Here is a 52,380-nt window from a genome sequence, read left to right as displayed (position 1 = left end):
CGTCAATTAAATCTAAAGATTCAAGAATTACTCATCGATTTAAATCAGCGACAAATGAAAAAACATCCTGGCTCACGATTAAGTCAATTTGAAGCCATTGATAAACCAGCGTTAAAACCATTGCCCATGCTGCCTTACAGCTACACCTTAGTGAAACAAGTGAGCGTACATATTGATTATCATATTGAGATTGAAAAGCACTATTACTCAGTGCCACATACCTTGATCAAGCAAAAACTTGAAGCACATGCCTCAGGAAAATTGGTGACACTCTACCATCAAGGCATACGAGTCGCTGTTCACCCCAGATCATACCGAGAAGGTGCGCATACAACACTTGAGCTACATATGCCTATCGCTCACCAAAAACAACAGCAATGGACACCGCAGCGATTTGAGCGCTGGGCAAGTCAGTTTGGTAAATCAACCGAGCAGTTTGTTATGCAATTGATGCAAGCTAAAAAGCATCCAGAGCAAAGCTACCGTGCTTGTATGGGGTTATTAAGCCTAGGTAAGAAGTTTACAGACCAACGTCTTGAAGCCGCCTGTCATCGCGCATTAGCCACAGGTGTTACTCGCGTAAAACAAGTGAAAACCATCTTAGAAAAAGGCTTGGATAAGCAACCCTTGCCACAAGCTCAGGGTGATTCGCTACAAGATATTGATCATAAAAATATCCGCGGCAATAACTATTACCATTAATAAAAACTAACCAATCAAAGGAAATCTTATGAAAAATATCAATCAACAAGTCAATAACCAGTTAAGTAACTTAAAGCTAAGCGGCATACGTGATGCGCTATTACAGCAACTTGAACAACCTAATCTATACGTAGAACAAAGCTTCGAAGAGCGGCTAAGTTTATTGCTTGAGCATGAAATAACGCAGCGTGACCAGCGTAAAATTGACCGCCTAACTCGACAAGCAAAGTTCAGAGTTGGCGGCACGCTTGCTCAACTCAACTATGGCGCAGCACGACAACTCGATAAAACTCAGATCCGTTCATTAGCACAAGGTGAATGGCTTCGCCTTCACCAAAATATTTTGATTACGGGAGCAACGGGGTGTGGAAAAACTTACCTCGCTTGCGCTCTTGGTCAAAACCACTGCCAACAAGGGAGTAGCGTTTATTATTTTAGGCTCAAGGAGCTATTAGAAAAGATGTTCTTAGCGCAAGCCGATGGTAGTTATCGAAAACTGATCAATAAGCTTAGCTCTGCTAATTTACTGATCTTAGATGATTGGGGATTAGAGCCATTAACGGCTCAACAACGTAGTGATTTATTGGAATTAATTGATGCAAGATATGATACAAAATCGACATTAATTGCCAGTCAATTACCGATCGAAAATTGGTATGAAATGATAGGAGAATCGACACATGCTGATGCGATTCTAGATCGACTTGTTCACGGAGCAATAAAGTTGGAATTAAAAGGCGAATCGATGCGAAAAAAACTAAATACCTTGACTGAAGCCGATCACTGAAGCTAGATTTTACGGAGGTCTACTGGCGAACAAAAAAGTGATCGGCTTGAATGGTATTGACCGATCGGCATCATGGTATTACGCACCAATAAACTAATCGACGACTTCAGTGTGTATTTAGGCCTTCGTCGAACTTCTTTACCTAGAATTTAACGGCGACACCCATTGTTAAATTTTTATTCTAGTATTTTAAGTCAACTGGTTACGCTCATGTTAAAAAGGTAAGCCATGAGTATTTACGAGACGGCCGTCCATCCCATGGACGAGATGTTCGGGCCTTCAGGGAAGAGTTAAGGTTTTGTCGGTGACATTTTTTATGAAATAAATGGGCAATGACAAGATTGTATAGCAGAGCTTCAGCCTAGCTTATTTCTGTCCAAAAATGTGCCACGGTGCGTAAATCATTTATGTCCAAAAGAGAGCTAGTAAGAGGATATCTCTTAACTGTAATAAAATTACAAACCGTAGTTACAGACCATTAGCTGTTACTCCGATTTGTCAGACTATGGTTATATTTTATGTCAAAGTATGGGTTAATCACTCAGCTAAGTGATTGTTATTTTATATGAGGTTATGTCAGTGTTTAGGTTCAGCGACAACAATTGTTCGTGCACAAACTGCCGAAAAGGCAGTAAAAGCCTCCTCTTGTGTCACTGAGAGGAGGTTTTTTATTATGTTTGTAATTGAAAGTAATATAGCCAACAATCAATTAAGTAACACAAGGATTGAAAATGGATTTTTTTGACTACTGGTGTGCATGCCGCATCAAAGGCACTTTCCGACATCCGAATGATAATATCGTTCTGGAAGAGCTTAAGTTATTAATTGATGGTGACTTTGAATATGAGCTTCCTCCTGGCCCATATTTTGGACCTTTGAAAACAGCAAGTATTGTCCTTTGTTATGCAAATCCAAGTGTAGATGAAGGATCTAGCACGGTTATTGCCTCTAAAAAACTCCAAGAAATACTTTTTAAGCAGTTAGATGGTGATCAGCCTTATCCCTATAATATTCCTGGTTGGGATAAGTGGTTTCGACCTGTTGCAAAGTATTTGTATGCCGGTGATATTGAAGCTGCTGCTAAAAATATTGCAGTGTTCAATCTAATTCCTTATGCCTCTGTCAATATGGATAAAGTCCAGTTCATAGCTAATAGCATACCTAGTGTTTGGGCTGCCCAGAGTTATCTTCGAGATGTGTTAATTCCAAAAGCTAAGAATGGCAAGATTCTATTAATTATGTGTCGTTCATCTCAATATTGGGGGCTTCGTTCATCACACGGGTCCGAAAATATAATTCTAAATAATGTAAGACGTGGGTTTACAGAAGAAACAAAGGCTAAAGTTAACGATTGGCGAAAGAAAAATGGATTACTTTAATTTGTCGCTATAGATAGTAAACGGTGTTAAGTATAAGTGTTACTTAACAGTTAATAACTTTGTTCGGTTACTCGTTGTTAAGATTGAACTAAGATATTTTGGTTAATTTTAGAGACAAGGATAGTTCAATGCGTTACACACACTTTATCCCCCTAATTCTAGTGGCTTTTTTTAGCTTCCCTGCTTTTAGTGATATGTTCACTCCTTCACCTTCTTGTTCGAAACCTTACAAGCCTTATGAATTTACATCACAATGGCAAATAGATAGCTTTAATGATGGTGTTATGCGCTACAAGCAATGCATTGCTGATTTTGTTGAAGAGATGAATGACGCATCCGAAAAACATTTAAATGCCGCTGAAGATGAAATAGAAGAATGGAATCAGTTTGTAAATTACGAATTGAATTGATTTTTTTGGCAAGTACAGAGATCACTAGCTACTAGGCATTTTGTAATTTGGGGAAAAACTATGTCACCTAAAGAGTTTATTAATAATGTGGTCAAATCTATAGATTGTTTGGTGGCCTTATACTCTAAAGGTAAAGATGGCCCAACCTATCTAGGTTATGAACTCGATAATATTGGACTCACACTTGTGCAGAGAGAAAAAGTATTGGCTCTCGTTAAGCTTGCTGCAGGAGAAGCCACGCATAATATTATCTGTGGCATTGAGGGTTCTGTTTCACTGGGTGGAAGCCAACAAAGTTACAAGTTAATAGATGAAACTGGTAATGAGCTTACTGGTGAGCTTGGTGAGTTACTGTATAAAAAACTTAAAAATAGCGCTTAAATGAATCAAGGCTAGTTTACGTAAAAAATTACAATTGCTAATTAGATTATTTCTATCTAGGTGGCCAAAATAACTAAGCCACAACAACATTTATAACGTTGTAACAGGACATCTCATTCTGGAGGTAAAGGATGAGAAACTTCCCTGTATGAAAGATCATCATAGTAAAATCTTTTAAAATTTCGCAATCTTGCAACAGTTATTTTATCTTCAGTCGTCACAACTAACTTAACATTCATGGTGGCAGAACGCATTAAGTCAGCAAACGTTTCCATGGTTTTTGTCGCAGAAATTATTTCGGCTTCGTTATTACCTACAGGGAGTAAACCAAGTAGATTCACACTGTAATGCTCATCAGGAGGAAGCTCTTTAAATGGATTTATTTCAACATAAATCCCTGATAATAAAGGGCTTAGCGATTTGGCTTTAGCCTTTCTTTTGTCTTTCCTATCAGTCTCAATAAGGCGATTGTTAAATGCTGTTGGTAGAGCAGGTTTATTATAGTGACCAGATAACCATGCTACATAACTATCTATTTCATGGTAGCCAAATTGAGCATTTTTATTAAACAAAATATTAGAGGTAACTAAGCTTTCTTTGGAAATGAAGATGGATTCTTTGGAAAGTATTTCTATGTTTCTGAGAACCACGCCTTCATCAGTAGCCTCGTTATAGGACGTATGTAGCTTACGAGGATTTTTGTTGTAGCTGTAGTTGCCATCAAGTCTAGTTATTAACCTACCTACGGAAAACTCCACATGAGGCCCCAAATCCATATCGTCGTTTGCAATATTACAAGATTGAGAAGCCGTAATTAGTACGAAATCTTCTGAAAGAAGTTTAGGAGAAAATATTTCGATGGAATTGGAAGCATTATTTATAATAGCGTGGGCGTGAGCATCGGTGACTACAGCACCCTGTAGCCACCCTAGGTGTTCAAGAAATTCACCATACCTGTTCACTTTTGTCATTATGCAAACGGATCCTCAATCGGTGCAGCATCGTTAATTGAGTCAAGCTGCATTCTTGAACCAACAAAAAGTATTGTGTCTTTATCTAGATGCTTATCTGCTAATAATTCCATTATCGAACGATTTTTGTAAAATGGTTGTTCTAGTAATGCTCTGTCGGAAGAAAGAGAGGAGCTTTTCCAATAATCCGCTATGAACGCAACGTCAATCAGTCGTTTAAACTTACTTTTCCTAGGACTATCACCATCTTTCCAATTGTATAAGGTCTTTCTTGTAACGCCACATATAGTAGCAGTTTCTTCAACACTGAGATTAAACGTCCCCTGTATTTTCTCAATCAGTGAGATTGTGTATTCGCTATTTTTATCATTTTGAGTTTTTTTATTTTGTTTGGCATTGGTAGATACAATCACCCCACCACTTTTAGATGCCCGGTAAAACCAATCGGAGTTCGCTCCTGATGCAGTAAATGAATCAAGAGGTAAAGAGTACTCATTTTTTTTCAATGGTCTGTGAATTTTGAATTGCGGTTCAAAATAAACACCAGAGCTTTGTGACAACGCAGCTTGTGTGGCCTGTATATCTGCTGGAATCATGTCCATTTTTCATTCCTCGCATAGTCAGTTGTAACGTTCCAAAATGCTTTTCTTGAATCAATGTGAAGCTGTGAAAGCATTTGAATTATTTCATTCGGACAAAAATCTTTTTGTTCATCTTCATTTTGCCAAAAATGATCAAAGTCTAGGATAAGGCGATTACTTGCTTCATCATCATGTGTGATTTTTACAGGTACTTGTTGAATGTCTGGTGGTGTTACATTATTCGTCACAGCTTGAAGCGACCTAACCACTAAATGACTAATCCCATTAGTTTCAATGACCGTTTCTGTAAGGTGTTGTGCTATTGGGCCTGACTGAGACAAGCAATCTGGTAATAAAAATCCGGGAGAAACGAGTTGTCCAAGTGTTTCATCCTGAGCGGTCTTTATTACATCACAATATCTAAGGCCGATGCGTGAACATAGTGAAGGCTTAGCTATATCATTCAATATATCTAACAGTTGCTTAACTTGTTCTGCGAAGCCTTCAAATCTTGGGTATCTAGTTGTAAAAAAAACAATTCGATTGTAGCTAATATCAACAGCAGAGCTATGATCTTTTGACGCAAATGCCCAGCGATTCACATTGCTCAAGTTAACCCCTTGCTCATTAATCTCTATCGATTGACTGAGACTACTTTCAACGTGAGGGTATGCCCCCCGAAGCTTGTCTTGCAAGTCAGGGATGTACTTTTCGATGCCAAATATTGGAGAAAATCTTACTTCTACTAATGCTAAGACCAGTGGTTGATTTTCTAATTTTCTATAGTCGGGCATATCGTACCATCTCATCGTGTTTAGTATGGGAACGAGATAAGTATACGTGTAAATATTAATTTATACACTATTTTATACAATTTTTTATACATTATTAGGGTGTGAAATGACTGTTATTCTTTACTTATTTGTAGGGTAGCTACATGGATTCGTGATGCTAGGCCATGTGCTACGGAAGGTTTCTATATGATTATCTAAAAAAGATCTTATTTAACTGCCATAAAAATTTAGTTAAGGGGGCGGTCCGTAAGATCAAAGCTGTAGCTATTTGATCTCTGCTTGAAAATGTCTAAATTCAGCTTTGAACTTGAGGCTGTTGAAGAAAATAGCGTGAGCTGGGCATGGATAGCCCGCTAGCTTTCGCGGTACAGGATGTACCATCGGAAGTGATAGCATTTTCACTCTTTACTACAAGATGGGCTGAAGAACACACAGACGAAGTTAAAAGCTGGATTCATCCACGTCGCGAAATTATCGCACCTATTATTTAAATCAAATGGGATAATTTTGATGTAGCTGATGGGCCAATTCTTTTATAGAGAATAAAGAGAGAACAGCCGTTGGTTTCCTCTTGGTCTGGTGTGAGTTAAGCGCCACGACGTTAGTGTCTGCAGGCCATAAGTAAATAAGCACAAAAGTACAAATACCTGGATCCCGGCCCAAAGGCCCTGCCGGAACGACGAGAAAGGGGTTAACAAGTCTTGTCCAAAAATGAGTTTGCAAGAGATATACTTTCAGTTGTAATAAAAGTACACATTATAATTATTAGCAGCTAAAACTGGTTTCGATTTGTCAGGCTATGGGTTTATTTTATGTCAAAGTATGGGTTAATTATTAAGGTAAGTGATTGAAAACTTGAAGCTGCCTATGTCAGACTTTGCTTCCAGCGACATCCTTTGTTTTTTTGCGGCCCATGAGAGCGACCTTCAAATTTTTCTTTTATCCCCAAAAATACGGCAATGACATGAGGTAATTCATTTTTAGTGATTTGAATAGAGGTTTTATCTGACCAGTTAAATTGTCTAGGGCCGATGGCATTAGCAGCTTCTAACATCACAGTTTCCCATTCTGACGTGCGTGTGATGGATGGTTTCAACTCGATAGCGGCCTTTGAACCGTGACATTTTAAAGAGTAAAATTCACTGAATGCACCACTGTATCGTGGATTGTTTGTTTCTTGATATAATTCATGATTATGGTATCCGTTCTCGGTATGCTCATATGCTTGAACTGGCTGCTCATCAAAATGTGCTGTTGAGTAGATACTGTTGTTATCGTGATACATGATTACTCCTATTTGTCTTTCTTTCTTTCTATTTTCACTCTACTTCCAAATCCAGCAACCGAAGAAAAGCAAAAAAATAAATAGCGCGTCCTAAAAAGCCTCTGAACCAAACAAAACTAGGTAAACAGTTAAGTAAAATAATCCGTGGAATAGTCTATCGCGGAGATTTAAATGAACGGATTAATGAGATTTTTGGCATTAATAACGGTGTTGGGTTTTATCCCAGTGAGTTATGCCTCTAGCAACACAGCCACACTGTTACCCGAAATAAAGGCGCTTGCATTAGACAAGTTAGTGCTTGATAGAACTAATGTGCCGGTAACCGTTCTAGAAACTTCACCAATAACCGATTCCAACGGCAAGGTCGCACAAGGTTTGACTGAAATAAGAGTCACCTTAGCGAGTGATGCTGTTTCAAGCATCATCATTCAAGGTAAAACTCTAAAGCCGGGAGAAACGCTTAAAATTGTTCAAGATTTTTCATTGACTGGGGGAGCCTTAAAAATCCCATTTAATCCGGCAGAGTCAAACATTGTTGGTTTATCCCATTACACGTTAGAAATTCCGAAAGTTACAGCTGAGGTTTGTCCAGACTCATATACTCAGGATGCAGCGACAAGTACGTGTCAAAAGGTAAATACAACAAGTTTACTTTACACGTGTCCTGGTGATGATTGGGCTATTTCAGGTGACGTCACGAAATGTACAAAGCAAACAGAAATACCAAAAGTCAGCTGCCCAAGTGGGTACGTGAGCAACAAAGATGGAACCTGCACTAAGACCGAATTCCAAGATACTCTCGTTAAATGTTCAACTGGTTATACCTATTCCGAAGAAAATAAAAGATGTGAAAAAACTATCGTAGAAGCCGCATCTAAGACTTGCCCTGATAGTTCCTATAGTTATCAGGCCGCAACAAATGATTGCCGCAAAACGATTACTCAAAATGTGAATTTTGAATGTTTATCTGGATTTTCGTATAACGCGACATCAAAGATTTGTGAGAGAACACTAAGCGCAGTGGCGACGCCAACTTGCGCAACAGGTTTCGCTTACTCAGTAATAAATCAACGATGTGAAAAGACCGTAGAGCAAATTGCCTCTAAAGTTTGTGCGACAGGGTATACCTATTCCTCTGCAAATGATCGTTGCGAAAAGCCATTGACTGAAGATGCAGATCCAGTTTGTAGTGCAGGTTACGCCTACTCTGTAGCAAATAAGCGTTGTGAAAAGACCTTAACTCAAACCGCTTCTAAAGTATGTGTAACAGGATACGCTTATAATTCAGGGACAGATCGCTGTGAAAAGACAACCACATCAGCTGCGTCAGCGGTGTGTACCAGCGGCTATACATATTCAGCCGCGAATAGCCGTTGTGAAAAAACGGTAACACAAACGGCTAGCAAAGTGTGTCCCAATGGATATTCATTCTCAACAACAAACAATCGTTGCGAGAAAACCACAACATCAGCGGCCTCGGCTGTATGCGCTAGCGGTTACACCTATTCTGCAGCTAATTCGCGCTGTGAAAAAACAGTGACTCAAACGGCTAGCAAAGTGTGCGCGTCTGGCTATACCTATTCTTCAACAAACAATCGTTGCGAGAAAACCACCACATCAGCAGCCTCAGTTGTGTGTGCCAGCGGTTACACCTATTCAGCAGCTAATTCACGCTGCGAAAAAACGGTGACTCAAACGGCTAGCAAAGTGTGTGCTTCGGGTTACACTTACTCTGCTACAAACAATCGTTGCGAGAAAACCACCACATCAGCAGCCTCAGTTGTGTGCGCCAGCGGTTACACCTATTCAGCAGCTAATTCGCGCTGCGAAAAAACAGTAATTGAAGCAGCAAGCAAAGTGTGTGCGTCAGGCTATACTTATTCTTCATCAAATAATCGATGTGAGAAAACAATAACCCAGAACGCTTCAGCAGTATGTGCTAGCGGTTATACCTACTCTGCAACCAATTCACGCTGTGAACGAACCCTTACTCAAGCAGCAAGCAAGTCTTGTTTACCTGGATATAGTTACACATCTTTAACCGATAGTTGTGAAAAAACAATAACTCAAGCTGCATCAGCAGTATGTGCTAGTGGCTATACCTATTCTTCATCTAATTCACGCTGTGAAAAAACAGTGACTCAAACGGCTAGCAAAGTGTGTGCTTCGGGTTACACTTACTCTGCTACAAACAATCGTTGCGAGAAAACCACCACATCAGCCGCCTCGGCTGTGTGCGCTAGCGGATATACCTATTCAGCAGCTAATTCACGTTGTGAAAAAACAGTGACTCAAACGGCTAGCAAAGTGTGTGCGTCAGGTTACACATACTCGGCTACAAATAATCAATGTGAAAGAACGTTAGCTCAAGCCCCAACTTGTGGTTCAGGATACAGCTATAATTCTTCTACTGATCTTTGCCAATCAATAGCCACATATTCACCATTTTGTCCAACTGGAACTAAAAGTGGTTTAGATGGGCTTTGTTATACAAAGTATTTTGGTTATGCGTGTGATTTATATGAATACAAAAATAATAGGGGGGCTTGTGATTTTGAAAACGGTGCTTGTAGCTGTTATAACGAGATAACAAAAACTAACCAAATTCTTTCTGATAATTGTTCCGGTTCCTCTAAAGGTTTTGATTCGATGGGGACTTGCGGTTACGTACCAGGAGCTGCGCCATCGCAATGTTTATCCGGTCACACTTTGGTAAATGGTACTTGTCAAAGTGTAACTACTGTATCTGCGACGTGCTCTACGGGTTACAGCTTAAATGGTTCTTCAGACAATTGTGAAAAATTTGAATCTCAAGCATTTAGCTATAGCTGCCCTACAAATTATACCCTAAGTGGCAGTACCTGTTCACAGCTTCAAACAGTAGCAAATACATGGCGCTGTCCAAGTGCCAGTTATTCGCTAAGTGGGTCAACTTGTAGCCTGCTAGAAACGCAGGCATTTAGCTATAACTGCCCTACAAATTATACCCTAAGCGGCAGTACCTGTTCGCAGCTTCAAACAGTAGCAAATACATGGAGCTGTCCAAGTGCCAGTTATTCGCTAAGTGGGTCAACTTGTAGCCTGCTAGAAACACAGGCATTTAGTTATAACTGCCCTACAAATTATACCCTAAGTGGCAGTACCTGTTCACAGCTTCAAACAGTAGCAAACACATGGAGCTGCCCAAGTGCCAGTTATACACTAAGTGGGAGCTCGTGCAGTCAGATTCTATCGCAGGCGTTTTATTATGACTGCCCCACAGGTTATTCTTTAAATGGAAATTCGTGTTCAAAACAGGAAAATACAGCAAATTCGTGGAGCTGCCCAAGTGCCAGTTATTCGCTAAGTGGGTCAACTTGTAGCCTGCTAGAAACGCAGGCATTTAGCTATAACTGCCCTACAAATTATACCCTAAGTGGCAGTACCTGTTCACAGCTTCAAACAGTAGCAAATACATGGCGCTGTCCAAGTGCCAGTTATTCGCTAAGTGGGTCAACTTGTAGCCTGCTAGAAACACAGGGATTTAGCTATAACTGCCCTACAAATTATACCCTAAGTGGCAGTACCTGTTCGCAGCTTCAAACAGTAGCAAATACATGGAGCTGCCCAAGTGCCAGTTATTCGTTAAGTGGGTCAACTTGTAGCCTGCTAGAAACACAGGCATTTAGTTATAACTGCCCTACAAATTATACCCTAAGTGGCAGTACCTGTTCACAGCTTCAAACGGCAGCAAATACGTGGAACTGTCCAAGTGCCAGTCACACCTTAAGTGGAAGCACTTGTAGTTTGTTAGAAACACAGGCGTTTAGCTATAGCTGCCCTACAAATTTTACCCTAAGTGGCAGTACCTGTTCACAACTTCAAACGGCAGCAAATACGTGGAGCTGCCCAAGTGCCAGTTATTCGCTAAGTGGGTCAACTTGTAGCCTGCTAGAAACTCAGGCGTTTAGCTATAGCTGTCCAGCAGATTATACTCGCAATAATTCTGTCTGTAGTAAGGTCGTTAATACCGCAAACACATGGTCTTGCGATGCTAATTGGACACTATCAGGTTCATCTTGCCATTCTATAGATACGTTAACTTATGCTTACACTTGCCCTGATTACTATGATAATCATAATGATGGTTCGTGTACCCAACTACAAAACAGAGATAATGGATGGACTTGTCCAGAGAATTATACTGATAACAATGACGGTTCATGTAGTTGGTACCAAACTGGCGCATATTCATTGTCATGTCCAGACTCTTCGTATACTCCGAATTCAACCACGGAAATATGTGAGAAAGTATTAACTAATAATCATATATATAAGTGTAATGATCCTAAGTATTCATTATCAGGTTCTAGTTGTTCGTTGTTATTAACTGAAACTGAAAGTTGGGTCTGTGCTGATCCTTCATTTAATAAGGTATCAGATGAACAATGTAAGAAAGTAACTAACTCTAATTTAGTTGGTACGTGCCCGGTAGGTTTTATCAAATCGACTGATGCTAAGTCATGCGTATTTATTGATACAACGCCACTAGTTAAGAGTTGTAGCGCGTCATATGAACTCATAGGTGGAGAGTGTGTTAAAGATGTGTTCGCTGCGCCTAAGTGTTCTTCTACTATTGTGGATGCATCTTGTACGTGCGAAGCAGGAATGACGCTGAACTTAACAACATACCAATGTGAAGGCATAGAAAAATCATCTGTATTATCGAGTTGCCCAGAAGGTTACACATCGAAAGATGGCCAATGTGAATACAATAAGACGGTCAGTGTTGTGTATGATTACTGTCCATCAGGTATGTCTGAAACGTTCTTAAACTGTGTTTTAAAACAAGAGATACCTATTACAGACAGCTGTAATGCACCTTACACCGTTCAAGGTAATCAATGTAAATATGTAGATCAGCTCCCGCTTGGATACGCTTCTGGAGTAGAGTCGAAAACTTTTGAAGGCGATATTAAAACTGAGCTATCAACTATCAAAGTAGCCAAGGATACATTTGACGCGATTGTTAGTGAAATATCAGAAATACCATTAGATGATCTTACTGGATGTCGCTTAGTCGATTCTGAGGTTTTGGCTCAAGGCGTGATAAAAAAAGGTGATGTACCTTGTTATATCAAATGGACAGATTTACCTGATGGTATAAGTGGTGACAGTAAAAAATTAACGGGGATATTTAAGAAATCTGGCGTTCAATCGGCTGGATATGAACTATATGGGTTCAATGGTTCGAAACTAGACGAATTTAAAATTTCTTCAGGTTCAATAGCTTTAAATATTAATGAACCAGAAAAACCTTTATTAACCGACATCACAACTCGATTAATGAGTAAGGTGTTGAAAGGCTTCGAAATGTACAATTATAGCGCGTCAAGCAAGTTATCGATGACGACGTTATTAGTAGAGCCTCGAAACTATGTACAAACTTTGACAGTAGATGGCGTCGGTTCGTGCGAAGTCCCTGTGGGAGCCAACTCATGTATAGTTTATAGCAATATTTCATATACGCGTGAACCATCATCGCTTCAAACAGACAGTAACTACATTATTAAAGCCAATAGTAAGATTGGCGGCTGGTCAGATGAAGAACAGACAAAAAAGGACTGGGTTATTCATCATGATTTCCGTGGACCGAATATTGTATTTACGACATTTAATCCTACGCTTGAGGACGAACCAGTTGTCAATAGTGATTTAAGTTTCCCTGTTGTTGTCGCTGGTGGGACGGGGGCCGTTGGCGTAAGCAATCAACGCTCAGAATTGGATAGCACTGAAATTTGGTGGAGGCCATCCAAAGTAGAGTTGTTCTTTACTGCAAATGAAGGAACCAAAAGCGTAAACAAACTGAACGTTAATAGACAAGAAATTAGTTTTGACATTCCAAACACTATTTCAGATTTGCAAACATTAACGAATAAGTCAGTTGTTTCCGAGGGGCAGGCGAGCGCGTATCCTTTTGATATGAGCTCCCTAACACCTGGCGAATATACCGTAAAAGTGGTTGCCAAGGATTCATACAATAATGAATCGACAACCACTTATGAAAACGTCTTTGTATCTAGACCATTGCCACAAATTAAAGTTATGCACAAGAGTCGCTCTATTGAGCAACTTTCTTCAGCCCAAACCATTAATATGCTTGATGATGTAATGGTTGTAGCACATAACGGTCTGACTGGTGACACTGAAATCAAGAGCATTAAAATTGATGGCCGTGATGCAATCACAATCAATAGTGATGCTCATTTCAAAATGCTCACGAGTGAAGGCTTCGAGCTGGATGCGAACAAATCATATGTTATGGAAGTTGAGGCGGAAGATAGTAATGGAAATAGATCTACTCTTTCAATGCCTTTTAACTACCTACAAATCACATTTGCTTTGAGTTACAAACCCGTCACAGTAATTCAAAAAGTAGAAGATGTGGCGCTTGCCGTTAATCGTACTCGGGGAGTTCGGTGTGATTTATATGGAACTAAAGCGGCTGCAACTTTGGCATCTAATGACAACAATTACGCTTGTTATATTGAGTGGACTCAATTACCAGAAGGCTTAAGCACGTTGGTCACGACTTACCAATCAGCAGTATCGGGAGCCGTTAAAAATTTAGGTAAACATCAATTATCCTATGATGCTTATATCGTTAACAAAACCGGTAGCGTAGGGAAAGTTGGAAGTGAAACTGTCGAATTCGAATCAACCGAGCCATTACCGCTAACACTTGATTTAGATGAAAAATTAAAATTAAGTGATGGGGTTTATAGCGTATCCATTAACGATACTTTACTTGGACGATATACAGGTAAATCAAGCAGAGCGCATGTAGATGTCACTCTAAGCAATGAAAATGGAGATGAAAAGTATTACAAACATAATCAATTACCATTTGGAGAAATCCAAACATTTTCCGCATACGCAGAAAAGTTAGGTAATTCAGTGTTGTGGAATAAAATTGGTTACACATTAAAAGCAAGTTATCGATTAGCACCAGAAATCAATATTCAGAAAGATTTTGATTTAGTGGTAACGCCACATCCTTACATGCAAGTGTTGATGGAATTGGATAGCCCTAAATACGCTTCAACGGACACGATTTACGCCTCCGTTAAGCTAGGTCTTCGCAATAATGCCACTGGCTTGTTTGAATATAATGTAGCAACCATGGGTGATGGTTGGGATGTTTATTTGGCATTCAAGAACGGTCAAGTTTACGAACCAATAACTGAAGTCGTTGAGGCGGGAACTGATGGTATAGCCACTATCGGACTGGATGCCAACATTATTTTTGAACGGAACCAGGCGGTATATGCTGTTGCTAAGGCTAAATCACCATATCCTGAAATTGTTGTGGAGCGTATTTCTACACCTAGAAGCATTACCGTTGTTAAGGGGACTGCGGTAGAAGGTCAAGTGATCTCAAGACTGGTCCAATCTAGAGTGCCAGCGAATTTTGATATTCGATTTGATACAGCTTCTTATGATGACTTTAGAGTGTTGGGTGATATTGATTGGCAAATTGTAGATAGTACAGGGCAGTGGGTTACTGATGATGAGTTTGCAGACCGCCAGTACATATCAATCAAATCAACAAGTCCTGAAACGATCAAGGTTCGTGCTGTGTTAACGAATAAAGAAACGGGTGTTATTACAAATTCGGACGAAGTGACTTTGATTAGTTATGACATTCCAAAGTTAAAAATTGACGGTACTAATCAAGCTATATCTGGTCAGGATATTGAGTTATCTGCACTGGATAATGGTGAAGAACCGCAATTAGACACTATTGTTGAGTGGTCGCTCGATAATGGTGAAACTTGGGCTTTAGGTGATACAAAGTTCAATGTAGTCGTAGGAGAAACTGCATTAAAAATTAAGGCTCGTATGAAATATGCAAGCACATCATCCGAAGTACAAACAGGTCAATGGAGTGAAGCTATCAAATACATATCGGTGACCAAACCAAAACCGTTAACGGTCAATGTAACTAAACCGAGCATTGTAGAGGTAGGTACAGAGATAGAGCTAAAATTACAGGTGGTTAATCCATTCGCAGCAACAGGCGTTGATGCATTGATGGAATGGGTGTTACCTGATGGCAGCATAGTCTCTAACCAAGACACATTAGTCTATTTGGTTAAAGAAGAAGACTTAGATGCGTCGAAAAGACTTAACATGAAGGGCAGAGCATGGCTTTCAGGTTATAAAGATGTCACGTTAGGAGAGTCCAACATAACGCTGAATACATTCCAGTATGCATTCCCGACTGATGATAAATTAAGTTTGTCGGTAAACAACAGCGTTAAGTTTGTGCCATCAACAGGTTTCGCTATGTTGAATATGCCATACATTAATGCACCAGGAGTAATTTTTAACTACGAATGGTCATTTGATGAAGCAGCTATTGAAAAAACATCAAGTAACGGTAAAACGTTGAACTTTAAAGTAATCCAAGCAGGGATTCATAAGATAACACTGACACTTTCAGATAATAGAGGTAATTTTACGTTTATTGATGGATTTGTTGAGGCGATTGATCCAGATCCACTAGAGTTCAAGGTTACAGATATATATTCAAATAAATACATGAGGATGCCATTGACTATCTCGCTATATCCGAGCGTTAAGTCAAACCACCCTTACGATTTTATGAAAAGCTATCAATGGACTGTTAATGGGGTTCAAGGTGAGGCATCGAGTCGCGCAATAGGTGTGTTCGAAAACTTACCATCGGGTCATTATGAGATTGAGCTAAATGTTACGTCCAATTTCGGCCAAACAGGTAAGCATACGATGTCATTTGATGTTAAAGACAACCAAGCGCCGGTGTGTGAACCTATCGTAAGAGAACAGTATGGTACTCATATTGTCGATGCAAACTGTAAAGACAGCGACGGTACGATTAGTTATTACCGATGGGTTGTTAACGGTACAGTATTTACGCCCTATGGTGCGCAAGTAAGGTTCAGTGCCAATGAGTTCCCTTCCGCAACAATTGTTATCGAAGCTGTTGATGACGCTGGAGCAAAAGGAATTGGTAGAGCGAATTTTTAAGTAAACATAATAACTCTAAAAAAACCGTCATTTTGGCGGTTTTTTTATTTGAGCGTCCCAATTGGCACTTGAACGAAGAAAACTAAGCAGTGCGATGTTTTAAAATACCTCATTAGTAACTGGTTGGAGGTAAAAATTGAAACACGTACTTATTAGCTTCACTTTGATTTCAGTTGCAATCTTGTTATTAGCAGCAAGATTCACTATCGCGGTGCCAAGCCAAGAATATTCATGTTTGTTTGCCAGTTATTTTTTGGTGGATAAGCAAGATATCAACATAAAGCGCAATCGGTTGATCGCTTTCAGTTTGCCAGCCAATACACCGTATTTTAGTAAAGGTACACGCTGGATAAAAAAGCTAGTGGGTATGCCTGGAGATCATATTGTAGTGAGTGTTGATGCTGTGTCTGTAAACGGCATTGTTTATAAAAACAATATGCGGCAATTGCTCATGAAAATTGATGTTGATGAGGCTGATGTCGTAAAAGATTTTTATTTAAATGATGGCCAGTATTTTGTTATTGGTGAAACCCCTCTTTCTTACGACTCCCGATTTTGGGGTCCGATACAGCGAGACGACATGATTGGAGACGCGTATGCAATGTTATAGAACAATATTGGTTTTGATTGCAATTGCGACATGCTCAGTGGCGAATTCGAAACCAATAGTTGAAAACGACATTACCCCTGAGAAAGCTATGGAAATGGCTCGAGATAAAGGGTGGTTTGATGGATTAAATTTATCTGGTAAAGAGCCTTCGTCAACCAAAGATGTAGAAGATTTCTTAACAAACGCCCAGCAGCAAATTAATGAATTTGATAATAGTTCACTTTCCTTGCAAAGCCCAAGCTCTAAACCTTCATCGGTATCGTTTATGTTTGTAAGCCTGTCTATGCCAAGAGCTTCGTTAATTGACGCATTTAAAAACGCAGCTGCCTCTGGCATTACTGTGTACATTAACGGCATGTTTGAAGGTGATAAAAACATACTGGACACAATGGCACGCTTACAGGCAATGACACAAGATATGGTGTATAAGCCTACCGTCAAATTTGGGCCATCCTGGTTCAAGCTATATCAAATACAACGTGTTCCAGCATTAATTTATGACAACGACACTATCCAAATAAAAATGAGCGGTATGACTCAGGTCGATTTTTTTAATGAGAAGGTTGCCACAGTCTCAAAGACAACCGATTTTGGGTCGTATGGAGCAACATTTCCAGTACAAGAACCCTCATTGATAGACCAAATTAAGCAGCGAATGAGTCAAATGGATTGGGAACAAAAGAAGCAAGAAGCGGCAAAAAATTATTGGAAAAAAAGGCCTAGATTCAATTTATCTTTAGCAGCTGAAGACCACACGTATTATATCGATGCCACAGTTGAGATTAAGCGCGATGTAGTCAATAAAGCAGGGGTTATCCTTGCAAAAGCGGGCTCGAAATTCAATCCGCTAGTTGAAAGCCCAAATGCGTATTTGGGACTTTATATCGTCAACCCTACTGATCACTTACAGTTGGCTTGGTTAGATTCTCACAAAGACAAATTTGATTACCGTGACCAAATCATAATAACCGGCTTAGATGAGCGGGATGGTTGGGAGCAGTTAGCGGAGTTAAGAAAACGCTACAAGAGGGAAATATTTTTATTGGAACAAGAGCTGGTCACCAAGTTTGCAATCAAGTCTGTACCTTCACTTGTCAGCATTGACAGAAACTACATTAAAGTCCGTGAATTCAACGTGAGAAAATAATCATGAAACTAACATTTTTAGGTTTAGGTGTAGTTGGTGGCATTTATTTAACCCTTATGCAGCCTGATGTTGCAATGCAAATTCTTGAAGGTTTTATTCAATTTGTACAATGGCTTTCTGCTTCCGTATCGACCATGTTACGAGGTGTATAAATGAAAAGAATGCTCATTAACTTAATAGCGACCTTTAGTCTTGCCATAAGTCTTAGTGCGACAGCGAATACTCAAGTAGACAATATCTGTAAAGATGCAGAGGTGTGGACAAAAATAGTCGATCAAATTTGTTGGAGTTGCTTCACTGAAGGTTTTTCATTAATGGGGATAGGTAAGAAACCAGATGGTGCATCCAGCAACGATCCATTTTGCCTATGTAACGATAACTTAGGTGTGCCATACGCAGGCACAAAACTATCTTACTTTGCACCAATGAGATTAATTGAAACGGTAAGATTACCTTGGTGCAGTCCAACGTTAGGGGGCATTACGCTTCAAGATGATTATATTGGGATGGGAACCGTTAACGCATCAAAAGGAAAAGGATTTTGGAATAGTCACTATTTTGCTTTTCCGCTGATGGAAATGTTAGAGATTTTATATATAGATTGCCATCAAGATGGGTATGTTGATTTAGATTTAATGTATTTATCTGAAGTTGATCCGACATGGAACAATGACCTATTAGCTTTAATGTTATCACCTGAAGCAATTTTGTTTGCCACGCCTTTAGCTGAACCATGGTGCGCGACAGATTGCGCACTAATTTCGGCCGATTCAGCTCCAGAATCAACTTTCGGATGTGCTGGTTGTGACGGGCATTTGTATCCATTTACCGGTTCTATAATTGGTCAAAAAGATAATGTCGCTCAATCTAGTTTAATAGCACAACGAATGATTAGCTCACTGCATCGTAAGGGGCTTGCTAAAAAAACGATGGGTGATGACAACGTATGCGAGGCTTCTATTGCGCCATTTACGCCAAGGTCACAATATAAATTCAGCATGATTTATCCAAGAGCCGAGGCTTCTGCAGCAACCGCAAACGGCAGCTGCTGTCACCCTATGGGCCAATCAACAAACCTATGGTGTTTACCTGTTGGGGGGCGTATGCGTCCGGGTATGGAGGATGCCGTTTATATGTTGTGGCAATTCAAAGAATGCTGCTTAACGTTAGGAAGCGGTGATTAATATGAATTCAACGTATTCAATGTTATGGCGTAATTTTTGTGTTTATTTAACTTCATTTTGCATGATTGGAGGCAGTCTACATTGGGCCTTTTTCTTTACTATCACAGCACAATTTACGTCCTTTGATGTGTATGCACTGGATGAAATCAAGCAAGAGTTAGAAGCCAAATATCAACTTGATACACCTCAAAATGTAGACGGAACGGACTTGTATCAAAAATTGATGGATAACAAGGATAAAGGCTCAGCACTGAATAATACTCTCGAGTCTGATATTTTAAACCGTCAATCAGGGGCGGGGTCAACCGTCGATACTTCACAATATAATGATATTGATTTCCATCAAGAATTTGAAAAGTACATGAGCGAAGGCGTGACCGGTAACACGGCAAAAGCGCCGACCATGACAAATGGTAATATTGATGTTGAGTATTACGAAAAAGCAGGTACAGCACTATCAAGGGATGACGACGGAAACCTAATTTATACAGTGATCCCAGAGTCAGAGCGTGGCGCTAAAATAACAAGCATAAAAAGTAATGAAGTCTTCACGAATCAGCAGCTGAGAAGTGATGAAGAATTCAATGCACCAAACAATTATGGTGATGAAGAAGCTTATAGGGATGACTTAAAGGCCCAATATGAAAAAGCGGCCGATGGAAAAACAATGAACAGCGAAGCTTATCGAGCTCTTATCAAGAGTGCTGTTGATAATCCGTCTCCAAAAATTAAGCATGATGCATATTTTTTTACAGAAACAAATAAGGCGATCAGTGATGCACAACGCGGCGAAGGCATTTGGTCTCAGTCTTGTGTAGATGAAACGGTAACAGAAACTGAACAACGACAAATTCCCGTGTGGGAACAAAAAATCTGCCAACGACCAAATCACCAAAACTTTGATTTTTGTGAAGTAACTAGAGAGCTTGAGTTAAATCCTGCATATGTAGAAGGGGTAACACCTCGATATTTAGAGAAGTACACTCAATACCCCGAAGGATGTGCTGATAAAGTAGGTTGGAAACCTATTTGTCCAGATAATACAACTTGTACATTGGATTCCTCATCGACGACTCCAAACGAAGTGTCTTTATTATCAACAAAATCTATTCTTGCAGAATCAAGTGATACCTCTACAAAGATGCTCATGAGTAAAGCGTCAGTACAAAATTCCGCTGCCAGCGATGATGTCCAATCGGCCAGCACGAGCGCTTCTAGTGTTACAGTAGAACAACGAATAATCCTAGTACAAAATTTTCCAGGGGAGCCACATTCAGGCCTTGCTCCATGGATCCCCGGACCTGGTTTCGTAAAAGAATTAGATGGTATCGAATGGATGGCTATATCTTGTAGTAAGTATGATAGCAATTCTTCAACTTGTCTTATGGAAGAAATACCTTGTAAAAAACAGTCAGGCATAGGGAATGATTTTGAGTACAGCAATAATGTAACCTATGTCACTGGTGACTTAGAAAATGAGCAACTGCGAAGTTTAGCGTATGCAGGTTCTTACGGGATCGAATATGTAGTAGAAAAAGATGATGTTATTTACACACTCAAAGAATGCGATGTAAATACCTATGCTCACAACTTATTTAGTTTTTCTTGTACGGCCACACCAAGAGTCAGTGAACTCTGTAAAAACAATGTTTGCCCGACCATTCCATCTTGCACCACATATATACCAACAGCTGAGGTCACACCATTTTGCACGCTCAGTGAATGGGAAATTGTTGAACAAGGCACTAAACAATATACGCAAGATGTAATCACACAGTTACCAAGAATGTTTGAGGGGGATCCAAATCCTGCGGCGCTTTATGGTGGCGATAATGAAGGTGAAGGGCAGTATCATGTTGCTACATGGAAAATAAACGCAAAAAATTACAGTTGTGATCCATTAAAAGGTGCCGACTATTGCGTGCAGGTATTAAATCCAGAAACGCAAGAATATGAAGAGCAATGTTATAGCTACAGCGAGTTTAAAAATCTAGAGGGTTCTTGTGGTCAATATGAAACAAATAGCTTATGTGAGAAAACCGGTGATAGCTGCGGCGAGGGCTGGTATGACGAAGTAAATGACATTTGCTACATGTATACAGATACATATCAATGTGATGTGTCAACGCCATTTGAAACGACCAAAACAACTACGTCAAATGTTTGTGCTGGAATGCTGCCTTGCATGGGGAATGATTGTGCCTATGGCGAGGACGAAACAAGCGATGACTTTGAAAAAGCTGTGTTAATGGGGTCAATTGCACAAACGGTTGATGATGACTCAACATGCGCTTCAGAAGATCCTAACACCTGTGAGATATTTCCCGGAGAACCTGAATATTGTTCTTGGGAGTTGAGCGGATTAGGCAATAATTGTTGTGAAGCACCGTCAGGGATTAATTATCTAGAACTCGCAGCTATGGGCTACAAGATGATGCAGACGGAGACCTTTAAAAATGTATCGTCCTCATTGTCAGGTGGGGTAACAGATCAAATTGGTGGACTGTACACTGATTTTACAACAATGCTTGTTGATGGGTGGAATTCTGGCGCCACCGCAGTGGTAGATTTTGCTAGCTCGGTTATGGGTGATCCTGAATTTATGCAAGGCGTATCTGAAGGTATTCAGTTAGGTGGTGGGGCAACAGCAGAAGAAGCATTAAGTAGCCTTATGCATACAATGCAACAACAGCTATATACTTTTCTGAATAATGCCTTACCCGAAGAAATTGCTAGCATGATATTTCAGGAGGCAACTACTAAAATGGTGGATCAAGGTGTGGCTCAAGCTGGAGATACAGTTCTAACTGACGCAGCCTCCCAAGTCATGAGTATAATTAGTTTTATTGGCTTAATTTACACGATCTATAACGTAATAAAAATTCTAGCTAATCTTTTAACTCAATGTGATAGCAACGAACAAGACGTAGGTGTAAAGCTGGCTCAAAAGCAATGCTTTGCTGTGGGTAACAGTTATTGTGCCAAAAAAGTTTTAGGCGTCTGCTACTTAAGGCGACAAGACTGGTGTTGTTACTCGTCAATGTTATCTAGGATAATTGCAGACCAAGGTTCGAAGCAGTTAGGTAAAGATATGACTAGCTGTCCAGGCTTTACGATTGCAGAATTTGGACAGATTGATTTTGACCAGCTTGATTTATCAGAGTGGCTATCAACAATGTATGAGGCAGACATATTATCTGCGTCAGGTTACGACATAGAACGCCTCACAGGTACAGGTAGAATGTTTGGTAATTTGAGTTGTGAAAACAGCGACGATCCTGATTGCGTCGAAATGGAGCGAGACAATGCTGAAGAACGTGCCAGCACACAGTTTGAAGGTGACGCCAGTGATGCGGCAAACCAGTTAAAAGAAACATTCGATCCCACTCAAATTGATTGTTCTGTGTATCCACGACCAATGATATGTGAAATATCGAATTAAATAAGAGTCATAGCCACTAACGATGCTAGTGGCTATAACTAATGCAAATTACTGAGATAAACCGTAATTAGAGTTTACCCACGGATCTATTTTCATTAACTCAGGAATAGTTAAACTAACATCACCTTTAACAAATGGGTAAATCTTTCCCTTGTTTGAGACAAATGGAAACTTTGTTCTGTTGCGAATTACAGGGCTGAAAAAATAGTATTTTTCATCAAGATCTAAAGCTAAAAATGTTGCGGTAAAAAAGGTTTCATAACCAATTACTGCATACAACCCATTCTTACCAGTAGGCGTTGTCGTTGAATACTTTAGTAATTGTGGTTTTGTGTAATGAATAAAACTACAAGTCTCATCCAATTTATATCCCATTAACGATTGATGTTTAGTACAATCTTCACCTTTAAACGTTAATGTAACATGGTTATTAGCGTCATCTTCTTTTTTAACAAATTCTAATTTACGAGTAGAGATAGCCACGCGAATTAGCTCAGATTCAACATTATCATAAATAGATTGAACGTTTCCTTTTTGAGATACAGGGAAATAAACAATGCCGTAATAAGAATGAAGAGGCTTATTCCCCTGATTTGTACCTAACATACTAAGAAAAGCACCTCCAAAACCACCACCAAATGCAGCGCCGATAATGCCGTCAGCCGCATAGTCTAAAGCACCGGGAGTCATATCGGCGTTTTTAGGTGCATCAGCATCGCGTAAGCCATTATGGAAGCCTAAACTGCCATCGACTACGTTCATTGCAAAACTCATATCAGGATTGTAAGTGAAATCGTCATCACTCTGAGCTTTGTAGGGATCTGTCGAAGCGCAACCCACCAATAAGCTTGCTACCATGCTAATTGTTAATAATTTTTTGTTTAACTTTTTCATTGATTGAGTCCTTACCTCTATTCGTTATGTGTAGGTTATCATTCGGGTTAAATCGGGCAACCGAGGCCATCACAAACTATTACTTATATTTTAATAATGTCACAGAACATTGGTGAGAATAATAACAGAGTAAAATTAAACGAAATGCATTTCAGAGTCTTAAATGATACTTGAAAGCACTAATCTCGATTATCGTTTATATGACACTGAATTACGCAAAGCAGATTCATTGCTGTGCTGCACATAAATTAATGAGTAAAGGAATATACAGGAGCAAGAAGTGGATTTAATTGAATGGTATCAATGGTGCGAACAAGAGTGGGGGAAACCCCTTGTGATACATCCGCAAGGCTACGATGTACAAACCTATGCAGTTTCGACAGAAGGACAACCAACCGAATGCTATTGGGCCATCTTGCAACGAGAAAATGGAGAACGAACTATTAATTTTTTAATTGGTGCAACAAAATCAATCTCAGAGTCTGCAGGACCGTTTGCTTATGATTGCCCATTATATTTTTTTGAACTGGTACCAGAAAAGAATGCTCACTGGCGAGAAGACGTAAAGAAATATTGGAATGATAAGTCGAGCATGTAAAGCATCACAAGCTAAGTTGTTTTCATCGAATTGTCGACGTAACATTAAAGTCTGAAACTGAGTAATAAAATATGAAATAGAGACATTAAAGTATGTTATGAATTCCTGAAGGTGTAACACCCACATTAATGGTTAATACCTACGGTTGTAAGGATGAACTGAACTAAAGTATTGTTTTATCGAGGTGATGCTTTCTTTGCTCATTGGCAACTGACAAAGGCGATGTTACAAACTCATTTATGCCCCATTGTTGGTTTAAGAACCTAATCACTACGATTAGCTATTTTTGCAAAAATAGCTAAAATAGCTAGAAGCTGTTTTGCCTAGTGTGGATACGTTGTGAACAAAGAAATTATAGAAGAAATTAAGCAAGCACTTGCCTCCGCCCCTCGCAATAAGTACATGGCCGAATTACATCTTCAGTCCATCAAATATGCTGATGAATTAGGAAATATTACGGCTAGAGAATTTTGTGAGGAAGTCGGATTGAGGCCTAGTTACGCCACTGAGTTTAGTAAGATGAGAAATCTTACAGCAAGGCTCAAAGCTGCTGGTTTAGATACAAGGAAGGTTTAAACAGTATGTTAATTGACAACGTTACTAATAAAGTAGCTGATACACTTTCAAAAACGATTAAAACCAACGATAAGCTTTCCGTTATGACGGGGCTTTTTTCTATCTACGCTTTCGATCACTTGAAAGAGTCGTTGAACAAATTAGAATCAATTAGACTACTATTTTCTCAAGCAAAAGGTTACGACTCATTTGATTCCTTTGACCGTGAATCGCCTTTTGGTGCTCTTAATGGTACGACTCTAGAAAACAAGTTTCGTAATCAATTGAACCAAAAAGCGATAGCGCAAGAGTTTGCTGATTGGTTGAAAGAGAAAGCATCGGTTCGCTTGGTTCAACAAGCAGGCGCTGTTCAGCAACATATCACCCATGTCAATTCTCAATCAAACTCAATTGCAATTAATGGTGCTCAATTTAATGGGCAAGGTCTGGGGCTAACGGTATCTTCAGGCTTTGATATGATAAGCCTTGCAAAAGCAGATCAAGCACAAGAACTTTTAGGCTTCTTTAACCGAGTTTGGGGGAGTAAAGCACAAGTCAAAGATGCCACCGAACTTTTTCAAGCTGAACTTGCAAAGTTTACCTGTGATCAAACACCACAATTTATCTATTTCATTACCTTATATAATATTTTTAAAGATTTTGTCGGTGATCTTCAAGAAGACAAGATTTTAAAAGTAAAAACAGGATTTAAAGATACATTAGTTTGGAATAAATTGTATAAATTTCAGAAGGATGGTGTGTTAGGGGCAATTAATAAACTAGAACACTTTAATGGTTGTATCATTGCTGATAGCGTTGGTTTAGGTAAGACATTTGAAGCTCTTGCAGTAATAAAATACTACGAGCTTCGCAATGATAAGGTGCTTGTTCTTTGTCCTAAAAAGCTGCGTGATAACTGGCTTATTTATACGCAAAACGACAAACGTAATTTACTCGCGAGTGATCGCTTTAATTACGATGTACTTAACCATACCGATATGAGCCGTACAGCTGGTTATTCAGGCGATATTAACCTTGAAACAATTAATTGGGGTAACTACGATCTCGTTGTAATCGATGAATCACATAATTTCCGCAATAATAACCCCAAGAAAGATGGGAGAAATCGCTACCAACGACTTCTGGAAGACATCATTCAAGCGGGTGTAAAAACCAAAGTCCTGATGCTTTCTGCTACGCCTGTAAATAACCGCTTAAATGATATGAAAAATCAAGTAGCGTTTATTACGGAAGCGAATGACCAAGCGTTGTTGGATCATGGTATTAACAGTATTGAAAGTACATTAAAACAAGCCCAAGCTCGCTTTACTAAATGGGCTGAACAAGATCCTTATGTGAGAACATCTAAAGAATTGCTTGATTCGATGAACTTTGATTATTTCAAGTTGCTTGATATTTATACTATTGCACGATCACGGAAGCATATCGAAAAATATTACGGCACTGCCGATATAGGTAAGTTTCCTACACGCCTCCTACCTGTAAACTTGAAGGCATCTATTGACCTTAAAGAACAATTTCCCCCTTTGGAAGAAGTAAATAAGACTATCCGTAGACTGTCACTTGCGTTCTACTCACCAATGAAATACGTGAGAATGGATAAAAAAGCCGAATATGCAAGACGATATGACCAAGAAGTAAAGGGGGGTAAGAGCGTATTTAAACAGGTTGACCGTGAAGAAAGCTTGATTCATTTGATCCGTATTAACATGCTTAAGCGCATGGAAAGTTCAATCCATTCTTTTACTCTAACATCAGAAAAAATATTGACTCAGGTCGATGCATTACTAACAAAGATCCATAATTTCAATGCAAACATAAAACCCAGCATAACAGACGACCTTACTTATGAATTCGTGGCCCCACCAATAGAAGAGATAGATGATCTTGAGTTTAACTCACCTGAACTTGCTCCATATCTTATAGGGAATAAAACCAAAGTTCGTATTCAAGATATGGACTTAATCAGATTTTCACAGGATCTAGAAGCTGACAGAGTATTTCTTCAAGAAATTGTTAAAGAATCAAAAAGCATTGATGCTGAACGTGATGCAAAATTATCAATGTTAAAGCAAGCTTATAGTGAAAAATGCAGAAAACCGATTAATGGCAATAACAAAAAAGTTATCATTTTTACGGCTTTTGCCGATACCGCTGAATATTTATACAAAAATATTGCACCATGGGCTGAAAAAGAACTTGGCCTTCACTCAGCTGTTATAACAGGGCAACGAACAGAGACAACGTTGCGTACTCCTAGCCAAAACGGAAAAGTAGGTAAAAGGTTTACATCAGACTTAAATAGTCTGCTTACCCACTTCTCACCCAAATCCAAAGAAAGAGAGAAGGTTTACCCTGAATACAAAGAAGAAGTTGATATTTTAATCGCAACAGACTGTATTTCAGAAGGTCAGAACCTGCAAGACTGTGACTATCTCATAAACTATGACATTCACTGGAATCCCGTTCGTATTATTCAACGCTTTGGGCGTATAGACCGTTTAGGTTCAGTAAATGATGTCATTCAGCTGGTTAACTTTTGGCCCAATATGGAATTGGACGAGTATATCAACCTAGAAGCTCGGGTGAGTGGAAGAATGGTACTACTTGATATTTCAGCAACTGGTGAAGAGAACTTGATTGAAACTGACAGTGAACAAGATTCGAAGAAAAATAAAGGGATGAATGATTTAGAGTATCGCAGGAAGCAACTTGAACAGCTTCAAAATGCTGTGGTAGACCTTGAAGAAATTGCAGGCGGTGTCTCTATAACCGATCTGACGCTGAATGATTTTCGAATGGATCTTTCAAGCTTTCTCAGTAACAAAGAGCAAGATAATTCAGCATTATTAGAGCAATCTCCGGTGGGGTTGTTTGCTCCTGTCCTTATTTCTAATTCAAGTCAATTTACGAGCAAATTCTCACAAGTACGTGATGAAATTCAATCAGGGGTAATTTTCTGCCTAAAAGATATTAAAGGCAAAGTCCAGGTTGAGGAAAGCTACTCTCTTGCTCCTTACTACCTTGCTTATATCGCTGACGACGGAGACGTTTTGCTTTCGTTCACCCAGTCAAAACAAATACTCGATTTATGTAAAAAGTTGGGTTCAGAGCTAACCGACATGGAACAATCAGCTGATGCTTATCACCAGTTTGCTAACCGCACTCAAAATGGTAAAAAAATGAATCATTATCAAAATCTTTTAGCAAAAGCGGTAGAGAACATTGCTGGTAAAAGTGAAGAGATTGGAGCTACAAGCTTGTTTAGTCGAGGTGGTACTGTCTTATCTGCATCTAGCACACAAAACGTGAATGATTTTGAAGTCGTTAGTTATATAGTCATTGTGTAATGGAAAAAATGATAGAGCATATTGATTTTCGTCTAGTCGATGACGCCAAACAAAACAGATTAGCAGACAAGGTATATCAGCACTTAGGACTACCTGATTCTACGTTTCTAGGCACACGAATCACCAAGAAAATGCTCTTAGATTCATCTAGTCACAATGGGAACGAGTTAAGCCCTAATGATAAAAAATTAGTGACGGATGTTATTCAATCTATCGAGTGGCTAAACACACTTAAGCCAGAAACGCTTAATATCCCTGTTTATGTCACTGATACAGTTGAATACATAGAGGTAGCGGTGATACGAGTTACGTTAAAGTTGCCTCAAGAGCTAGGCCGTAAGGACAAAGGTAAGCATAAATCTAATGCCTCAAAGAAAGTTACTAAACTTATACATACTTTAATTCCATACCCAGTGATTCTGCTGCTAGAGCTAGCTGATGAATTATTAATCAGCCTAGCTGATAAACGTATTAATCAAGCAGATAAAACAAAATTGGTTATAGAGCATATTTATAATAGTGATTGGTTAAACTCATCGAGCCTAACCAACGCACACAATGACTTTCTTAATGATTTCTCTTTAAAAAACGTGTCAAACCTTAATTACTTTGAGCTTTATCAAGACTTCATCGCCATGCTCATAGGGCTGGAAACAAGTAAGATTTCAGGTCGCTATATGAATATAGATGGCTCATCTAAGAACCTTTCAATTGAACAGGGTAATCTACAATCTGAATCACAAGGCTATACGCTACAACATGATTCACTATTGGAATCAACTTTATGTTTAACGTTTCGTGAAAAGAGCAATGAGGATAAAACAGCTTTGCTCCGTGAATTAGCTGGATTAGAAGCTGAGTTGAACAACATCAGGAACAAGATTAAAAAAGATACGCAAATGAATACTAAACTGCGACTCAACGTAGAAGCAAGAAAGATAAAACAAGCAATTTCAGCAATCACTTCTCAAATGGCATAAAGTGAGCCTAAGAAGTGCTACGACATAAAATAGAACGTAGTTGTATTTTTCAATATCAAATACAACACCATACAAATAAATTAGTCTTAGATAGTGGGTATAAAAATGAATGTAATAGATAAAATCACGAGCAGCAGCCCGGAAGCAAAAAGCTTAGATATTGCACAGCAAAATATTGAGCAGTTAAAGCAACTTTTTCCTGACGTTTTCTCAGAAAATAAAATAGATTTTGAAGCATTAAAAGCCGCTTTAGGTGAACAAGTTGACGACTCACAAGAACGTTATAATTTTACTTGGAATGGTAAAAATAAAGCTCGTCAAATAGCTCAAACACAATCAACAGGAACATTACGCCCTTGCAAGGATGAAAGTATCAATTGGGATACGACTGAAAACTTGTTCATTGAGGGTGATAACCTTGAAGTGCTTAAGTTACTTCAAAAGTCTTACCATAAAAAAGTGAAGATGATTTATATAGATCCACCTTACAATACGGGTAAGGATTTTGTTTATAATGACGATTTTTCAGAAGGGCTATCTAATTATTTTCAACAAACAGGTCAGGTTGATGATGATGGAAATAAGTTAAGTACAAACTCTGATGCTTCTGGTCGATATCATTCGAATTGGCTATCGATGTTATATCCCCGACTAAAATTAGCAAGAAACCTTCTACAAGATGATGGTTTAATATTTATCTCAATTGATGACTCAGAAGTGTCTAATTTAAAGATGATCTGTAATGAAATATTTGGTAATGAAAATTGCGTTACAGAGATAGTTTGGAAAAATAAGACTGGAGGTGGTGCTAAAACGAAAGGTTGGATCGGGTTACATGAATACATTTTAGTGTATGCAAAAAACTATGCTGCAATAGCTGATATATCTATACCGTATTCTGAAAAAACTGCATCTATGTTTAAGAGTAAAGATGAAAATTATGAAACAAGGGGGCCATATGCCACTTGGCCTCTTGATACTACGAGTATGGGAGATCGACCTAATCTTAAATATCCAATTTTTCATGAAGGTGTTGAGATTTGGCCAGAAAAGCAATGGTTGTGGAGCAAAGAGAGAGCTGAAAAGGCGCAATTAGAAAATGGATTAGTTTTTAATAAGCAGGGAAATGGGTCATACAAGGTTAGGTTTAAAGGTTACTTACGAAATGAAGATGGGGAAATGAGGCGTGGAAAGCCTTTAAGCATTATAGAAGGAGCATATTCACAAGATGGATCAAAAGATATTCAAGAATTTATACCCAAAGGTGTGTTTCCTTTCCCCAAACCTATTAAGTTAATTAAATCTTTATTAGAAATTAGCACTAAAGAAACGGCGGTTAATCAAGGGATAATTTTAGATTTTTTTGCTGGTTCAGGTACTACTGGGCAGGCTGTTATGGAATTTAACCATGAACAAAATTGTGATTTCAGATATATAGCCGTCCAGCTCCCAGAGGTCATTGAAAAAGAGAATAAAGATTATAAAAGTGCATTTAATTTTTGTGTTGATAATAAGCTCAAAACCTCTATTTCAGAAATAACTAAATATAGAATAAGGAAAGCATCTGAAAAAATAAAGGGATTGAATTGTAATATTGATGCTGGAGTAAAAGTTTTCAAGCTTAGTCAAACCAACATTCGCCCTTGGGATGCTGACTTTGAAAACCTTGAGCTAGTACTTCAACAAGCAACTGAATCTATCAAGGGTGATCGCTCAAGCGAAGATGTGCTGTACGAAATCTTTTTAAAATATGGCTATGAATTAACTACACCTGTAAATATTGAAACGGTGAACGACTCTTTCGGAAATGAAAAGCAGGTTTTTGTTGTTGGTGCTGGAGCGTTAATTGTCTGTTTAGATGATGAAATTACAGCTGAAGTGGTAGAAGGTATCGCCAAACTCAAAGACGAATTAGATCCTGAGACTACTCAAGTTGTATTTAAAGATGCTGGATTTGCTGATAGTAATGCAAAAACCAATGCCATTCAGATTTTAAAACAGGCTGGCATTGATGATGTTAAAAGCATTTAAGGGGTAAATGATGTCTGAAATGAAGATAAAGTTTGACCCAGACCTGACTCACCAAAGAGATGCAATTAACGCAGTTTTAGGAGTGTTTGAAGGGCAAGAAACATTTCAATCTAATTTCTCTGTATCAAACGCTCTTCAAGCGGATATGTTTGAGAAAAATGATGGTATCGGTGTTGCTAATGCCTTGAGCTTGTTACCAGAAGAGTTGTATGAAAATACTCGAAATGTTCAGTTAGTTAACGGTTTACCTCAAACTGAAACAACAAAACAAGCACTGCCGAGTCTTGATTTTACTATTGAGATGGAAACAGGTACCGGTAAAACATACGTTTACTTGCGCAGCGCATTTGAACTGAATCAACGTTATGGTTTAACAAAGTTCATCATTGTTGTTCCATCTGTAGCGATTAAGGAAGGTGTTTATAAATCGCTGCAAATGACTGAAGAACATTTCAGAAAAGAATATAAAAATGTACAGTATGACTACTTTGTCTATGACTCTTCAAAACGTGAGCAAGTCAGAAACTTTGCTACCAATGATTATATTCAGATTATGGTTATCAACATTGATGCTTTCAGTAAGTCATTTGTTGATCCTGAAAAAGAGTCTACTGCTAACTTAATTCACCGTACAGACGATCGTCTAAACGGTATGAAACCCATTGAGTTCATTCAAGCGACACACCCAGTAGTGCTAATTGATGAACCTCAATCAGTAGCATCTACCGCTAATCGCAAACAAGCAATTACAAGCTTGAACCCGTTATGCACTTTCCGTTATTCAGCAACGCTAACTGAAAATTTAAATATGCTTTACAAGCTTGATTCGATTGATGCATATGAGCGTAAGTTGGTTAAACAGATTGAAGTGGCGTCGATTGAGGTTCAGGACAATCATAACCAAGCCTATATTAAGCTGATTGGTGTTGATAACAAGAAGTCGCCAATTACTGCTAAAGTTGAAATTGATGCTCAAACTAAAACTGGAAAATTGCAAGCTCGTAAAACAATAACCGTAAAAAGTGGTACTGATTTATTTGAAGCTTCAAATGGACGAAGTGTTTACGAAGGCTATGTGATTAACGACATTTATTGTGAAGAAGGCAATGAGTATATCGATTTTACCAGTCGCGATGACATCATTGAACTAGGTCAAGCTATTGGTGACGTTGACCAAGATACTTACAAGCGACTTCAAGTATCAAAAACGGTTGAAGAGCATCTTGAAAAAGAATTGAGATTTTATAAAAAAATCACTCAAGGTGTTGATGTGATGGACCACTCCAAGGTTATTAGCCAAAAAGGGATCAAGGTTCTGAGCTTGTTCTTTATTGACAAAGTCGCCAACTATCGAGGTTACTCTGTAGACGGTGTGCCTGTACAAGGTAAATTTGCACAGTGGTTTGAAGAAGAGTTTACTCAACAGCTTAGAAAGCCAAAGTATAGGATTCTTTATCCTAGTGTATGGGAGAAAAACGAAGACAAGTTCATTGTTAATGAGCAATCACTCAAAGAATTAGCCAGTTCTGTTCATAATGGCTACTTTGCACAAGACAAGAAAAAAGATTCATCTGGTAATCCTTTGTTTGCAGAGTCTAAGCTTTCAGCAAAGGGAGAAGGTGGCAAAACTGCTGCTGATGAATCTGCTTATAACTTGATTATGAAAGACAAAGAAAAGTTACTCTCAATGGAAGAGAAGTTACGTTTCATTTTTAGTCACTCGGCCCTTAAAGAGGGATGGGATAATCCTAACGTATTTCAGATCTGTACACTTAACGAAACTAATTCAGTGATGAAAAAACGTCAGGAGATTGGTCGAGGTTTGCGTTTAGCTGTCGATCAGTCTGGTGAGCGTGTACCTTATGGGTTTGAAGTTAATACGCTAACGGTTATGGCGAATGAATCTTATGAGGAGTTTGTAGCTGCACTTCAAAAAGAAATTGAAGAAGAAGAGGGTATTAAGTTTGGTGCAGTAGAAAAGCATCAATTTGCCAATATTGTGATCTATGATGAACATGATACTAAACAGTTTCTTGGTGCGAAAAAATCTGAAGATATTTATCAACACTTAATGGCTAAAGGTTACATTGATAAAAAAGGCAAAATTCAAGATTCCCTAAAAGCTGATTTAGCTGATAATACTGTGAGTTTACCTGAAAGCGTTATAGAACATTCTGAAGCAATTCTTGCGACTCTAAGTAAAGTTGCTAAAGGGTTGAGTATCAAAAAACACGAAGAAAAGAAAACAGCTAGACTACGTGAAGATAATGGTAAACAAATTGTGCTTGGTGATGATTTTAAAGCGCTTTGGGAACGTATCAAGTATAAAACTGCATATCGAGTTAATTTCAGTGTTGGTGAGCTTGTACAGAAGTGTATCAAAGAAATTAGATCGTCTGTCGCAGTAGGTAGTGCCAAGTTTGAATATAAAAAGGTGAAAGTCGCAATAACAGAGGCTGAATTGGAAACATTTGATGAACAATCAAAAATTCAATATTACCGTAATCGTAACTTTAAACTACCTGATATTGTCACCTATCTTGAATCATACACTAACCTTACCCGTAAAACCGTTGTAGACATACTGCTTGGTATTGGTGATAAATTAGAGGCGTTTAAAAATAACCCTCAAAAATTCATTGAGTTAGCTAGTGAAGTCATTCGTAAACAGATGCGTTTAGCTATTGTTGATGGCATTTCATATCATCGAATTGGAGATGATGATTTTTATGCTCAAGAGCTCTTCCAAGAGGAAGAATTAACCGGATACCTTAAGGATATGGTTGAAGCTAAAAAGTCTGTTTATGATTACATCGTTTGTGATTCGGGGACAGAGTTTGAATTTGCTGAGAAACTCGAAGAGTCGACGGATGTTAAGCTTTACGCAAAATTACCTGCTTGGTTTAAAATAGATACACCATTGGGAAGTTACAATCCTGATTGGGCTGTTTTAATAGACAAAGATGATGGTATGGGTGAACAGCTCTATTTTGTCGTTGAAACCAAATCAAGTATTTTTTCTGATGAATTACGCTCCTCAGAGCAAGCTAAAATTGATTGTGGTATTGAGCACTTTAAAGCGTTATCACAAGACAAAAACGGTAGAGCCATAGAGAACCCTGCTAAGTTTGTTAAGGCTGATAATTTTAATACTTTTGCTACATACCTAGAAGAATAACACTTCTCCTCTAACGAGATAGCTCCGGAACTGGCTATCTCGTACTTTTTACGTTTTTGAATAAGTATTCGGATAAAATCGATATGCCAATTACAGTTGAATTTTAACTCTAACTAATATTTGTCCAGAAGTGAGTTTAAATCATTATTGTATTTCCTAATAATCGGTGCACTTAAGCCTAAGACAGTTTCAAGCTTTAATGCTACTTGATGATTCTGTTTTAACGTAAACATCAAGGCTTCAACTAGGTAAAGTTTCGAACTTAATGTATGGCGACACTAGTGTCCGTCAGAAAAAAGCAAATACCAGTGTTCAGCGTCCAAAAAGGCACTTCAAATTAATAAACGCAGTGTGTCAAGCTGGTATTCTGGCGAATATAATGAGAACAAGCATATTTAGGACGTATAGTGAGTTTAAGTGCAGAGCAAGCAGCCGTAACAGAGAGCTTGAATAATCATAACCTCGTACTGGCGTTACCGGGCGCCGGCAAAACACATACGATGATTTCATTCATCAGTAATTTAGTGCAAAACCAAAATAACAAGGTGATCGCTCTTACCTTTACAAACGCAGCTGCTGAAGAAATGAGGGCAAGAGTTGGCAAACTCGTTCACGGCCAGAAACGAAAGCAAATATTTGTATCTACGTTTCATGCATTAATTTGGCAACAAACAAAAAAACATCCAAAATTCAACGGAAGAATGTTACTAACAGGCTCAAGCCATCAAAGGGTAATAGCTTTCATTATTGAGAATTACAGAAATAAATTCAACATTGCTGAACAACATAAATTTGAGTCGGAAATCACTCATAGTGAAGACGGTTCAGAGCTTGAAAAGTCTAAAAAAGAAAGCGTAACATATAGTTTTTTAAACGTTTGCCAAAAGCTAATCAAACTGTATAGCGAAACACCATTTCATGAAGATGTTGAGTTTGAATTCAGCGAAGTGTTTGAAATTGGAGGGGTAAATCACTTTTATAATTATTACCTTCAAAAGCTAGATGAACTTAAGTATTGGCCACTGGATACAATGTGCGTGGAAGTCACGCGTGCATTAATAGTGGGCGATATTGAACCAATTAACTGTACGCAAATTATAGTTGATGAGTTTCAAGATACAGATTTAGTCCAATATTCTTGGGTCAAAAGTCATGGTTTGGCTGGGGCGAAAATAACGGTTGTAGGCGATGATGACCAATCAATTTTCAGCTTCAGAGGGGCGTTAGGCGTCCATGGAATGCGAATGTTTAAAAACGATTTCAATGTGATAACGCATACGTTAAGCATGTGCTTTCGTTGTGGTTCAGAGATCTTATCTTCAGCAGGCGAGGTAATTAAGCGTAACAGCGATAGGATTAATAAAGTGATGAATTCAGGCTCGCAGATTGAAGGGGAGGTGTTTTTATTAAAATCTTCCGACCAAGAACAAGAGCTCGAACAAATAACAAACGTAATCATGAACAATGCTGGCCAATCAATTGCAGTATTAGCCAGAACCAATCAAGAATTAAATGATTTAGAAAAACACTTAAATTCTGAAGCAAATATAGAAGTTAACAGAATAAACAGCAAATCAATTTGGGAAAACGACCACCTAAAAATATTGATGCATTTTTTCTGTACTATAACTCAACTAAACCCACATAATCACCTGATCCCACTACTTGTATTTCTACAAGAATCACAATCCAATATTGTGCAAATTAAAGCGTCATTAGGAGGTGCAGGTTTTGGCCACTGCAACATAAATGAGTGGGATTTAAATGCTAATACCATCTTACTAAATCAAGTTTGCCAACAACAATGGCATCTGGCTGATTGCTCGGACAAAGAGAAAGTTATGGCTCTTATCCAGTTTGTTATCACTTCGTTTAGTGACATTTTGACAGAGAGAACGCAAAAGTTTCAGGATGTATTCGAAGAAATCCTTTGGAGTATGCCGGGTGCAACACTACTTGAAAAATTGAAATGCATAGAAGATTTTTCAAATCAAATAAAAAGGCGTGATAAGACGGATGAACTACCAGTGCTAACAACATTGCATGGTTCAAAAGGGTTGGAGTGGGATGTTGTGTGTTTGATGGGGGTAAGTGCAGACAATATACCTCACACGATGCCTGGCGTGACCATAACTCCAGCATTAACTGAAGAAGAACGAAGATTACTGTATGTTGGTATGACTCGCGCCAAGTCAAAATTATACCTTTCTTGGTTCGGTGAACAATCACGATTTATAGAACAAGCTTTTGGAATTGAAGTTTTCGAAAATTTGTGATTTACAGCATTGCAGCGAATAAATAAATGATGTAAATTTGAGTTGTAGTGTCAAGTATCACTACAACTCAATATGATGAAACACATCATAACTATAGAGCAGAAGCTCACACAACCCCAAAACATCGATGTTCATTGACATCAACCAAGCTGATTACATAATTTACTGTAACACAGCAATACCAACTAAATTCGCAACCTAAAACAACCTTGCAGACTAACTCTTGAGTTTGTAAAGGTCGGTTTAGCTTGTCAATTTTTCAATTTCCTCAATCGTTTATCCTCATCATTTTATTTTTCTACCTTTTTGGTAGTCATTTAAAATTTTAGTAAACGCATGTCAGCTCACCATGGGAAACCCGAGCGGTTAATTATTTTGCGAAGTAATTAATGACAAATTTGTAAAATTTCCTAGGAAAATTTACAAATTTACTTGTATCAACCCTTAACCAATAACCCACAAGAGAACTTTAATCCCTTTTGGACAACTTTCTCTACAACTGAGTAAATATGTAGCATTGCTATTTATTTACTATCAACTCAATCAATATTTACTCACCCACTGGGACGCATTTACTCCCATTGGGATAAGTGTGTTCCTTTTATGTCCTTGGAGGACACACTTATGGAACTTACAATCATCGCTTTACTTATAATACCAGCAATCATCATTCATAAAATCATCGTTCAACCACTTCTATGGGTAGTTGCGCGTTAATTTGAATCATGAAGCTAACACCAAGGCTTACCCGTTTGGGTAACCTTTTTGTTGGCCTCTTCAAATCTTCTTTGCGAGGAAGATTTGGTGAGGCCAACAAACTTAATAAGGGTGATTAGTATGGAAATTATTATCGTTTTAGCAATGTCAGTTCCTGCGTTGATTATCAACAAAATTATTGTTCGACCATTGTTATGGACAATAAGTAACTAATCACTTTTTAGTGGCGAAGAATTTACTCTTCGGCGGAAAATTTCGCGAGTGGCGGCAATGTCGCCACTCAAAAACAAACTAATCAAATCAAAGTCGATTTTAAGTAGTCGATTTCGGTTTAAAAGGTTCCTCAATCGTTTATCCCTAATACTTAATTTTTTAAGCCTCTTTTGGCTTTGAAATTAATTTTTATATAGACGCATGTCAGCTCAACATGGGAAACCTGAGCGGCTATTATCAGAAATGAGATAGTGACCGGCATTAACAGTATTAAAGCAATACCGTTGATGTGAGAGCCATTTGGCTAACCAACCCCTCAAAGGGAGACATTCACCCATTGGGGGAACGTGTCTTTCTTTGGGTTAAACCTCTTAAAATGGAAGGACACAATATTATGAACAATCAAAATCAATCAACTCGCCAAAACACCATCATTTTCACTGGCAATGTTTCACAAGTTAAACCCATTCAGGGCGGCGCATGTGCAATATCGTTAGCGTATAACGAAGGTTCAATGGTTAATGGACAATGGGAAACTAAAGATACTTTGTTTCTCGAAGCTTATATTCCTGCAAAACTTAATTTTCAACCCAATATTGGTGACAAAATGACAGTTAACGGGTTTATGGCTTCAAACAATTACCAACCTCAAAATGGTACAAAACGTTATGGTATGAAAATTGTTGTAAATGAAGTTGTTGAATATTCTGCAAAAACAGAACGCAACACTTCTAATCAGCCTAATAACCATAACAATGCACCGCAACAGCAACATGCTCCACAAGGGCAATATGCTAATGCACCGCAACAGCAACATGCTCCACAAGGGCAATATGCTAATGCACCGCAACAGCAACATGCTCCACAAGGACATTATGCTAATGCACCGCAACAGCAATATGCTCCACAAGGGCAATATGCTAATGCACCGCAACAGCGTGCGCCACAGTACCAACATAATTCTAGACCAAACAACTCTTTCCAAAGAGGCAATGGTTTTCAGAATTAATTAAACATCAACCCAACAGGGATATCGTCCCTGCTGGGTACGCATTCCTTGTTTAACTTTAAGGAATGCTTATGATAAAAAAATTATTCAACATCATTACTCAGGAGGAATTATTCAGCATTAGTTTGATCGGCTTTAGCACTGCATTGCAAATGAAACCAAGTTACTTGCAATTTGCCTTGTATCTACTTTTTATTTTTTCATTTTTGGCTTATTTACACAGTCAATTAATGGCATATAAAAAGAATGCGAAGAGTCTTATCATCTTTGTTTTTGACTTCATGCGTGCAATCTCATTGCCTGTAGGTCTGGCCTTTATTGGCATGGCGTACAGCTATCAAACGTTTTGGCTTACTTTTTTTGGTGTAAGTTTTATGATCGTTTATAGCGCAATAGCTTGGGCGTTTGCGAATGTTAAAGGCGAAGAGTAATTGATTGAAATTCAGACAGTGTTAGAATGTATGCATGGAGTTTTAAACATGAATCCGAGTATTATGATCACAGAAACAGTCAGCTATTGGATGCCTTTTGTCTCTATTGGAATCGTCATTGTTGGAGGCTTGTGTATGGGGATTTACCATATCGCGACCTTTAATAGTTACAAAGCCAAGCAGAAACACAAAGAACACCAATAGAAAAATTTTGCTCAACAACCCATGAGGGACACAACCCTCAAGGGATAGTGTTCCTCTAAATTTAGGAGAACACAATGAGTAACAAAACCCTATCTTCTCAAGCGGCATACTATCGTCGTCGCAAGCAGAAAATTTTAAAAAAACTTATACAAATTCGAGACTCAGATGTAGTTGATGAGAAGTTTCTTAAAACTTCACGCCGCCTATCTAGAACTGACTCAGAAATGAGTCAATTGATGAATTTATGTAAGTAAACCCCATTTAAATATTTACTACCCAAGCGGGAACATCACCCGCATGGGATTGGTGTTTCTCGCGTTCCTGGAGGACACATCAATGCGTAAATCTAAAATCAATCATCAGGCGCAACCGTTTTGGTCGCTTCCTGAAACAATCCATCACACACTAGACAGAGACATTGTTGATTCGATTCGTCGAGGCAATGAGAAATGTTCTGCAATGATGATGATGGATCCACATTTTGAACATAAAACTAATCAGTATCACATAGCGTGGACTCAAAACGACATTGATATGCTTCTAGAAGGCATGTTGATTAGAAGTTTAGAGATCCTTCGAAATGCTAATCCTGAGAACGAGTTGTTTAAGGAAGAAATTATGTGGCAATCGACACCTCAGTTTGCTGAGGTATGTAGACATGCCGGATATAACCCTAGAATAATTCGTGAAGAAGTAAAAAACATCATGACTAAATACGGGAAGCAGGTTGAAGTTGACCAGCTTGATGAATTTGTGCATTGGTGTAATTTTTTTGGCGAAATGTTCAAAGATAAAGTAGGCGTTAAGGTTGTAAAGCAAGGTTTGATGAAGATACTTGTTGAGCATATCAACGGGGATTACGAACTTACTACAATTTTAAAGCAAATAGGCGAACTGATGGATGATCTCTATCTTGCAGGCGTCACAACAAGGGATGTAATGAGTGAATATTTAGCAAACGCTATCAATTCTTAATACATCACAAATTAAATAACCCAAATGGGACACACCACTCCCATTGGGGAAGGTGTGTCCACTATCAGTCCTTGGAGGACACACTATGTCAGCTTTAGCAATTAACTCAACCACTGCAATTGATTATACCGAAATGGAAAAAGTACCTGCTCATGTGGTTTTTCCTGAGCTATTTGAACCATCTACGGTAATGATCCAACGTAGGAAGCACCGTCATTCTGATTGTATTGCATCTAATCCGATGTATATACCAGATATAGATGTAGGTAAGCTTGCTTTAGTATGGATTATGGCACCACATCAATTGTTAGCTCTAGGTTTGCAAGGACATACCGGCACCGGTAAAACGGAATTGGCTTTGTATTTAGCAGACAGATTAAATCTACCTATTTATATTGTGAAAATTCATGCTCGCATGAATCCACAAGATATTGAGGGTAGCTATGTATTAGACTCGGAAAACAACCAAACCATAACACGAAAAGAATATGGTCCTGCTGCAAAAGCCTACCGAAATGGCGGCATTTTGTTGATGGATGAATTCGATAAAGCCAGCGGTGAACTAACATCAGCAATGCATTTGCTGGTGGAAGGTAAGCCATGGCCGTTGGAAATGTTCAAGGAAACCATAATGAAGCACCCACAGTGTTTTATTATCGGTACAGCAAATACTTATGGCACTGGTCATGATGAACGTTACATTACATCTAACCAGATGGATCAAGCATTCCTAAGTCGCTTTATGTGGCTTGAGACGCAGTATCCAAATGTCATACAAGAGTCAAAAATTCTTGAAAAATTTGCTCCGAGATTACCTAGACATCTACGAAACGATATCATTAAGCTTGCAAATGCTTTCAGAGACGCAGCTCTTGGTCCGAATCGTGATGGTAATATCGATGATCCTATTCAATGTATATTTTCAACTCGAGTTATGATTGCTTGGGCGTATTACATCCAAACTTTTGGTGTTTTTCGCACATTAAAACAATCACTTGATGCTGTATTTCTTAAGTCAGTTAGTCGTGATGATGCTGAAATCGCAAATGATATTGTCACCAAAGTCTTTGGTGATGATATTAATAAACCGTTAAAAAGCCTGCTTGAAAAAAAGTAGTAAAACCTTCAATAAACGCATCCTTAGACACAATACCAAATGGTACTGTGTTTGAGGCGTTTAATATTTCATCAGAACATTGGGATGGCAGCTCAAAATGGGCCGCTATTTCTATTGATGGAATGTTTATTATTGAAGGTTCGGTAAACGAGGATCGCACGCTGAACGTTAATGGAATAGTTGAATCAAAATCCAATGTTAATATCGGGTTAAGAAGCAGCTGTAGACATATCATATGTCAAACCATTGATGGTGAAAAAACGTTTGATTTTGCTCATTATCGTGCAAGTCAAATTACAGTAGAACACACAAAACTCAGTTTTTTGCTTTATACCCATGCATCAGGAAAAAAATGGGCAATTGCGGAAAACCATACCAAAGTAGTTGTTTTGTTTAAGAATGACCAAACTCAAGGGCGCTGGGTTCTTTATGAGAACGAACACATTGATTTGACGAGTCAAGATGGAATATCTGAACGAATCAAAGTGATCAAAAGCAAACTTAATAAAGGTTATAATTTAGACGGACTTTGTACCTACGAAGGTATTATTAAACAATAACTTAAACCCCATAAGGGATACACTCTTCCCTTTGGGTAGATGTATCCCTTTTTTACGTCCTTGGAGGACAAAATTATGGCTACATCTACAAAATCAAACAATGCTGCAACAGCAACTACATCTGAGCTATGTTCGCGTTTAACTCAACTTGAGCAAGGAGTTTGTGTTGTTAACGTCATAACCATGGCGGCTTGTGGGGAGAAATCTCTACCTAAAGTAAAAGTAGAATTGGATGGAAAACTACAGGATTCAGACTCTATCAAAGGGTCAAAGATTCGCTGGTTTCCAAAAGAGCCACTTAACTTTACAAGCAAAACAAAACAAAGTATTTCAAGAGTTTTAAACTCATACGGAGTCCGTTGGGGAGATATGACAATCGTTCCTTTAGCACGATTGGAAGAACTTCAAAACGAGATTGCTTCAATTGAAGTTGATTGGGCAATTGCGTTAAAGGACATGCTCGACAATTACGATACGCTTGTCAGTGATTGGCAAATGTCTAACTTGGATGTTGCAGATATTATGCGACGTTACACGATGGACAAGCTAGAGTTTGGTGGCAGATTTAAAATGAAAATGTTACCACCGGTAGCATTTTCACCCTTGATCCAAGAAGGGGATAATGAATCTGCTGAAGAATTAGCTGATGATATTTTGAGTAATTTGTATGATGAAGTGGCAAAGATGGCGAGTGATATTTATGACAAATCATTCTTTGTAGCTGATGCAAACGGACGTAAAGTCGCAAGAACCAAAGCTAACAGAAGGATAAAAGACTCCTTTAAGCGCTTAATCCAAAAGCTAGAAGGGTTATCTTTTCTTGATAGTAATATCGAGAAGGTGGTATCTCAAACAAACGTGGTACTTGATTCAATGCCTTTAACTGGTTGGATTGAAGGTGCCAATTTGTCAAATTTAGCTAGATGGACCTTGGTAATGTCGAATCCCGATATGCTTCGTAATCATGCTTCTGATAGCTTTACATTAGAGGTTGAACCTGAAGTTATTGAAGATGATTTTGGCATTCTTGGGGAAACTGAATCTTCAAATTTAGATGAAGATTTGAGTGTTTTTGAGACTGAGTTCCAACAAGTCAATAGTCCTGAAGTAGTTACGGAAGTAGCCACGTCATTTGGAATTGATGATTTAAACCAAGAGCCCGACCAATTAGGTTTCGGTCTTGGATTTTAACCAACCCCATAGGGAGGACACATATCCCTATGGGATTTGTGTCCTCTAAACAAGAGTCTGGAGGACACAATGTCAAAATCTGACAAAACAAAACTTCTTAGGAAGTATAAAAATTTAAGCCGCGTGCTTACAGCACAAAGTAACATTGAAATAACTTTTAGTGGTACACAGGCTTATCACATCGCTGGGAAAATTAATCTGCCGGTTGGAGATTTTAGTGATGATGATTTTATCACTATGTCTATGGGTTTTTGTGATCATGAACTTGGCCATGAAAACTATACCGACAACAATTGGTACCAACTTGCAAGCAATAAAAGTTCGTATCTAAAAGATCTGCTTAACGCGCTTGATGATTTTCATCAAGAACGTAGATTGATGAATGATTTCCGTGGAACAACAATATCGTTAAGAAAGCTCGTAGAACTTTGTAAAGTAAAAGGGCTTTTTTGCGTATTACAAGACGATGCACCGTTGCCTGCTTATATCCAAGCCTGGGTATTGTATAAAGCCAGAAGCCATTTAGGACAGCCTTTATCAGATTTTTTCAATGAAACTGATAAACAGGTGTTACTGAAGTTTGGTCAAGGTTTTTATGACAATATTCATTCTTTGCTTACCCCTCAAGTATTAGACAGCTTAGTAACAACAGAATATTGTTATGAAACTGCAGATAAGATATTTGAGTTGTTAGTGGAATGGTTAAAGGATAATCAGAAAAAGCCTGACGATAGCGAATCAGACGATAGCGATTCAGACGATAGCGACTCAGATGATAGCGATTCAGACGATAGCGATTCAGACGATAGCGACTCAGATGATAGCGATTCAGACGATAGCGATTCAGATGATAGCAATTCAGATGATAGCAATTCAGATGATAGCAATTCAGATGATAGCAATTCAGATGATAGCAATTCAGATGATAGCAATTCAGATGATAGCAATTCAGACGATAGCGATTCAGACGATAGCGACTCAGATGATAGCGACTCAGATGATAGCGACTCAGATGATAGCGACTCAGATGATAGCAGCCGTCAAGGTGGATCAAACGGTTCATCAAGCACTTCAAATCAACCTACTATGCAGCCAAGCCAAGAGGAAATCGATTCAATTATTCAGAAGTTAGATGAATATGAAGACGATTTTCATCAGAAATTAATTTCTGAAATTGAAAGCATGGCCGCTGACCATACAGAAGGAAATTTAATAAGCTTACCACTGTCTAACGAGAAAATTGATACTCCATTAAGTGCAAATTGTCTAATAGACAGTAACTTACGAGGTGTCATTTCAAAGTTAAAAAACCCACTAAAACGGCTATTCCATGACCAAAACTTTGTTAATCATTCTCTACACAATCGAGGTAAATCGATAAATTCTGGCCGTTTGGCTGGAGTTGCTATCGGTAATACTAAGGTGTTTGAATCACAGACGATACATCGTTCGCCCAATGCTGCTATAGCATTGTTGATCGATAAGTCTGGTTCAATGTCTGATAGAGATATGAGGATGGCTAACAATGTAGCATATGCGTTAAGCACTGCATTAGATGGTATTCATGGCGTGGAGTCATTGGTTGCTTATTATCCCGAAAGGTCATCGTATGAGGACAAAATGGCGATAGTAAAAGGATTTGAAGAAAAAAAGCCCATGGAATCTTTTAATATAAGTTCTTGCGGCGGAACACCAACAGCTGAAGCAATTCAATCTACAACAGCTATTTTAATGAGTCGTGCTGAACCAAGGAAATTACTATTTGTAGTGACCGACGGTGATCCTAACAGCGCTGGCGAGACTGTAGCTGCAATAGAGGATGCACAAGCATTAGGTATTAAAGTATTCGGTATAGGTATTCACAGAGAAGTACGCGGGTTCAGTAACACCGATTTTAAGGTGATCAATTCAATCAGCGAGCTTGTGAATGCATTAACTGTAGGACTTAAACACGCTTTCAAATAGCGTTAATTAATTCAATAACCCAAAGGGTACACATTCCCTTTGGGGAATAGTGTGCCAAATAATTGCCTTGGAGGGCACACTATGAACGTAATTATCAAAGAAAAAAGAGCGAGTGGTTTGAATGCTATTTATGCAATACGTAATGGCAAAAAGGTACTGATAGGGGCTACATGGGTAATGAAGCCGCTTCTAAATAGGTAAATCTGAGTGCGATCTAGTAATAGGTCGCCCTTTCTACTTGTTTGCGGAAACCACCAAAGTTTCTTCTAACAAGGGGGCTTTGGGGTTTCCGTAGGCAATATTTAGGAGAATTATCATGTACCAAGCCACTCACTCAAAAATAAAGAAAGTAAAAGCACTTGTTGACCAACAAGGCGGTTGGAGAAATATATTTGAACAATTTAGCGGTTTAAAAACGGCAATTGACAGATATCCAGCACAAACACCATGCCCTAAAACGGGTCAAGGCTCTACGGTGTTTCGTCTTGTAAATGGTTGGGAGCAAACAGGGCAAGCTTTTCACAATCACGTTGGAAAATTAACCGATGGACTTAATGTAATCGCATTTTACTGCAACTGCTCGATTAAAGAGGCTGCAGATGAAGTGTTAAGGATTACAGGCGGGGATTATAAAACTGTCAGCTATCGTGAAGTTTCAGCGCAATTAAACCGAGAACAAGTTCAACGTTCTGAATATTGTAATAAAGAGAAGAAAGAACAGCGATTAAGGGCATTACAGCGTGTGTATCAAGAAGCGATACCTGCTTACAAGTCTGAGATAGCGATGAATTACTTGAAAAGTCGAGGTCTGACGTTAACAAGTGAGGATGTTCGAAAATTTTCTTCGACATTAGGTTTCCACCCTGGACTTAAATATTACTGTTTAGAGAAGAAGGCGTTTATCGGTACCTTTCCAGCATTGCTTGGTATTTTCAAAAGCAAGGATGGGTCAAATTTAACAATCCATCGTATTTACCTTAAACCAGACGGAAGCGGTAAAGCTGAAGTAAGTAACCCTAAGAAATTAATGAGCCCGCCCGATTATATGGGAGGTGGCGCATTTCGACTTGGGGAGCCTATGCAGCTGATGTGTGGTGGTAAATACATAGGGGTGACTGAGGGCATAGAAACGGCTTTATCGCTTTTTAATGCAAACGGTTTACCTTGTTGGTCGTTATATAGTGACACTGTACTTGCTTTGTTCGAGCCAGAATCCGACATTACACATGTTGGAATTTGGGCCGATAGAGAACCAAGTGGCGCGGGACTATTATCAGCTCAGAAGTTGATGAAAAAACTAAGTGACAAAGGGCTTAAATGTCATATTTACTACCCGGAAACACTTAACACGGAAAAAGAAGATTGGCTGGATGTATTCAATACAAATCCATCGCTAATTAACGGCTATAAGGCCATATGAATGCTCTGTTGCACAGTCCCGAATGGGACTGTGTGGCTGGGTTATTCATCACAAAGGACATTGAGTAGGTGTGCTTTGTGATGAATAACCTTACTTAACTTAAGTGGAGATAATGACTATGGCTAACTATGAATACGTACAAGGGATCTTTGATTGTGCATCGAGTATTTTAACTATTGGGTCAAATAAAGCGTTCAAAATTGCTGAAGATTTATCAGTAATGGATAGCGATGAAAGATTGACTAAGTTAACGACTTGGGCTCGTCAGAGGTCTTTAATAACGGCTAATGGTGTTATAGCTGAAATTTGACTGTGAGAGGCGGTTAAGTAGACCGCCTCATAAACCTAAATTGATTTTTATTTTTGAGTCGATTTAGGTTTATGAGTTCCTCAATCGTTTATCCCTATCCATAACCTTTTTAAGCCTTTTTTGGCTTTGAATGTTATTGATATATAGACGCATGTCAGCTCAACATGGGAAACCCGAGCGGCTATTTATCAGCAATGAGAATAGTGACCGGCATTAACAGTATTAAAGCAATACCGTTGATGTGAGAGCCTATTGGCTAACTAACCCCACAGGGAGACATTCTTCCTATGGAGCGTGTCTTTCTTTATTCATTTGGAGGACACATGATAACCATTCATCCCAACACACTATTAAAAGATCTCAATGACACATTTAGCTTTAGCTGTAAAAGTGGATTTTGCGGTCAGTGTAAATCAACATTAATCAGTGGAAAGGTTTTGTTGACTCAGACTCCAATAGCAATATTGGCTGATGATGAGATTTTGCCTTGCTGCTGTAAATCTGTAACTACTTTGTTGATTAAAGCGTGAGGTCAGCATGGATAATATTATTATTGATAACGTGTTGATCGTGGCTCAGATTACAGCTCTTGGGAACATTCTAACTGCTGCGGTGCCGTCTTTAGTCACATATTTGTTAGGCCGTAAGGTCTTTAATCAAAGAAAGTTACAGGAAAAATTGAATATTGCTTTGACTGATCTTCAATACATGCTGATGGTAGAAGAATTACACTGCCGAGAGCATTTATCTGATGTTGGCCAAACCAAAAGACAAACTATCAGGAATTGCGTAAAAAATGAAAGCAATCTTTCCTGGAGTGGGAAGTTTACTTTGTCCCGTATAAATAAAGAGTTAACGAGAAATTGTTCATTAACGAACGGTAACAAGTTAACCAGACCATCTAGGTATTATTCTAGATATTAATAACCCCATTAGGGCATATCACCCTATTGGGTTGGTGTGTCCTTTACATTCGGAGAGACACACTATGAATAACAACCTAATACATCTAATCCCACTTCACATAAAAAGCCTTGATGCTCAATTGCGAGCATGTACCGGTGATGGTTTCGGCTATTCGTCATTTCATAACGAGGACGATGAAGCAAAACTAGAGCCCGCAGGCGTTTTGGTACACAAGTCTACAGGCCTTAAGTTTAAAGTTCCGCTACCAACCTATACGTTGGAACAGTATGAAAAGCAGCAGAGTATTGGTGTTTGGACCACTGAGCGTTACGACATTGAGGACTGGCATGATATCCGCCAAAAGTTCATGGGTAAAAGAACCATGATGCAAAGAGAAGTAGGTAAAACTCGGCTTTTAATTGAAGACATCCATTTTACTATTATTTAGTAAATCAACCTAACCCCACTAGGGCATATCACCCTATTGGGCTGGTGTGTCCTTTAAAAGTTTGGAGCGACACATTATGTTAGATGTAAAAACAATCATTTCAAAAATGCAGAAGATTTCTGAGGAAAAACAATGGCCGACAAGTAACGCCGATTCTTTAACTCATGATGAATTACTGCTAGAAAAAGATTTTGTAGAGCATCCAAATCGCGAATATATTTGGATATTACATGCTGATGGTACTTGTTTAATACCTCTGTACCAGGGCGTTGATCCTGTCTATGTCAAATATTGGCCGAACAACTATTACTATCATGTAGTAGAAGACAAGTTAAATTCAATACCAGAGTCAATGGCAGAAAGTTTGATCTGCGAGCCACCATTCAATATTGTCAGCTGCACGTCACTATCGGCATTGGTTGATAAAATGAATAGCTTGCTGAATGAACCAGCTTCACAGAATGTCATTTTTGATATTGATAACCAAAGAACTACAGAAGCTTCTTGGTCGCAATGGAGAAATGCTTTTGAGTGTTGCGGAAATACATTGATGGTTGAATTTATGGATAAAGTAAAGGAACACGCTGCAAAATTAACAAAGCTACGTTTAGTGGCTTAACAAACCTACCCAATGGGTACAATCTTCCCATTGGGAGTATTGTGCCTTCGACGTCTTTGGAGGACGCAATATGTTAACTCAATACCAAATCAACAAAGAAAATGAATATCAGCAGTTTAAATCTGAATTATTGACAGAATCAACATTACCTTGTGATTTTAAGGTTGGTGATTTTGTTACGTTCACGAATGAGTATGGTGTATTTTTTCGAAAACCCAAAAAAGTAATTGGCTTTGCCGGGCAATGTGATTTGCCTGATCGATTTATCTTTACCGAAAGTGATGCATATTGGTTTCCAAAAAAACCAGACCAGTTAAACAAGGTTGAAACAACCGATACAGGATGTTTAATTGTCCGTGAGGTAACTCAAAAATGTTTATATGGATTTGAAATGGAATTACTCGAGGCTCACCCGAATTGGGCCAGATTAATTCAGGAGGACGACTTGCATTGCGTTTGGAGGAACAAAGTTACGATGGAGCTGGTCACATATTGTGAAGGCGATGTCATTTGGGCAACTGCGTTAGATATGGATATGCTTTTCAGTGAATCTGCGAGGGTAATCATTTTCACCCTTGATAACATGTAAAAAAATCACATAAATAGATTAACTACCCATAGGGAACACAATCCTTATGGGACTGTGTTCCTCAAATTTGGAGAACACAGATGAACAATCAAAAAATTCAAGAGTATTCAGCTTATTTAAACGATTTGCTTGCGGGCAAAATTACGGCTAGCGCCATCGTTGGGAAGGGTTATGTTAACCCGAAATCGGTAGCAAGTGCTTGGCTTCGAATGAACATACACAATATGACAAACCCAAAGTCTGTCATTGATTATGTTTGTGTCACGAAGTCAGGAAAAGCCTTTGCAACTGAAAATAAAGCGATGATGTCTAGTGTGTATAAGACATTACAAGCAGGTCAGTTTAAAGCAATAAACAATGCGAAAGTAGTAGATTTTGGTGTGATGACCGCTCCCGGTGGTGATGGCTTCATGATTTACGCATGTTTAAATTAATCAAATACTCAACATAGTTTTATCACCATACCCCAGCAGGGACACACCCTGTTGGGATGTGATCTCTGCGAATTGGAGAACACAAATAATGATAATTCCCACGCTATCAGAAAATGCTCATATGGCACTGGCACAACTTGCTGGTGGTTCCCGCGTTACTCGTGTTCATACACAGTGGCAAAAAGGAAACTCACTCACAAACGTCGTCACTTATGGGATTAAAGACAAGCTCACAGTAATGCACATCCTACGAACAGGAAGAGAGTGTATTGCATATGAAGTTAAACATTTAGATCGTTATTCATTGAGTGAAGCGATCCAGCAAGCTCGTGAAATTCTAGATGAAATTTAATTGCGCTGTACAGATTTTAAATCAACAACAACCAAAAATCATAGGCGGAAATCAGTGATTATTACTCGACCTATAAATCCTCGGGAACCCGATTTATTAATTGGGTTTGAATGCTTAGCGCTTATTATCCACGATTTAGATGGGAATGAAGTTGCTACAGTATCAGCCCCGAGCGGCCGGTGGACACATGATGCATTAGAGTCATTAGATCTCTATGCATACAGTCCATTCGGCTGGGATGCTTACCTGGCAACAAATTGGGTAGGCAGCTCAGAAGTCTAAACCAAAAATCCACGCATTGCGTGGATTTTTTTTTGCTTTTTAGATGTGTCGAAAGGACATGTTAGTTAATTTGAAGTATAAACAGAAAATGAAGAGTCAGTGGAAATTCGATATTAACTCATTCTAATGGTGTAAAAATGATAGCTGAAGATGCGTTATGTCAAGTATGTGAGTTAAACGATTTACCTTTTACATTCAACGATATATTACAAAAAGGCGAGAGTGTAATTGAAAAACTCGAAACAACTCCCGATGAAGAACAAGTACCATTGACATCATATGAACCCTTTTTTACTGAATGCTCAAGTCATGATTGTTGCAGAACATCATTGAGAATTAAACACTCGGTTATTCCATCAATGAACCAATTGCTGGTTGGATTTCTGGTGATATAGTTAGGGCAATAGATAAAATTCATTTACAACAATCTTTGATAGCGACTCTAAGAAAGGAAACAGCATGATTGAAGCAACGGTAACTTGTGAAGTATGCCACGTTAAAACGGTGTTCAAATGCAAGAGCATAGATGATTTGAAGGGGGAAATTGCCGCTGATGCGATTCTAATGTACCCCTCTGGTTTTTATTGCACTACATGCACCTACGGCTCACCCGAAGAATTAGAAGAGCTATACAAGGACGCTTACTAAGACCGAAGCTATTGGTGATGGTTTGAGTTATGGATATGGCTATTCATACACTGGTAGCCTTATTGTCATAGCAAGAAAAGTAAGTTAAACCGTTTTCAGAGTCAAACTCGAAGTGACAAGCACCTTCAATTTCTTCAACACTCCCTTATTAATTACGCGTTTTCCCGTTCAAAGTCCAAATCGGCACCTGAAACTAGCAAAACTGGTGACTTTGCTTGATATCATAAAGGTATTAAAAATCATAATTCACACATGAACTGAATATGAGATATTGAGACTTTTGTCTCTATTTAAATTGGAGGTAATGATGAAAGAACTGCACAAGGTAAGATTGGGATACGTTGATACTACATGGTTAAAATCTTTCGTTAAGGACATGCGCAAAGAAGCCAGACACATTAAAAATCAACCAACATTAGAAAAACTTAAAACCCAGTTTAGAACTATTGCATTTATAGCTCAATCACTAAGAATCACTAACAAAAGAATTCATACTTTGATTGATGCTTGGGAAGTCGGCTTAATGGCTTCATTAAATGACAATTATGAATATCCTCTGGTACTTCGCCAAGAAAGCTGTGAGCCGAACGTTGATAGAGAAGACTTGCTTTACCTATCCGTCTTGATTGACGAAAAAATAGGAAATTTTGAAGACAGAGCAAGTGTTTATTTTTTTACAGTTAAATTAATGAAAATGTACTGTGTACCTCCCTGTATGCCGCCAGGTTACGTCGTGAGGGATGCGATCTGTTTCAACCCAGGTGATATAGCAGATGTGTTACCTTTTTTTACTGAGCTATTAATCAGTGAAAAGCAAACAAATCTGATGCGGTTATTGGCAATGGCTGGTGTCGAAATGAATGATAGTCTATCTGTTGCTGATAAGGATGCGCTGTTTGAAAAGATCTCTAGTATGCAGCCTCATAATTTGTTAAACCTTTACTATTTGATTCTGTTTAACACTGAATTGAATGTAAACGGCGCAGTGAAAGATTTACTCATTGAGCAAGATTGGTTTATTACTGAGTTGATTTCGGATATCCGTGAAATGATCATTGAAATAACACCTGAAGAGAGAGCGAATGGCTTGCAGTTTCTTCACCGCGAATTTAATTGGAAAAACGAAGGCGAACTAATTGATTTTATGATATTTGTACGATTGTCATTTAATCTCTATTCCTTAGAAAAAGAAAAATCTCACTGGTTAAAAGAAATCGAATACATCAACGATGAACACGATGAAGTTAACAGTGAGCTCAATGAATTTTTATTAGAAACACTAAAAAGGGACTAAGAGATACCTCAACTTATAAATGAAGCATATTCGTTAAAAGAATAGCTACTGGAGTTGGTGAGCAAAAGTTAAAAGAGGTTACGATCAAT

45 protein-coding genes and 1 pseudogene are annotated in these 52,380 nt (G+C 38.6%); 41 read left to right on the top strand and 5 right to left on the bottom strand.

Features of this window, described 5'->3' with window-relative positions; genetic code table 11:
• From istA to AC19MV_RS21420, 5 genes and pseudogenes are all read left to right on the top strand, one after another.
• Positions 1 to 702: pseudogene (gene istA / locus AC19MV_RS21440) on the top strand (IS21-like element ISShfr5 family transposase); the annotation flags it as partial.
• Between the two features lie 28 nt (positions 703 to 730).
• On the top strand, positions 731 to 1,489 hold the full coding sequence (istB, locus tag AC19MV_RS21435; RefSeq protein WP_011637026.1) for an IS21-like element ISShfr5 family helper ATPase IstB: 759 nt from the start codon (positions 731 to 733) through the stop codon (positions 1,487 to 1,489).
• Positions 1,490 to 2,220: 731 nt separating this feature from the next.
• Positions 2,221 to 2,868 (top strand): hypothetical protein, encoded by a 648-nt coding sequence (locus AC19MV_RS21430; protein ID WP_498309879.1) that lies wholly within the window; start codon positions 2,221 to 2,223, stop codon positions 2,866 to 2,868.
• Positions 2,869 to 2,996: 128 nt separating this feature from the next.
• Positions 2,997 to 3,278: a hypothetical protein gene (locus AC19MV_RS21425; protein ID WP_498309878.1), complete on the top strand. Its 282-nt coding sequence runs from the start codon at positions 2,997 to 2,999 to the stop codon at positions 3,276 to 3,278.
• Positions 3,279 to 3,338: 60 nt separating this feature from the next.
• Positions 3,339 to 3,659, top strand: a complete 321-nt coding sequence (locus AC19MV_RS21420) for a hypothetical protein (protein WP_498309877.1) — start codon at positions 3,339 to 3,341, stop codon at positions 3,657 to 3,659.
• A 113-nt stretch (positions 3,660 to 3,772) separates the two neighbouring features.
• Here AC19MV_RS21420 and AC19MV_RS21415 read toward each other — a convergent pair whose 3' ends face one another.
• Genes AC19MV_RS21415 through AC19MV_RS21405 form a run of 3 tightly spaced genes read right to left on the bottom strand, consistent with a single transcriptional unit; the run spans position 3,773 to position 6,005 of the window.
• The gene (locus tag AC19MV_RS21415; protein ID WP_498309876.1) at positions 3,773 to 4,630 is read right to left on the bottom strand and encodes a hypothetical protein; all 858 of its coding nucleotides are present in this window, start codon (positions 4,628 to 4,630) and stop codon (positions 3,773 to 3,775) included.
• Positions 4,630 to 5,232 carry a helix-turn-helix domain-containing protein gene (locus tag AC19MV_RS21410; protein ID WP_223418943.1) on the bottom strand — a complete coding sequence of 201 codons (603 nt, stop codon included), beginning with the start codon at positions 5,230 to 5,232 and terminating at the stop codon, positions 4,630 to 4,632. The genes AC19MV_RS21415 and AC19MV_RS21410 overlap by 1 nt, the downstream gene beginning before the upstream one ends.
• A complete protein-coding gene (locus AC19MV_RS21405) occupies positions 5,223 to 6,005 on the bottom strand; it encodes a TIGR04255 family protein (protein ID WP_498309875.1) in 783 nt (260 codons plus the stop codon). The genes AC19MV_RS21410 and AC19MV_RS21405 overlap by 10 nt, the downstream gene beginning before the upstream one ends.
• 341 nt (positions 6,006 to 6,346) lie before the next feature.
• On the opposite strand from AC19MV_RS21405, the gene AC19MV_RS21400 reads away from it, so the two are divergent.
• Positions 6,347 to 6,496 (top strand): hypothetical protein, encoded by a 150-nt coding sequence (locus AC19MV_RS21400; RefSeq protein ID WP_223418940.1) that lies wholly within the window; start codon positions 6,347 to 6,349, stop codon positions 6,494 to 6,496.
• A gap of 374 nt (positions 6,497 to 6,870) precedes the next feature.
• On the opposite strand, the gene AC19MV_RS21395 is transcribed toward AC19MV_RS21400, so the two are convergent.
• Entirely contained in the window at positions 6,871 to 7,290 is a 420-nt protein-coding gene (locus tag AC19MV_RS21395; protein WP_498309874.1) for a hypothetical protein, read from the bottom strand.
• 171 nt (positions 7,291 to 7,461) lie between these two features.
• On the opposite strand from AC19MV_RS21395, the gene AC19MV_RS21390 reads away from it, so the two are divergent.
• The 6 genes from AC19MV_RS21390 to traN all read left to right on the top strand — a co-directional run bounded on the left by AC19MV_RS21390 (position 7,462) and on the right by traN (position 22,724).
• The gene (locus AC19MV_RS21390) at positions 7,462 to 16,341 is read left to right on the top strand and encodes an Ig-like domain-containing protein (RefSeq protein WP_498309873.1); all 8,880 of its coding nucleotides are present in this window, start codon (positions 7,462 to 7,464) and stop codon (positions 16,339 to 16,341) included.
• A 136-nt stretch (positions 16,342 to 16,477) separates the two neighbouring features.
• Complete coding sequence (lepB, locus tag AC19MV_RS21385; RefSeq protein WP_432338907.1) at positions 16,478 to 16,951, top strand: signal peptidase I; 474 nt, start codon at positions 16,478 to 16,480, stop codon at positions 16,949 to 16,951.
• The gene (locus AC19MV_RS21380; protein WP_498309872.1) at positions 16,938 to 18,098 is read left to right on the top strand and encodes a TrbC family F-type conjugative pilus assembly protein; all 1,161 of its coding nucleotides are present in this window, start codon (positions 16,938 to 16,940) and stop codon (positions 18,096 to 18,098) included. The genes lepB and AC19MV_RS21380 overlap by 14 nt, the downstream gene beginning before the upstream one ends.
• A gap of 2 nt (positions 18,099 to 18,100) precedes the next feature.
• Complete coding sequence (locus AC19MV_RS21375) at positions 18,101 to 18,250, top strand: hypothetical protein (protein ID WP_182772011.1); 150 nt, start codon at positions 18,101 to 18,103, stop codon at positions 18,248 to 18,250.
• The gene (locus AC19MV_RS21370) at positions 18,251 to 19,282 is read left to right on the top strand and encodes a TraU family protein (RefSeq protein ID WP_182772012.1); all 1,032 of its coding nucleotides are present in this window, start codon (positions 18,251 to 18,253) and stop codon (positions 19,280 to 19,282) included. It begins immediately after the preceding gene.
• 1 nt (position 19,283) lies between these two features.
• Entirely contained in the window at positions 19,284 to 22,724 is a 3,441-nt protein-coding gene (traN, locus tag AC19MV_RS21365; RefSeq protein WP_432338905.1) for a conjugal transfer protein TraN, read from the top strand.
• Between the two features lie 48 nt (positions 22,725 to 22,772).
• Here the strand turns inward: traN and AC19MV_RS21360 are convergent, their stop codons facing one another.
• The gene (locus AC19MV_RS21360; RefSeq protein ID WP_432338904.1) at positions 22,773 to 23,618 is read right to left on the bottom strand and encodes a hypothetical protein; all 846 of its coding nucleotides are present in this window, start codon (positions 23,616 to 23,618) and stop codon (positions 22,773 to 22,775) included.
• Positions 23,619 to 23,898: 280 nt separating this feature from the next.
• Here AC19MV_RS21360 and AC19MV_RS21355 point away from each other — a divergent pair, with 280 nt between their 5' ends.
• The 29 genes from AC19MV_RS21355 to AC19MV_RS21215 all read left to right on the top strand — a co-directional run bounded on the left by AC19MV_RS21355 (position 23,899) and on the right by AC19MV_RS21215 (position 52,291).
• Positions 23,899 to 24,216 (top strand): hypothetical protein, encoded by a 318-nt coding sequence (locus tag AC19MV_RS21355; RefSeq protein ID WP_182772015.1) that lies wholly within the window; start codon positions 23,899 to 23,901, stop codon positions 24,214 to 24,216.
• Positions 24,217 to 24,555: 339 nt separating this feature from the next.
• Positions 24,556 to 24,792: an HTH-like domain-containing protein gene (locus AC19MV_RS21350; protein ID WP_162022182.1), complete on the top strand. Its 237-nt coding sequence runs from the start codon at positions 24,556 to 24,558 to the stop codon at positions 24,790 to 24,792.
• A gap of 5 nt (positions 24,793 to 24,797) precedes the next feature.
• Positions 24,798 to 28,142 carry a helicase-related protein gene (locus AC19MV_RS21345; protein ID WP_498309871.1) on the top strand — a complete coding sequence of 1,115 codons (3,345 nt, stop codon included), beginning with the start codon at positions 24,798 to 24,800 and terminating at the stop codon, positions 28,140 to 28,142.
• Complete coding sequence (locus tag AC19MV_RS21340; protein ID WP_432338902.1) at positions 28,142 to 29,122, top strand: DUF4391 domain-containing protein; 981 nt, start codon at positions 28,142 to 28,144, stop codon at positions 29,120 to 29,122. Before AC19MV_RS21345 ends, AC19MV_RS21340 begins: the two co-directional genes overlap by 1 nt.
• Before the next feature lie 105 nt (positions 29,123 to 29,227).
• Positions 29,228 to 31,153, top strand: coding sequence for a site-specific DNA-methyltransferase (locus AC19MV_RS21335; RefSeq protein ID WP_432338901.1), 1,926 nt, complete (start codon positions 29,228 to 29,230; stop codon positions 31,151 to 31,153).
• A gap of 7 nt (positions 31,154 to 31,160) precedes the next feature.
• Positions 31,161 to 34,331: a type III restriction-modification system endonuclease gene (locus AC19MV_RS21330; RefSeq protein ID WP_498309870.1), complete on the top strand. Its 3,171-nt coding sequence runs from the start codon at positions 31,161 to 31,163 to the stop codon at positions 34,329 to 34,331.
• A gap of 407 nt (positions 34,332 to 34,738) precedes the next feature.
• Entirely contained in the window at positions 34,739 to 36,607 is a 1,869-nt protein-coding gene (locus AC19MV_RS21325) for an ATP-dependent helicase (protein WP_432338899.1), read from the top strand.
• A 1,324-nt stretch (positions 36,608 to 37,931) separates the two neighbouring features.
• The gene (locus AC19MV_RS21320; protein WP_432338898.1) at positions 37,932 to 38,546 is read left to right on the top strand and encodes a single-stranded DNA-binding protein; all 615 of its coding nucleotides are present in this window, start codon (positions 37,932 to 37,934) and stop codon (positions 38,544 to 38,546) included.
• Positions 38,547 to 38,617: 71 nt separating this feature from the next.
• On the top strand, positions 38,618 to 38,977 hold the full coding sequence (locus AC19MV_RS21315) for a hypothetical protein (RefSeq protein WP_432338897.1): 360 nt from the start codon (positions 38,618 to 38,620) through the stop codon (positions 38,975 to 38,977).
• A gap of 48 nt (positions 38,978 to 39,025) precedes the next feature.
• Positions 39,026 to 39,181 carry a hypothetical protein gene (locus tag AC19MV_RS21310; protein WP_432338896.1) on the top strand — a complete coding sequence of 52 codons (156 nt, stop codon included), beginning with the start codon at positions 39,026 to 39,028 and terminating at the stop codon, positions 39,179 to 39,181.
• A gap of 74 nt (positions 39,182 to 39,255) precedes the next feature.
• Positions 39,256 to 39,435: a hypothetical protein gene (locus AC19MV_RS21305; protein WP_182773316.1), complete on the top strand. Its 180-nt coding sequence runs from the start codon at positions 39,256 to 39,258 to the stop codon at positions 39,433 to 39,435.
• Between the two features lie 82 nt (positions 39,436 to 39,517).
• Complete coding sequence (locus AC19MV_RS21300; protein WP_432338895.1) at positions 39,518 to 40,156, top strand: hypothetical protein; 639 nt, start codon at positions 39,518 to 39,520, stop codon at positions 40,154 to 40,156.
• Between the two features lie 85 nt (positions 40,157 to 40,241).
• Positions 40,242 to 41,273 carry an AAA family ATPase gene (locus AC19MV_RS21295; protein ID WP_432338894.1) on the top strand — a complete coding sequence of 344 codons (1,032 nt, stop codon included), beginning with the start codon at positions 40,242 to 40,244 and terminating at the stop codon, positions 41,271 to 41,273.
• A 47-nt stretch (positions 41,274 to 41,320) separates the two neighbouring features.
• Positions 41,321 to 41,833 (top strand): hypothetical protein, encoded by a 513-nt coding sequence (locus tag AC19MV_RS21290; RefSeq protein ID WP_432338893.1) that lies wholly within the window; start codon positions 41,321 to 41,323, stop codon positions 41,831 to 41,833.
• A gap of 75 nt (positions 41,834 to 41,908) precedes the next feature.
• Positions 41,909 to 43,024, top strand: coding sequence for a DUF3150 domain-containing protein (locus AC19MV_RS21285; protein ID WP_498309869.1), 1,116 nt, complete (start codon positions 41,909 to 41,911; stop codon positions 43,022 to 43,024).
• A gap of 69 nt (positions 43,025 to 43,093) precedes the next feature.
• Positions 43,094 to 44,989 carry a cobaltochelatase CobT-related protein gene (locus tag AC19MV_RS21280; RefSeq protein ID WP_498309868.1) on the top strand — a complete coding sequence of 632 codons (1,896 nt, stop codon included), beginning with the start codon at positions 43,094 to 43,096 and terminating at the stop codon, positions 44,987 to 44,989.
• Between the two features lie 316 nt (positions 44,990 to 45,305).
• Complete coding sequence (locus AC19MV_RS21275; protein WP_432338890.1) at positions 45,306 to 46,409, top strand: DUF7146 domain-containing protein; 1,104 nt, start codon at positions 45,306 to 45,308, stop codon at positions 46,407 to 46,409.
• Between the two features lie 118 nt (positions 46,410 to 46,527).
• A complete protein-coding gene (locus AC19MV_RS21270; RefSeq protein ID WP_182773287.1) occupies positions 46,528 to 46,719 on the top strand; it encodes a hypothetical protein in 192 nt (63 codons plus the stop codon).
• A gap of 287 nt (positions 46,720 to 47,006) precedes the next feature.
• Complete coding sequence (locus AC19MV_RS21265) at positions 47,007 to 47,249, top strand: 2Fe-2S iron-sulfur cluster-binding protein (protein WP_432338888.1); 243 nt, start codon at positions 47,007 to 47,009, stop codon at positions 47,247 to 47,249.
• Positions 47,250 to 47,256: 7 nt separating this feature from the next.
• Complete coding sequence (locus AC19MV_RS21260) at positions 47,257 to 47,643, top strand: hypothetical protein (protein ID WP_498309867.1); 387 nt, start codon at positions 47,257 to 47,259, stop codon at positions 47,641 to 47,643.
• A 64-nt stretch (positions 47,644 to 47,707) separates the two neighbouring features.
• A complete protein-coding gene (locus AC19MV_RS21255; protein WP_498309866.1) occupies positions 47,708 to 48,073 on the top strand; it encodes a hypothetical protein in 366 nt (121 codons plus the stop codon).
• 76 nt (positions 48,074 to 48,149) lie between these two features.
• Positions 48,150 to 48,692, top strand: coding sequence for a hypothetical protein (locus AC19MV_RS21250; protein ID WP_498309865.1), 543 nt, complete (start codon positions 48,150 to 48,152; stop codon positions 48,690 to 48,692).
• Between the two features lie 70 nt (positions 48,693 to 48,762).
• Positions 48,763 to 49,281 carry a hypothetical protein gene (locus AC19MV_RS21245; RefSeq protein ID WP_498309864.1) on the top strand — a complete coding sequence of 173 codons (519 nt, stop codon included), beginning with the start codon at positions 48,763 to 48,765 and terminating at the stop codon, positions 49,279 to 49,281.
• An 80-nt stretch (positions 49,282 to 49,361) separates the two neighbouring features.
• A complete protein-coding gene (locus AC19MV_RS21240; RefSeq protein ID WP_498309863.1) occupies positions 49,362 to 49,715 on the top strand; it encodes a hypothetical protein in 354 nt (117 codons plus the stop codon).
• Between the two features lie 88 nt (positions 49,716 to 49,803).
• The gene (locus tag AC19MV_RS21235; RefSeq protein WP_432338881.1) at positions 49,804 to 50,067 is read left to right on the top strand and encodes a hypothetical protein; all 264 of its coding nucleotides are present in this window, start codon (positions 49,804 to 49,806) and stop codon (positions 50,065 to 50,067) included.
• A 54-nt stretch (positions 50,068 to 50,121) separates the two neighbouring features.
• The gene (locus AC19MV_RS21230; RefSeq protein ID WP_432338880.1) at positions 50,122 to 50,349 is read left to right on the top strand and encodes a hypothetical protein; all 228 of its coding nucleotides are present in this window, start codon (positions 50,122 to 50,124) and stop codon (positions 50,347 to 50,349) included.
• A 137-nt stretch (positions 50,350 to 50,486) separates the two neighbouring features.
• Entirely contained in the window at positions 50,487 to 50,744 is a 258-nt protein-coding gene (locus AC19MV_RS21225; protein ID WP_498309862.1) for a hypothetical protein, read from the top strand.
• Positions 50,745 to 50,808: 64 nt separating this feature from the next.
• Entirely contained in the window at positions 50,809 to 50,997 is a 189-nt protein-coding gene (locus AC19MV_RS21220) for a hypothetical protein (RefSeq protein ID WP_432338878.1), read from the top strand.
• Between the two features lie 304 nt (positions 50,998 to 51,301).
• Positions 51,302 to 52,291 (top strand): hypothetical protein, encoded by a 990-nt coding sequence (locus AC19MV_RS21215; RefSeq protein ID WP_498309861.1) that lies wholly within the window; start codon positions 51,302 to 51,304, stop codon positions 52,289 to 52,291.
• Positions 52,292 to 52,380: the final 89 nt, after the last annotated feature.

This window comes from Shewanella sp. MF05913 (assembly GCF_059758095.1).
Note: the sequence above shows the minus strand (reverse complement) of the source record. Positions and strands in the feature narration are given on the sequence as shown.

Coding starts and splice junctions, on each gene's coding strand:
- AC19MV_RS21320 (WP_432338898.1), top strand. CDS start 37,932: ATGAACAATCAAAATCAATCAACTCGCCAAAACACCATCATTTTCACT.
- AC19MV_RS21370 (WP_182772012.1), top strand. CDS start 18,251: ATGAAAAGAATGCTCATTAACTTAATAGCGACCTTTAGTCTTGCCATA.
- AC19MV_RS21270 (WP_182773287.1), top strand. CDS start 46,528: ATGGCTAACTATGAATACGTACAAGGGATCTTTGATTGTGCATCGAGT.
- AC19MV_RS21300 (WP_432338895.1), top strand. CDS start 39,518: ATGCGTAAATCTAAAATCAATCATCAGGCGCAACCGTTTTGGTCGCTT.
- AC19MV_RS21430 (WP_498309879.1), top strand. CDS start 2,221: ATGGATTTTTTTGACTACTGGTGTGCATGCCGCATCAAAGGCACTTTC.
- AC19MV_RS21285 (WP_498309869.1), top strand. CDS start 41,909: ATGGCTACATCTACAAAATCAAACAATGCTGCAACAGCAACTACATCT.
- AC19MV_RS21410 (WP_223418943.1), bottom strand. CDS start 5,232: ATGGACATGATTCCAGCAGATATACAGGCCACACAAGCTGCGTTGTCA.
- AC19MV_RS21275 (WP_432338890.1), top strand. CDS start 45,306: ATGTACCAAGCCACTCACTCAAAAATAAAGAAAGTAAAAGCACTTGTT.
- AC19MV_RS21225 (WP_498309862.1), top strand. CDS start 50,487: ATGATAGCTGAAGATGCGTTATGTCAAGTATGTGAGTTAAACGATTTA.
- AC19MV_RS21360 (WP_432338904.1), bottom strand. CDS start 23,618: ATGAAAAAGTTAAACAAAAAATTATTAACAATTAGCATGGTAGCAAGC.
- AC19MV_RS21255 (WP_498309866.1), top strand. CDS start 47,708: ATGAATAACAACCTAATACATCTAATCCCACTTCACATAAAAAGCCTT.
- AC19MV_RS21315 (WP_432338897.1), top strand. CDS start 38,618: ATGATAAAAAAATTATTCAACATCATTACTCAGGAGGAATTATTCAGC.
- AC19MV_RS21235 (WP_432338881.1), top strand. CDS start 49,804: ATGATAATTCCCACGCTATCAGAAAATGCTCATATGGCACTGGCACAA.
- AC19MV_RS21425 (WP_498309878.1), top strand. CDS start 2,997: ATGCGTTACACACACTTTATCCCCCTAATTCTAGTGGCTTTTTTTAGC.
- AC19MV_RS21330 (WP_498309870.1), top strand. CDS start 31,161: ATGATGTCTGAAATGAAGATAAAGTTTGACCCAGACCTGACTCACCAA.
- AC19MV_RS21335 (WP_432338901.1), top strand. CDS start 29,228: ATGAATGTAATAGATAAAATCACGAGCAGCAGCCCGGAAGCAAAAAGC.
- AC19MV_RS21420 (WP_498309877.1), top strand. CDS start 3,339: ATGTCACCTAAAGAGTTTATTAATAATGTGGTCAAATCTATAGATTGT.
- AC19MV_RS21405 (WP_498309875.1), bottom strand. CDS start 6,005: ATGCCCGACTATAGAAAATTAGAAAATCAACCACTGGTCTTAGCATTA.
- AC19MV_RS21395 (WP_498309874.1), bottom strand. CDS start 7,290: ATGTATCACGATAACAACAGTATCTACTCAACAGCACATTTTGATGAG.
- AC19MV_RS21305 (WP_182773316.1), top strand. CDS start 39,256: ATGAGTAACAAAACCCTATCTTCTCAAGCGGCATACTATCGTCGTCGC.
- AC19MV_RS21280 (WP_498309868.1), top strand. CDS start 43,094: ATGTCAAAATCTGACAAAACAAAACTTCTTAGGAAGTATAAAAATTTA.
- AC19MV_RS21310 (WP_432338896.1), top strand. CDS start 39,026: ATGAATCCGAGTATTATGATCACAGAAACAGTCAGCTATTGGATGCCT.
- AC19MV_RS21415 (WP_498309876.1), bottom strand. CDS start 4,630: ATGACAAAAGTGAACAGGTATGGTGAATTTCTTGAACACCTAGGGTGG.
- AC19MV_RS21295 (WP_432338894.1), top strand. CDS start 40,242: ATGTCAGCTTTAGCAATTAACTCAACCACTGCAATTGATTATACCGAA.
- AC19MV_RS21400 (WP_223418940.1), top strand. CDS start 6,347: ATGGATAGCCCGCTAGCTTTCGCGGTACAGGATGTACCATCGGAAGTG.
- AC19MV_RS21245 (WP_498309864.1), top strand. CDS start 48,763: ATGTTAACTCAATACCAAATCAACAAAGAAAATGAATATCAGCAGTTT.
- AC19MV_RS21260 (WP_498309867.1), top strand. CDS start 47,257: ATGGATAATATTATTATTGATAACGTGTTGATCGTGGCTCAGATTACA.
- AC19MV_RS21240 (WP_498309863.1), top strand. CDS start 49,362: ATGAACAATCAAAAAATTCAAGAGTATTCAGCTTATTTAAACGATTTG.
- istB (WP_011637026.1), top strand. CDS start 731: ATGAAAAATATCAATCAACAAGTCAATAACCAGTTAAGTAACTTAAAG.
- AC19MV_RS21265 (WP_432338888.1), top strand. CDS start 47,007: ATGGAGCGTGTCTTTCTTTATTCATTTGGAGGACACATGATAACCATT.
- AC19MV_RS21340 (WP_432338902.1), top strand. CDS start 28,142: ATGGAAAAAATGATAGAGCATATTGATTTTCGTCTAGTCGATGACGCC.
- AC19MV_RS21345 (WP_498309871.1), top strand. CDS start 24,798: ATGTTAATTGACAACGTTACTAATAAAGTAGCTGATACACTTTCAAAA.
- AC19MV_RS21375 (WP_182772011.1), top strand. CDS start 18,101: ATGAAACTAACATTTTTAGGTTTAGGTGTAGTTGGTGGCATTTATTTA.
- AC19MV_RS21215 (WP_498309861.1), top strand. CDS start 51,302: ATGATGAAAGAACTGCACAAGGTAAGATTGGGATACGTTGATACTACA.
- AC19MV_RS21390 (WP_498309873.1), top strand. CDS start 7,462: ATGAACGGATTAATGAGATTTTTGGCATTAATAACGGTGTTGGGTTTT.
- traN (WP_432338905.1), top strand. CDS start 19,284: ATGAATTCAACGTATTCAATGTTATGGCGTAATTTTTGTGTTTATTTA.
- AC19MV_RS21250 (WP_498309865.1), top strand. CDS start 48,150: ATGTTAGATGTAAAAACAATCATTTCAAAAATGCAGAAGATTTCTGAG.
- AC19MV_RS21220 (WP_432338878.1), top strand. CDS start 50,809: ATGATTGAAGCAACGGTAACTTGTGAAGTATGCCACGTTAAAACGGTG.
- AC19MV_RS21380 (WP_498309872.1), top strand. CDS start 16,938: ATGCAATGTTATAGAACAATATTGGTTTTGATTGCAATTGCGACATGC.